Source organism: Nonomuraea sp. NPDC050547 (assembly GCF_044457345.1).
Lineage (GTDB): Bacteria > Actinomycetota > Actinomycetes > Streptosporangiales > Streptosporangiaceae > Nonomuraea.
In genome coordinates, this window is the sequence record NZ_JBITGW010000027.1 from 110,361 (window position 1) to 168,031 (window position 57,671).

The 57,671-nt window shown below is 73.3% G+C and carries 34 protein-coding genes (1 of these 34 only partly in view); 17 read left to right on the plus strand and 17 right to left on the minus strand.

What is annotated here, in order from left to right; translation table 11 throughout:
- Positions 1-210 carry the 5' portion of a multicopper oxidase family protein gene (locus ACIBHY_RS48775; RefSeq protein WP_397310368.1) on the minus strand. The gene continues 1,758 nt to the left of window position 1, outside the view, so the window shows 210 of its 1,968 coding nt (coding positions 1-210); the start codon lies at positions 208-210; the stop codon falls past the left edge of the window.
- Positions 211-449: 239 nt separating this feature from the next.
- Here ACIBHY_RS48775 and ACIBHY_RS48780 point away from each other — a divergent pair, with 239 nt between their 5' ends.
- From ACIBHY_RS48780 to ACIBHY_RS48820, 9 genes are read left to right on the plus strand one after another with little or no spacing between them, the layout of a single operon-like run.
- Positions 450-4,859 (plus strand): amino acid adenylation domain-containing protein, encoded by a 4,410-nt coding sequence (locus tag ACIBHY_RS48780; RefSeq protein ID WP_397310369.1) that lies wholly within the window; start codon positions 450-452, stop codon positions 4,857-4,859.
- Positions 4,856-8,824: an amino acid adenylation domain-containing protein gene (locus tag ACIBHY_RS48785; RefSeq protein ID WP_397310370.1), complete on the plus strand. Its 3,969-nt coding sequence runs from the start codon at positions 4,856-4,858 to the stop codon at positions 8,822-8,824. The genes ACIBHY_RS48780 and ACIBHY_RS48785 overlap by 4 nt, the downstream gene beginning before the upstream one ends.
- A 24-nt stretch (positions 8,825-8,848) precedes the next feature.
- Positions 8,849-24,595 carry an amino acid adenylation domain-containing protein gene (locus tag ACIBHY_RS48790; RefSeq protein ID WP_397310371.1) on the plus strand — a complete coding sequence of 5,249 codons (15,747 nt, stop codon included), beginning with the start codon at positions 8,849-8,851 and terminating at the stop codon, positions 24,593-24,595.
- Positions 24,592-25,836, plus strand: a complete 1,245-nt coding sequence (gene entS, locus ACIBHY_RS48795) for an enterobactin transporter EntS (protein WP_397310372.1) — start codon at positions 24,592-24,594, stop codon at positions 25,834-25,836. Before ACIBHY_RS48790 ends, entS begins: the two co-directional genes overlap by 4 nt.
- Before the next feature lie 24 nt (positions 25,837-25,860).
- Complete coding sequence (locus ACIBHY_RS48800) at positions 25,861-26,070, plus strand: MbtH family protein (RefSeq protein ID WP_379621162.1); 210 nt, start codon at positions 25,861-25,863, stop codon at positions 26,068-26,070.
- A 6-nt stretch (positions 26,071-26,076) separates the two neighbouring features.
- Positions 26,077-27,756 (plus strand): ABC transporter ATP-binding protein, encoded by a 1,680-nt coding sequence (locus ACIBHY_RS48805; protein WP_397310373.1) that lies wholly within the window; start codon positions 26,077-26,079, stop codon positions 27,754-27,756.
- Positions 27,749-29,449, plus strand: coding sequence for an ABC transporter ATP-binding protein (locus tag ACIBHY_RS48810; protein ID WP_397310374.1), 1,701 nt, complete (start codon positions 27,749-27,751; stop codon positions 29,447-29,449). The genes ACIBHY_RS48805 and ACIBHY_RS48810 overlap by 8 nt, the downstream gene beginning before the upstream one ends.
- A complete protein-coding gene (locus ACIBHY_RS48815; protein ID WP_397310375.1) occupies positions 29,446-30,315 on the plus strand; it encodes a siderophore-interacting protein in 870 nt (289 codons plus the stop codon). Before ACIBHY_RS48810 ends, ACIBHY_RS48815 begins: the two co-directional genes overlap by 4 nt.
- The gene (locus ACIBHY_RS48820; protein ID WP_397250538.1) at positions 30,312-31,052 is read left to right on the plus strand and encodes a class I SAM-dependent methyltransferase; all 741 of its coding nucleotides are present in this window, start codon (positions 30,312-30,314) and stop codon (positions 31,050-31,052) included. Before ACIBHY_RS48815 ends, ACIBHY_RS48820 begins: the two co-directional genes overlap by 4 nt.
- A gap of 2 nt (positions 31,053-31,054) precedes the next feature.
- On the opposite strand, the gene ACIBHY_RS48825 is transcribed toward ACIBHY_RS48820, so the two are convergent.
- From ACIBHY_RS48825 to ACIBHY_RS48850, 6 genes are all read right to left on the minus strand, one after another.
- The gene (locus ACIBHY_RS48825) at positions 31,055-32,341 is read right to left on the minus strand and encodes a lysine N(6)-hydroxylase/L-ornithine N(5)-oxygenase family protein (protein WP_397251314.1); all 1,287 of its coding nucleotides are present in this window, start codon (positions 32,339-32,341) and stop codon (positions 31,055-31,057) included.
- Between the two features lie 22 nt (positions 32,342-32,363).
- Complete coding sequence (locus ACIBHY_RS48830) at positions 32,364-33,410, minus strand: FecCD family ABC transporter permease (protein ID WP_397251311.1); 1,047 nt, start codon at positions 33,408-33,410, stop codon at positions 32,364-32,366.
- Between the two features lie 5 nt (positions 33,411-33,415).
- Complete coding sequence (locus tag ACIBHY_RS48835) at positions 33,416-34,432, minus strand: FecCD family ABC transporter permease (protein WP_397250536.1); 1,017 nt, start codon at positions 34,430-34,432, stop codon at positions 33,416-33,418.
- The gene (locus ACIBHY_RS48840) at positions 34,429-35,457 is read right to left on the minus strand and encodes an ABC transporter substrate-binding protein (RefSeq protein ID WP_397250534.1); all 1,029 of its coding nucleotides are present in this window, start codon (positions 35,455-35,457) and stop codon (positions 34,429-34,431) included. Before ACIBHY_RS48840 ends, ACIBHY_RS48835 begins: the two co-directional genes overlap by 4 nt.
- Positions 35,458-35,556: 99 nt before the next feature.
- A complete protein-coding gene (locus tag ACIBHY_RS48845; protein WP_397250532.1) occupies positions 35,557-36,114 on the minus strand; it encodes a hypothetical protein in 558 nt (185 codons plus the stop codon).
- Positions 36,115-36,164: 50 nt separating this feature from the next.
- Positions 36,165-36,560: a DoxX family protein gene (locus tag ACIBHY_RS48850; RefSeq protein WP_397250530.1), complete on the minus strand. Its 396-nt coding sequence runs from the start codon at positions 36,558-36,560 to the stop codon at positions 36,165-36,167.
- Between the two features lie 92 nt (positions 36,561-36,652).
- Between ACIBHY_RS48850 and uppS the strand changes: the two genes are divergently transcribed.
- Positions 36,653-37,390, plus strand: coding sequence for a polyprenyl diphosphate synthase (uppS, locus tag ACIBHY_RS48855; RefSeq protein ID WP_397250528.1), 738 nt, complete (start codon positions 36,653-36,655; stop codon positions 37,388-37,390).
- A gap of 39 nt (positions 37,391-37,429) precedes the next feature.
- Here the strand turns inward: uppS and ACIBHY_RS48860 are convergent, their stop codons facing one another.
- The 4 genes from ACIBHY_RS48860 to ACIBHY_RS48875 all read right to left on the minus strand — a co-directional run bounded on the left by ACIBHY_RS48860 (position 37,430) and on the right by ACIBHY_RS48875 (position 44,758).
- Positions 37,430-38,521: a hypothetical protein gene (locus ACIBHY_RS48860; protein ID WP_397310376.1), complete on the minus strand. Its 1,092-nt coding sequence runs from the start codon at positions 38,519-38,521 to the stop codon at positions 37,430-37,432.
- Complete coding sequence (locus ACIBHY_RS48865; protein WP_397250523.1) at positions 38,518-39,036, minus strand: SigE family RNA polymerase sigma factor; 519 nt, start codon at positions 39,034-39,036, stop codon at positions 38,518-38,520. The genes ACIBHY_RS48860 and ACIBHY_RS48865 overlap by 4 nt, the downstream gene beginning before the upstream one ends.
- A gap of 66 nt (positions 39,037-39,102) precedes the next feature.
- Positions 39,103-39,786 (minus strand): hypothetical protein, encoded by a 684-nt coding sequence (locus ACIBHY_RS48870; RefSeq protein ID WP_397310377.1) that lies wholly within the window; start codon positions 39,784-39,786, stop codon positions 39,103-39,105.
- A complete protein-coding gene (locus ACIBHY_RS48875; RefSeq protein WP_397310378.1) occupies positions 39,779-44,758 on the minus strand; it encodes a CHAT domain-containing protein in 4,980 nt (1,659 codons plus the stop codon). Before ACIBHY_RS48875 ends, ACIBHY_RS48870 begins: the two co-directional genes overlap by 8 nt.
- A 169-nt stretch (positions 44,759-44,927) precedes the next feature.
- Between ACIBHY_RS48875 and ACIBHY_RS48880 the strand changes: the two genes are divergently transcribed.
- Positions 44,928-46,124, plus strand: a complete 1,197-nt coding sequence (locus ACIBHY_RS48880; RefSeq protein WP_397310379.1) for a DUF418 domain-containing protein — start codon at positions 44,928-44,930, stop codon at positions 46,122-46,124.
- A 13-nt stretch (positions 46,125-46,137) separates the two neighbouring features.
- On the opposite strand, the gene ACIBHY_RS48885 is transcribed toward ACIBHY_RS48880, so the two are convergent.
- Entirely contained in the window at positions 46,138-47,373 is a 1,236-nt protein-coding gene (locus ACIBHY_RS48885; RefSeq protein ID WP_397310380.1) for an MFS transporter, read from the minus strand.
- 82 nt (positions 47,374-47,455) lie between these two features.
- Between ACIBHY_RS48885 and ACIBHY_RS48890 the strand changes: the two genes are divergently transcribed.
- Positions 47,456-48,001 carry a CGNR zinc finger domain-containing protein gene (locus ACIBHY_RS48890; protein WP_397310381.1) on the plus strand — a complete coding sequence of 182 codons (546 nt, stop codon included), beginning with the start codon at positions 47,456-47,458 and terminating at the stop codon, positions 47,999-48,001.
- Positions 48,002-48,056: 55 nt separating this feature from the next.
- Here ACIBHY_RS48890 and ACIBHY_RS48895 read toward each other — a convergent pair whose 3' ends face one another.
- Positions 48,057-49,556, minus strand: coding sequence for a PhoX family protein (locus ACIBHY_RS48895; protein ID WP_397250510.1), 1,500 nt, complete (start codon positions 49,554-49,556; stop codon positions 48,057-48,059).
- A gap of 159 nt (positions 49,557-49,715) precedes the next feature.
- Entirely contained in the window at positions 49,716-50,261 is a 546-nt protein-coding gene (locus tag ACIBHY_RS48900; RefSeq protein WP_397310382.1) for a TIGR03086 family metal-binding protein, read from the minus strand.
- On the opposite strand from ACIBHY_RS48900, the gene ACIBHY_RS48905 reads away from it, so the two are divergent.
- From ACIBHY_RS48905 to ACIBHY_RS48920, 4 genes are all read left to right on the plus strand, one after another.
- Positions 50,260-51,081, plus strand: coding sequence for a DUF6597 domain-containing transcriptional factor (locus ACIBHY_RS48905; protein ID WP_397250506.1), 822 nt, complete (start codon positions 50,260-50,262; stop codon positions 51,079-51,081). The genes ACIBHY_RS48900 and ACIBHY_RS48905 overlap by 2 nt on opposite strands.
- A 179-nt stretch (positions 51,082-51,260) precedes the next feature.
- Positions 51,261-51,953: a hypothetical protein gene (locus tag ACIBHY_RS48910; protein ID WP_397310383.1), complete on the plus strand. Its 693-nt coding sequence runs from the start codon at positions 51,261-51,263 to the stop codon at positions 51,951-51,953.
- Positions 51,954-52,010: 57 nt separating this feature from the next.
- Complete coding sequence (locus ACIBHY_RS48915; RefSeq protein WP_397310384.1) at positions 52,011-52,670, plus strand: alpha/beta hydrolase; 660 nt, start codon at positions 52,011-52,013, stop codon at positions 52,668-52,670.
- A gap of 133 nt (positions 52,671-52,803) precedes the next feature.
- Positions 52,804-53,391 carry a plasmid pRiA4b ORF-3 family protein gene (locus ACIBHY_RS48920; protein WP_397310385.1) on the plus strand — a complete coding sequence of 196 codons (588 nt, stop codon included), beginning with the start codon at positions 52,804-52,806 and terminating at the stop codon, positions 53,389-53,391.
- A gap of 356 nt (positions 53,392-53,747) precedes the next feature.
- On the opposite strand, the gene ACIBHY_RS48925 is transcribed toward ACIBHY_RS48920, so the two are convergent.
- A complete protein-coding gene (locus ACIBHY_RS48925) occupies positions 53,748-54,449 on the minus strand; it encodes a TetR/AcrR family transcriptional regulator (RefSeq protein ID WP_397310386.1) in 702 nt (233 codons plus the stop codon).
- A gap of 192 nt (positions 54,450-54,641) precedes the next feature.
- Between ACIBHY_RS48925 and ACIBHY_RS48930 the strand changes: the two genes are divergently transcribed.
- Positions 54,642-55,454, plus strand: coding sequence for an MBL fold metallo-hydrolase (locus ACIBHY_RS48930; RefSeq protein WP_397310387.1), 813 nt, complete (start codon positions 54,642-54,644; stop codon positions 55,452-55,454).
- 211 nt (positions 55,455-55,665) lie between these two features.
- Here the strand turns inward: ACIBHY_RS48930 and ACIBHY_RS48935 are convergent, their stop codons facing one another.
- Both ACIBHY_RS48935 and ACIBHY_RS48940 read right to left on the minus strand, forming a co-directional pair.
- Complete coding sequence (locus ACIBHY_RS48935; protein WP_397310388.1) at positions 55,666-56,466, minus strand: HpcH/HpaI aldolase/citrate lyase family protein; 801 nt, start codon at positions 56,464-56,466, stop codon at positions 55,666-55,668.
- Positions 56,463-57,650, minus strand: coding sequence for a CaiB/BaiF CoA transferase family protein (locus ACIBHY_RS48940; protein WP_397250492.1), 1,188 nt, complete (start codon positions 57,648-57,650; stop codon positions 56,463-56,465). The genes ACIBHY_RS48935 and ACIBHY_RS48940 overlap by 4 nt, the downstream gene beginning before the upstream one ends.
- Positions 57,651-57,671: the final 21 nt, after the last annotated feature.

A 57,671-nucleotide genomic window follows, 5' to 3' on the forward strand; every position in this document is an offset into this window, starting at 1 on the left:
GGGGGCGGCGGCCGTCTGCACGAACACCGTCGCGGCGCCCGGTTCGCGGGTCACGGCCTCGAAGGCGGGAGCGTGCGTGGTGTGGGCGCGCGGGGGCGCGGCCGCGGAGCTCGGACTGAGTACGGCGTGCAGGCCGTATCCGCCGGCCACGCCGAGGGTGGTGGCGCCGGCGAGCAGGCTGCGCCGGGAGATCGAGGGTTGGTCCGACATCGGGCGGCTCCCGGGAAAAGGGTAGAGATCCGAGCCATGAAGTTAGGTTAGGCAAACCTAATAAACAAGACTCTTCAAGGCTTGAAATGTGGACAGAACCACCTATGATCACGCGCCGGTCCGGGAGGCGGATGTTCTCCTCGGAGGCTCTTGTCAGAGAACTTAGGTTAGCCTAACCTAAGTTTGCTTCGTCCCGTCCGGGACGGTCAGGGGACCTTTCAGGAGGCGGACCACCCGCGATGGCAGCAGATTCCACACCGGCGTCCTACGCCCAGCGAGCCCTTTGGTTCCTCCACCGCTGGAACGGCCCTTCGGCGACCTACAACATGCCCTTCGCACTGCGCCTGAACGGCATGCCCGACGAGCTCGCGCTCCGCCGGGCGCTGGCCGACGTGGTGGCCAGGCACGACATCCTGCGCACGGTGATCGCCTCCGCCGACGACGAGCCGTGCCAGCGCGTGGAGGCGGGATGGCGGGGCGATCTCGCGGTCGTGGACCTCGCGGAGCCGGAGGTCGAGGAGCGGGTGCGCGCGGCCGTGGCACGTCCGTACGACCTGGAGAAGGAGCCGCCCTGGGGGGTGTGGCTGTTCCGGGTGGACGGCGGGGCTCCGGTGCTGCTGTTCGTGCTGCACCACGTGCTGGCCGACCAGTGGTCGTTCCAGGTGCTGGCCAGGGACCTGCACGTGGCCTACCGCGCGCGCCGGGCCGGGAGAGCGCCGTGGTGGGCGGCGCGGGCCTCGCAGTACGGCGAGTACGCGCGGTGGCAGCACGAGCGGCTGGGCGACAAGCAGGACGCCGGGTCGTTGACGGCCCGGGAGATCGCGCACTGGCGGCAGGCCCTGGACGGTCTGCCCGAACACCTCCCCCTGCCCGCCGACCGTTCCGGCAGCGGCGACGAGGGGATGGACGTGGGATTCGTCCTTCCGCCCGCCACCGCCGCGGCGCTGAGGACCCTGGCCAGGCAGAGCAAGGCCAGCCCGTTCATGGTGCTGCAGGCCGCAGTCGCCGCGCTGCTGCACCGGCTCGGCGCGGGCGACGATATCCCGCTGGGCGTCGCCGTCTCCGGCCGGGACGAGCCGCGCTGGGACGACCTCATCGGCCTGCTCGTCAACTCCACGGTCCTGCGCGCCGACCTGTCCGGCCGGCCCACGCTGCGCGAGCTCCTCGCCCGCGTGCGCGAACGCGGGCTGCGCGCCTACGGCCACCACGTCCTCCCCTTCGACCGCCTCGTGGACGGCCTCAACCCGGCCCGCTCGCCCGGCCACAACCCGCTGTTCCAGGTCATGACCGTGTACGAGAAGGCCGACGGGCGCCGGTTACCGCTGGACGACCTCCTCGGCCAGGTCATCCCCATCCCCGCGCGGACCGCCAAGTTCGACCTCACCTTCGCCTTCGTCGACCACGCCGGAGACGGGTCGCTGGAGGGTGTGCTGAACGTCGCCGCCGCCCGCTTCAGCCCCGCCGCCGCCCGGACCCTCGCCGACCGGCTCGTCCGCCTCGTCGAGGCCGCCGTCGCCGACCCCGACCTCCCCCTCCACCGCGTCGACCTCCTTTCTCCGGCCGAACACCGCGACCAGCTCGCCCTCGCCCAAGGCCCGCCGCACCGGGTCGCCGAACCGGAGACCTGGGTGACCCGCCGCTTCGCCGAGCGCGCCGCCGCCCATCCGGAGCGGATCGCCGTGGGGCACCTGACCTACGGCGAGCTCGACCGCCTGTCCGGCGTCCTGGCCGCCAGGCTGGCCGAACGCGGCGCCGGACCCGAGAGCGTCGTGGCGCTTCCGCTTCCGGCGGGGGAGTGGAGCCTGGTCGGCGTCCTGGCCACGCTGAAGGCCGGTGCCGCCTTCCTGCCGCTCCACCCCGGCCATCCGCCCGCCAGGAACGCCGCCGTCATCGCCGACGCCGGGGCCCGCCTCGCGGTGACGGCCGCCGGATCACCGCCCCTGCCCGCGGGCGTCGAAGCCGTGAGAGCGGACCACCTCGAAGACGACGCGTCGGGCGGGCCCGCGCAAGCGCCGCCCCACCCAGGACCCGACGCGCCCGGTGGGCCCGCACGAGCGCTGCCCCACCCCGGCCAGGCCGCCTACGTGATCTACACCTCCGGTTCCACCGGCCGCCCCAAGGGGGTCGTGGTCGGCCGGGCCGCGCTGGCCGCGTACCTGTCGTGGGCGGGTGAGCGCTACCCGGGGCTGGCCGGGACGGCGCTGCTGTCGGGCCCGCTCACCTCCGACCTCAACATCACCAGCGCCCTCGGGCCGCTGACGGCGGGCGGGCGGGTGGTCGCCGGTGAGTTCGGCGAACAGGTCGAGGGGCTGACCTTCGCCAAGTGCACCCCCAGCCACCTCGCCCTGCTGGACGGCGCCCGTGGCGACGCCCTGGGCGGCGCGCACACGCTCGTGGTCGGCGGCGAGGCACTGACCGGAGCCCACCTGCGGGAATGGCACGCGGGCCGCCGGGAGCCCGGCGTCCGGGCCGTCGTGAACGAGTACGGCCCCACCGAGGCCACCGTGGGCTGCGTCGTCCACGAGCTCACCGACGCCGGCGAGCTTCCGGCCGGGACGGTCCCCATCGGCGCCCCGGCCCCCGGCTGCGCCGCGTACGTGCTGGACGACGCGCTGCGGCCGGTGCCTCCGGGCGTGCCGGGAGAGCTGTACCTCGGCGGCGAGCAGCTCGCCCGCGGCTACCTCGGCCACCCCGGCCTGACCGCGACCCGCTTCGTCGCCAGCCCCTTCGCCCACGGCGAGCGCCTCTACCGATCCGGCGACCTGGCCCGCCGCCGCGGCGACGGCCTGCTGGAGTACCTCGGCAGGGCCGACGACCAGCTCAAGATCCTCGGCAACCGCATCGAGCCGGGCGAGGTGGAAGCCGCGCTCACCACCCACGAGGACGTCGCCCAGGCCGCGGTGGCCGCCCACCGCGCCGCCCCCGGCGCCCGCGAACGCCTCATCGCCTACGTGGTCTCCCGCTCGGCCGTCCTGGACCCCGAGGAGGTACGCGCCCACGCCGCCCGGATCCTGCCCCAGGCCATGGTGCCCGCGGCCGTCGTGGTGCTGGACGCCCTCCCGCTCACCCGCGCCGGCAAGCTCGACCGCGCCGCCCTTCCCGCACCGGCACCGCGAGCCCCGGCGGCGAGCCACGGGACCGCGGCGGAACAGCGGTTGTGCCGCCTGTTCCGCGAGGTCCTCGACCTCGAGCGGGTGGGCCCTGACGACGGCTTCTTCGCGCTCGGCGGCGACAGCATCGCGGCCATCCGCCTCGTCGGCCGCGCACGGGCGGCGGGCCTGCGCTTCACGGCCCGGGACGTCTTCGTCCACCAGAGCGCCCGCGCCCTCGTGAAGGCCACCGGGAGCGAGCCCCCGCCCCGCGAACCGGGCTCCGGCGAGGTGCCGATCACCCCGATCCTGGCCGAACTGCTCGCCAGGGGCGGCCCGTTGACCGGATACACACAGGCCCGAGTCGTGAACCTGCCCGCCGGCATCACCCCGGCCATCCTCACCGCGGCCGTCCAGTCCGTGCTCGACACCCATGACGCCCTGCGCTCCCGCCTGCTGCCCCCCGGCGGCACCGGCGGCTGGCGGCACGTGATCAGGGAACCCGGCGCGGTCCGGGCGGCGGACGTCCTGGTCTCCGAAACCGACGAAGAACGCGTCTCGGCGACCCCGGACCCGCTGGCAGGCGAACTGGCCGCCTTCGCGCGGCTGGACGCCCGCAGGTTGCTGATCGCCATCCACCACCTGGCCGTGGACGCGGTCTCCTGGCCGATCCTCCTGCAGGACCTCGCCACAGCCTGCGACCAGGGTGCACGCGGCGAGCCGATCAGCCTGCCCGAGCCGGGCACGACGCTACGCGCCTGGGCACGCCACCTTCACGACCTGGCCGCGGCAGGGGAGCCCGGCCTCGCCCACTGGCGCGACCTGGCCCGCGACGCGGGCGCCCCGCTCGGCGGGCGGCCGCTCGACCCCGCCCGCGACACCGTCGGCGGCACCCGATCCCTGCTCACCACCGCGCCCTTCGCCGCCCCGGGCGCCGACGCCCAGGCGAGGTTGCTGCTCGCCCTGGCCCGCGCCGTACCCCGGTGGCGCACCGGCGGCGAGCCGCCGCTCCTGATCGAGGTCGAGGGGCACGGAAGGGAGGAGTCACTGCTGTCTGGCGCCGACCTCTCGCGAACGGTCGGCTGGCTGACCAGCCAATACCCGGTCAGCCTCCGCCTCGGCCCGCACGACGACGTCACCACCATGCGCGAGCGCCTGTCACCCGCGCACGGCGTCGGGTACGGCCTGCTGCGCCACCTCAACCCCCGCACAGAACCGGTACTCGCGGCCCTGCCCCGGGCGCAGATCGGCTTCAACTACTGGGGCCGCGTCCACGACCGGGCGGAGGGCCGGCAGACCGTCGGGCAGGACGCCGTCGTACGCGGCCACGCCGACCCCGCGCTCCCGCTCCCGCACTGCCTGGAGATCAACGCCGTGCTCCGTGAAGGCCCCACGCTGCACGCGCAGTGGACCTGGGCGCAGGAGCTTCTCACCGAAGCCGAGGTGAGCCGCCTGGCCGATCTCTGGCACGAGGAACTGGGCGGAGCGGCCGACCCGCTCATCGACGATTTCGACCCTGCCGAACTGGACCGGCTCCAGCGCGAGTGGAGGCACGCATGACCGCCCTGCAGGACGTTCTTCCCCTCAGCCCGCTCCAGGAAGGCATCCTGTTCCACTCCAGCGGCGGCCACGACCCCTACATCGTCCAGCTCGACCTGGAGCTCGACGGGCCGCTCGACGCCGGTCGGCTGCGCGCCGCCGGCCAGGCCCTGCTCGCGCGCCATCCCAACCTGCGGGCCGCGTTCGTGACCCGCGCCTCCGGCCAGGCGGTCCAGGTCATCCCGGCCGAGAGCGTCCTGCCCCTTCAGGTGTACGGCGAAGCCGGCCAGGCCGCCTACGCCCGGATCAAGGCGGCCGACGCGCTCCGGCCGTTCGAGCTGACCGCCTCGCCCTGCCTGCGCATGACGCTGGTGACCGTGGAGGGGCGGCACCGGCTGCTGTTCACCTACCATCACCTGCTGCTGGACGGGTGGTCGAACTCGCTGGTCGTCGGCGACCTGCTCCGGCTCTACGACAACGGCGGCGATCCGGGGCGGCTCGAGCCGGCGCCGCCGTACCGGAGCTTCCTGGCGTGGCTGCGTGAGCGGCGGCGCGACGGGAGCGACGACGCGGCGCTGGCCGCCTGGCGGGAACGGCTCGCCGGGCTCGACGGGCCGACGCTGGTGGGCGTACCGGACGCTCCGCGAGGCGCGCGGCCGGAGCGGGCAGAACGGCCGGAGCGGTCACGGGCGGAGCGGTCACGGGCGGAGCTGAGCGAGGAGACGTCCGAGGCGTTGCGGGCACTGTGCAGGACGGCCGGGGTCACGCTGGGTGTGGCGGCGCAGGCCGCGTGGGCGCTGGTGCTGCGGACGCTCACCGGCCGGAGCGACGTCGTCTTCGGGCTGACGGTCTCCGGGCGCGACGCCGAGGTGGCCGGTATCGAGTCGATGGTCGGGTTGTTCGTCAACACCGTCCCGGCCCGGGTGGTGCTGGATCCCGCCGAGTCCGTGACGGGGCTGCTGCGCCGGGTGCGCGACGATCATGCCCGCACGCTCGGCGCGCAGCACGTGGGGCTGGCCGCCGTCCAGCGGGCGGTGGGGCGGCGGGCGCTGTTCGACACGCTGGTGGTCGTCGAGAGCCATCCGGTGGACGCGGCCGTTCTGGACGGGCGGTCGTTCGGGGGGCTGCGCCTGCGCGGGGTGAGCGGGACCGATGCCACGGGGTATCCGCTCACGCTGATCGTGGCGCCGGGTGCGCGGCTGCGGCTGTCGGTCGATCGGCTGCCGGGGGCGCTCGCGGGTGAGCCGCCGGAGCTCGCCGATCCGGCGGAGCGGGTGGCGGCCGTGCTCACCGCGATGGCGGCCGATCCGGCGGCCAGGGTCGTGGACGTGCTGCCGGGACAGGCGGCTCCTGTCAGGGGGAGCGCGGTCGCCGTACCGGAGATCGATGTGGTGCGGATGTTCAGGGAACAGGCGGCGCGGCACCCCGATCGGCCCGCGGTCCGCGACGGACGGCAGGTCATCACCTACGCCGAGCTCGACCGGCGCTCCGAGCGGCTGGCCGGGGCGCTGCGCTCGCGCGGCGCCGGGCCCGAGCGGCTGGTGGGCGTGGCCCGCGCCCGTTCGGCCGAGCTGGTGGTGGCGTTGCTGGCCGCGCTCAAGACGGGGGCCGGATACGTGCCGCTCGACACCGAGCAGCCCGCCGCCCGGTCACGCGCGATCGTGGACGACACCGAGCCGGTGTGCGTGGTGACCGAGGAGAGCCTGCCCGGCACGGACGGGGTGATCGACGAGGAGCATCACCCCGACCGGGTCGCCTATGTGCTGCACACCTCCGGCTCCACCGGCCGGCCGAAGGGCGCCGCCATCACCCACCGGGCGCTGGCGAACCGGATCCGGTGGATGCAGCACGCCTATCCGCTGCGGGCCGATGACCGGGTGCTGCAGAAGACCCCCGCGGGCTTCGACGTGTCCGGGTGGGAGTTCTGGTGGCCGCTCACGCACGGCGCCCAGCTGGTGATGGCGCGGCCCGGCGGGCATCGCGACCCCGCCTACCTGGCCGAGGTCATGCGCGGGGAGCGCGTCACGGTCGTGCACTTCGTGCCGTCGATGTTGCGGGAGTTCCTGGACGGGCTCGGCGCCGCGGACCTTCCCTGCCTCCGGCGGATCGTCTGCAGCGGCGAGGCGCTGCCCGGGGATCTCGTGGAGCGCGCGCGGGCCGTCCTGGGGACGGTGGCGATCGAGAACCTGTACGGCCCGACCGAAGCCACCATCGACGTCACCGCGTTCGAGGCGAACGCGGAGGCGGTCGTACCGATCGGGCGGCCGATCTGGAACACCGCCACCCACGTGCTGGACACCTGGCTGCGGCCGGTGCCCGACGGGGTCGCGGGGGAGCTGTACCTGGGCGGGGTGCAGCTCGCGCGGGGCTACCACGGGCGCGCGGGGCTGAGCGCCGGGCACTTCGTCGCCTGTCCGTCCGGCGCCGGTGAGCGGATGTATCGCACCGGTGATCTGGTACGCCGCCGGGCCGACGGGGTGCTGGAGTTCCTGGGCAGGATCGACGGCCAGGTCAAGATCCGGGGCGTACGGGTGGAGCCCGGGGAGGTGGAGGCCGCGCTACGGACCCATCCCGGGGTGCGGGACTGCGCGGTCCGGGCGCCGAGCCGGGCTGACGGGAGTTCTTACCTGGTCGCCTATGTCGTCGGGCGGCACGGGGAGGTGGAGCCCGGCGTGTTGCGCGCGCACCTGGGCGGGTTGCTGCCCGCGGCGATGGTGCCCGCGCTGTACGTGCCGATCGGCGCGCTGCCCCGGACGGCCAGCGGAAAGGTCGACGGCGGCGCGCTGCCCGATCCCGGCTCTCCGTCGCACGGGACCACCCGGCCGCCGTCGGGGGCCGCGGAGGAGCGGATGTGCGGGCTGTTCCGCGAGGTGCTGGGGCTGGCGGGCGATGCCGGGGCCGAGGACGACTTCTTCGAGCTCGGCGGGGACAGCATCACGGCGATGCGCCTGGCCGGTCGCGCGGGGGCGCCCCTGTCGGTGGGCGACGTCTTCGACCACCGGACCCCGGCCGCCCTGGCCCTCCTGCTCGCGAAAGCCGGACCGGCGCCGGTCGCGAAGGCGGCCGAGCTGCCGCTGGCGGCGCATCGGCTGCGGCGCTCGGGGCTGCCGGTCGCGTCGTACCTGATCACCGGGATGGTCGAGGGCCGGGCGGTCGTCCCCGTCGCGGATCTGAACGAGGCGGTGCGGCTGGCCATCTCCACTCCGGACCGCAGGCCGTGGCGGGCCACGATCGTCCCGCGGGCCGCGGACCTGCTCACGCACGACGGCACGGACCTGGCCGGTGCTCTGGAACTCGCGCGCGAGGGCGTGGACCTGGCCGGAGGACGGCCCCTGCGGGTGGTCGCCGTCGCCGGGCGGCTGGTGGCGGCCGCGCACGCCGCGGTGTTCGACGAGGTGTCCCTGCACCGTGTCCTGCACCAGCTCTCGACCGGGGAAGCGGCACAGGGCGGCGTGCCCGCCCGCCTCCAGGCCGGTGAGGATGACCTCGAAGGCTGGCTCGGGCTGCTGGCGAAGGGCACGGCCGAGGTGTTCGGGCCCTGGTCGCCCGGCGCCGGGCCGAGGTTCCGGGTGTCGGCGCCGGTCGGCGCGCTCACGTCCGCCGCCGTCCTCGCCGCCACGGCGGCGTGGCTGGGGCGGCCGGCGCTGCTGGCCGATGTGGAGATCACCCCGGCGGGCGCTCCCACCCGGATATATCCGGCTATGGCGGGTGAGGATTCCCCGGCCGACCCCTTGAACTACGAGATCTTGCACCTGCTGCACCCCCAGGGCGGCGCGGCGCTGCGCGCCCACCCCCGACGCCAGATCCTCATCCGCCGGAGCCTGTTCGAACCCCTCGACGACGAGGGCGGGGCCGACGCGCCCGAGCAGCACTACCCCCTGGTCATCTCCCACGCCGAGCACGCGGGCCGCCTCTGGCTGGCCGGCGACCCCGCCGTGATCGGCCGCGACGCCGCGGCCGGCCTGCTGGGCCACTTCCCCGTCTGAACGCGATCTCTGGAGACACGAACGGTGACGACCCTGCCCCTGTCCCGCGCGCAGAGCGGCCTCTGGTTCGCCCAGCGGCTCGACCCGGACAACCCCATCTTCAACGCCGCCGAGTACGTCGAGATCACCGGCGAGCTCGACCCCGCGCTCCTGGTCCGGGCGATCGACCGGGTGATGGACGAGACCGACGTCCTGCGGGTGCGGTTCGAGGCCGAGGGCGAGTCCGCCCGGCAGCGCGTCGCCGGAGCCACGCCGTACCGGGCGGAGGTCGTGGACGTCAGCGACGCCGCCGACCCGCACGGGACGGCGCTGGAGCGGATGCGGGCCGACCTGGCCCAGCCGCTCGACCTGACCGGCGACGACCTCGTGCGGCAGACGGTGTTCACGATCGGGGCCGATCGGCACTACTGGTACGGGCGGGCCCACCACATCCTGCTCGACGGGTACGCCCACGCCCAGCTGCAGCGCAGGGTCGCCGCCGTCTACACGGCGCTCGCCGCGGGGCGCGAGCCCGAGCCGAGCCCGTTCCTGCCGCTGGCCGAGGCGCTGGAACAGGAGGCCGGCTACCGCTCCTCCGCCCGCTACGACGAGGACCGGCGGCACTGGCTCGACCGGCAGCGGCTCCTGCCCGCCGCGACCAGCCTGGCCAGCCGGGCGGGCGAGCCCGCCAGGAGCTTCGTGCGCGAGCTGGGCCGCCTCGACGCCACGGCGACGGCACGGCTGAAGGACGGCGCCGCCGCCCACCGGGCGAACTGGGCCGAGGTCGTCATGGCGGCTCTGGCGGGATATCTGCACCGGATGACCGGCGACCGGACCGTCGTCCTGGGGGTGCCGTTCATGGGCAAGCCCGGGTCGGCGTACCCGCGGGTGCCGGGGACGTGGGTCAACGTGCTGCCGGTCGACATCGCCGCCGAGCCGGGGGCCGGCGGGGCGGAGCTGCTGCGCCGTACCAGGGAACGGCTGGCCGAGGCGCGTGAACGGCAGGAGTACCGCTTCGAGGACATGCGCGGCGACCTGCGAGCCGAGGCCGGCGACCGGGCGCCCTCGCGGGTGTGGCTCAACATCAAGCCGTTCGAGAGCCCGCTCGCCTTCGCCGGCGCCCCGGGCGCCTCGCGCTATCTCGCGGCCGGGCCGGTGGAGGAGCTGACGATCTCCGTCTACCCGGCCGGGGACGAGCTGGCCTTCGAGTTCGACGGCAACCCGTCGATGTTCACGCGGGAGGAACTGGCCGCGCACCGGGAGCGGTTCCTGGACTTCCTGAGCCGGTTCACGCCCGACGACCGGCCGATCGGCACGCTGGACACCGCGACCCCCGGCCAGCGGCACACCGTGCTCACGCGATGGGCGGGAGAGGCCGCCCCCGCCCCCGCGCTCTCGGTGGCCGAGGCCTTCGCGGCCGTGGTGCGCCGCGATCCGGACGCGGTGGCGGTCCGGCACGCGGGCACGCACCTGACCTATGGGGAACTCGACCGGCGCTCCGACGCGCTGGCGGCGCTGCTGCGCGAGCGCGGCGCGGGCCCCGAGAAGCTGGTCGCCCTCTGCCTGCCCAGGACGGCCGACCTGGTCGTGGCGGTGTTCGCGGTCCTCAAGAGCGGCGCCGCCTACCTGCCGCTCGACCCCCGCCACCCGCTCCGGCGGGCGGAGCTGATCGCCCGCGACGCGGCACCCGTGCTGCTGGTGCGCGCCCCCGGCACCGGCCTGGGCGGCGGCGACCTGGGCCTGCCCGAGCTCGTCCTCGACGGCCGGACGGCCCTGAACGGCGGCGCGCCGGCCCCGCACGGCGCCGGCCCCGCCTCCGCCGCGTACGTGATCTACACCTCCGGCTCCACCGGCACGCCCAAGGGCGTCGTCGTCTCCAACGGCGGCGTGGTCGGCCTGGCCGCCTGGGCGCGCGAGATCCTCGGCGAGGAGCACCTGCGCCACGTCCTGCTGTCCACCGCGCTCACCTTCGACGTCTCCGTACTGGAGATGTTCGCCCCTCTGCTGAACGGCGGCGCCGTCGAGATCGTCGAAGACCCGCTCGCCCTGCTGGAGGACGACCGGCTGACCTGGCGGGGCAGCCTGATCAGCGGCGTGCCGTCCGTGCTGGCCACGGTCCTGGCCGACCCCTCCTTCCAGGCGCGGGCGGACTGCCTGATCGCCGCCGGGGAGGCGCTGCCCGCCGACCTGGTGGCCGCCGTGGCCGACCGCATGCCGGGCTGCGAAGTCTTCAACATGTACGGCCCCACCGAGACCACCGTGATCGCCACGGCGGGAGCCGTCGGCCAGGGCGCACCCACGATCGGCCGCCCGGTGCCGGGCAGCCGCGCGTACGTGCTGGACGACGCCCTGCGGCCGGTCCCGCCCGGCGAGCCCGGCGAGCTGTACGTCGGTGGCGCGGCCGTGGCCCGCGGCTACCTGAACCGGCCGGGCCTGAGCGCGGGCAGGTTCGTCGGCGACCCGAACGGCACGCCGGGCAGCCGCATGTACCGCACCGGCGACCTGGTCAGATGGCTGCCCGACGGCCGCCTCGACTACCTGGGCAGGGCCGACGCGCAGGTCAAGGTGCGCGGGTTCCGGATCGAGCTGGGCGAGATCGAGCACGCGCTGCGCGCCCTGCCCGGCATCGCCCAGGCCGCGGCCGACGTGCGGGGCCCGTCCCGGCGCCTGGTCGCCTACGTCGTGCGGACGCCGGGCGAGGACGCCCCGCCCGAGGTGACGGCCGCCCTGCGCGAGAGCCTGCCGGAGTACATGGTGCCGGCCCACGTGGTGTGGCTGGACGCGCTGCCGTTGAACGCCAACGGCAAGCTCGACCGCGCCGCCCTGCCCGACCCCGCCGTGGAGGGCGCGGCCGCGCCGGCCGTCCGGGCCACTCCGGCCCAGGAACGGCTGTGCGGGATCTTCGCCGACGTGCTGGGCGTGCCCGCCGTCGGCCTGGGCGACGACTTCTTCCGCCTGGGCGGCGACTCGCTCGGCGCGGCCAAGGTCGCGGGCAGGGTCCGGGCCGAACTGGCCGTCAGGATCACCATGCGCGCGCTGTTCGACCACCCCACGGTCGCCGCGCTCAGCGCGTCCCTGCGGACGGCGGAACCGGAACGGGCGGAACCGCGCCGGCGCACGCGCCCGGCGCGCCCCCCGCTGTCGCCGGCCCAGCGCCGTCTGTGGGTCCTCTACCGGACCGACGGCCCCAGGCCCACCTACAACATCCCCATCGCCGTCGAACTGCGCGACCCGGTCGACCTTCCCGCGCTGCGGGAGGCGCTGACCGATCTGGCCGCCCGGCAGGAGAGCCTGCGTACCGTCTTTCCCGAGGACCTCGGCCTGCCCTGGCAGCGCGTCCTGGATCCGCGGGAGGCGGCGCCGCCGCTGGAGGTCGTCCGGGTGAGCGCGGCAGGGCTCGACGACGCGCTCGCCGCGGCCGCGCGGCATCCGTTCGACCTGGCCACCGAGCCGCCCATCCGGGCCCGGCTGTGCGAACGGGACACCGGCGGGCACGTGCTGCTGCTGGTCGTCCACCACATCGCCGCCGACGAATGGTCGACGGTCGTGCTCCTGGAGGACCTGGCCCACGCCTACGAGGCCAGGCGCGGGGGCGTGGAGCCCGCGTGGGAGCCGCTGGCCGTGCGGTACGCCGACCACGCGCTGCTGCAGCTCGACGGCCCGGCGGGCGACGGCCCCGAGGCCCTGGCCGGCGTCAAGCACTGGGCCGCCCGCCTGGCCGGCGCGCCCGCCGAGCTGGACCTGCCCGCCGACCGCCCCAGGCCGTCCCGGGCCGGGCACCGGGGCGGCGTGCACGCCTTCGAGCTGAGCGCCGGACTGCGCGCGCGGATGCTGCGCCTGGCCGCCGACGCCGCCGTGACCCCCTTCATGCTCGTGCACGCCGCCGTCGTCGCCCTGCTGCACCGGATGGGCGCCGGCGACGACGTCTGCGTCGGCACGCCCGTCGCCGGTCGCGGCGACCCCGCGCTGGACGGCGTGGCCGGATTCTTCGTCAACCTGCTGGCGCTGCGCGTGGACGTCTCCGGCGGGCCGACGTTCGCCGACCTCCTGGACCGGGTCCGCGAGAGCGACCTGGACGCCTACGCCCACCAGGACGTGCCGTTCGAGCGGGTCGTGGAGGCGGTCAACCCCTCCCGGTCCCTGGCCCGGCACCCGATCTTCCAGGTGCTGGTCAGCTACCACGCGCTGCCCGCCGGCACCGGCGACGGCGTCCTGTACCGGGGCGAGCCGCGCCTGATCGGCACCGGCACCGCCAAGTTCGACCTGACGTTCCGCGTCAGCGAGCGCGGCGAGGGCACGCCGCTGCGCGCGGAGGTCGAGTACGCCGCAGACCTGTTCGACCCGGCCACCGCCGCGCTGCTGGCCGAGCGGCTCGAACTGCTGCTGGAGGCCGTCACCCGCGACCCGCTGACGCCGGTCGCCGCCCTCGACCTGGTCACCGGCGCCGAGCGCGCCGACCTGTCGACCACCTGGCAGGGCCCGGTCACGCAGGTGACGCCCGCCGCGGTCGACCAGCTCGTCCGGCGGCGCGCCCGCCGGCATCCCGGCGCGGTCGCCGTGCGCTGCGACGGCGAGGTGCTCACCTACGGGCAACTGGAGGAGCGGGTCGCGCTGCTCGCCGGTGACCTGCGGGCCCGGCTGCACGGCGGCGAGCCGGTGGTCGCCGTCGCACTGCCCCGCTCGGCCGAGCTGGTCGTGGCGTTGCTGGCGGTGTGGCGGGCGGGCGCCGCCTATCTGCCGCTGGATCTGGACTATCCGGGTGAACGGCTGGCGTACATGCTGGGTGACGCCGCACCCGAGCTGGTGCTGACCACGTCGGGGACCGAGATCCCCGCGGGCGTGCCGAGGCTGGAGATCGACCGGCCCCGCGCCGCCGGGCCCGTCACCGAGAGCCCGTACGTGCCGGGCAGGGCCGCCTACGTCATCTACACCTCGGGCTCGACCGGCCGCCCCAAGGGCGTCGTGGTGCCCATGGCGGCCGTGGTCAACTTCCTGGAGTCGATGACCGGCCAGGACGTCGGCCAGGACGACACGGTGCTCGCGCTGACCACCGCCGGGTTCGACATCTCGGTGCTGGAGCTGTTCGCGCCGCTGATCGCGGGCGGGTCCGTGGTCGTGGCCCGCGAGGAGGAGGTACGCGACCCGGCCAGGCTGCTGGCCTCCGTACGCGCCTGCGGAGCGAGCGTCGTCCAGGCCACGCCCACCCAGTGGCGGCTGCTGGCGGAAGCCGACGGGGACGGCGCGCTCGACGGCATCCGGGCCCTGACCGGCGGCGAGGCGCTGGACCGCGCCCTGGCCGCCCGCCTGCGCGCCCGCGGCGCCGACGTCGTCAACCTCTACGGCCCCACCGAGACGACCGTCTGGTCCACCCGCGCCCCGTTCGGCGGCGACCTGCCCGCCGACCCGCCCATCGGCGCCCCGATCGCCAACACCGTCGCCCACGTGCTGGACGAGAGGCTCCGCCCGGTGCCCGCCGGGGTGCCGGGCGAGCTGTACCTCGGCGGAGCCGGGCTGGCCCGCGGCTACCACGGCCTGCCCGCGCTGACCGCGGCCCGCTTCGTGGCCGACCCCTTCACCGGCGCCAACCGTCTCTACCGCACCGGTGACCGGGTCCGCCGGACCGGCGCGGGCGCGCTGGAGTTCCTCGGCCGCGAGGACGAGCAGGTCAAGCTGCGCGGCTTCCGCATCGAACTGGGCGAGGTCGCCGCCACCCTGAACGCCCACCCCGCCGTACGGCAGGCCACCGCGGCCGTCCACCGGGACGCCTCCGGCCACGGCAGGCTCGTCGCCTACTACGTCCCCGGCGCCGAACCGCCCACCACCGCCGAGCTACGCGCCCACCTCGGCGCCGCCCTGCCCGCCCACATGATCCCCGCGCACCTGCTCGCCCTCCCGGCCCTGCCCACCACCCCCAACGGCAAGGTCGACAAGCACGCCCTGCCCGCCCCCGGCCAGGACGCCCCGGCCGGCCGCCCGCCCGCCACCGCTGTGGAACGCCACCTGTGCGCCCTGTTCGACGAGGTCCTGGGCCGCACCGCGACAGGCGTGGACGAGGGCTTCTTCGAGCTCGGCGGCGACAGCGTGCTCGTCGTCAGGCTCGCCGGCCTCGCCAGGCGCCAGGGCATCGTGATCACCCCCGCCGACGTGTTCGCCCACCCCACGGTGGCGGGGCTGGCCGCCAGGGCCCGCCACGACACCACCACCGCCCCCGGCTGGACGCCGCCCGCGCTCAGCCCCGCCGACGACGCCGCGTTGCGCGCCCGCCACCCCTCCCTGCGGGAGACCTGGCCGCTCACCGCCCCGCAGGAAGGCATCCTGTTCAGGAAGGAGACGACCGCGGGCCCCGACCCGTACCTCATCAGCTGGACCCTCGACCTGTCCGGCCCCCTGTCACCCGGGCGCATGCGCCGCGCGAGCGCCGCGCTCGTCCGCCGCCACCCCAGCCTGCGCAGCTCCATCACCCGCACCCCGTCCGGCGTCGCCGTCCAGGTCGTGCACACCGAAGCCGAACCCCGCTGGGGCGGTGAGGAACCGTCCGACCTGACCGCCCCCTCGCTCATCCGCTTCGACCTCCAGCCGACCGCGCTGGACCGCTGGCGCCTGACCATCACCACCCACCACGTCGTCCTCGACGGCTGGTCGCTGTCCGTGCTGGTCGAAGAGCTCCTCACCCTGTACGGCGCCGCCGCCGACGACAGCGCCCTCCCGCCGCCGCCCGACCCCCGCACCCACCGCGCCTGGCTGGCCGGCCAGGACCGGGAAGCCGCCCGCCGGGCCTGGCGGGACCACTTCGCCGGCCTGGAGGAGCCCACCCTCCTGGCCCCCTTCGACGAACCCGTCCCGCTGCCGGAACGTCTCGACATCGACCTGCCCGCCGGGCTCACCGCCGCGCTGACCCGGCTGGCCAGGCGCAACGGCCTGACGCTCAACACCGTCGTGCAGTGGGCGTGGGCCATGCTGCTGGCCCACTGGACGGGCCGCGACGACGTGGTCCTGCTCGGCATGACCTCCGGCCGCCCGCCCGAGGTGCCGGGAGCCGACCGGCTCGTCGGCATGCTCGTCAACACCGTCCCCGCTCGCCTGCGGCTACGTCCCGGCGACACCGCGCTGCGCAGCCTGCGCCGGATCCAGCGGGAGCAGGCCGGGCTCATCGCCCACCACCACCTCGGCCTGGCCGACATCCAGCGCGCCGCCGGGCACGCCGACCTGTGCGACACCTTCGCCGTCTTCGACAACTTCCCCTTCGACCAGCGCCGCCTCGACACGCTCGCCGCCGCCTCCGGCCTGTCGGTGACCGCCGTGGACGGCCACGACGCCACCCACTACCCGATCGGCATCACCGCCCTGCCCGGCGACAGCCTGCGCCTGGTGCTGCGGCACCGGCCGGGCGTACTGCCCGGCGACCTGGCCCGATCCGCCGGTCCCGCGCTGACCCGGCTGTTGGCCGCGCTGGTCGCCGAACCCGAGCGGCGCGTGGGCGCCTTCGACCTGCTGTCGCCGCGGGCCCGCGCGCACATCCTGCTGGAGGGCAACGCCACCGAGGCCGACGTGGCACCGGCCACCTGGCCCGAGCTGTTCGCCCGCCAGGCCGCCCGCGACCCGCACGCGCTCGCCGTCGAGATGGACGGCACCCGGATGACGTACGGGGAACTGGACGAGGCGGGCTCCCGGCTCGCCGCGGCGCTGGCCGGGCGCGGCATCGGCCGGGGCGACCTGGTGGCGTTGCTGGCGCCCCGCTGTCCCGAGGCCGTCGTCGCCATGCTGGGCGTGCAGCGGGCCGGGGCGGCGTACCTGCCGGTGGACCCCGCCTACCCGGCCGAGCGGATCGCGCTGATGCTGCGCGACGCCGATCCCGTCGCGGTGCTCACCACCCGGGAGACCCTGCCCGCGCTGCCCGGCGGGCTGCCGGGGCCGCGGCCGGTGCCGCTCGACGAGCTCGACCTCACGCGGGCGGCCGCCCCGCCGGAGCCGGGGACGCGGGTGGACGACGCCGCGTACATGATCTTCACCTCGGGTTCGACCGGGCGGCCCAAGGGGGTCGTGGTCACCCATGCCGGGCTCGCCGACCTCGGCGTCACCATGGCCGGCGCGATCGGCGCCGGGCCGGGCAGCCGGGTGCTGCAGTTCGCCACGCTGAGCTTCGACACCTCCGTGTGGGAGATCGCGATGGCGCTGCTGACCGGCGCGGCGCTCGTCTTCGTACCCGGCGCGCGGCGGCTCGGCGCGCCCCTCGGCGCCTTCATCGCCGAGGCCGGGATCACCCACTGCACCCTGCCGCCGTCCGCGCTGGCCGAGATCGCCGAGGAGGAGATCCCGGCGGGCAGGGTCGTGGTGGTGGCGGGGGAGGCCTGTCCCGCGCCGCTCGCGGCGCGCTGGGCGGCGCGCCACCGGGTGTTCAACTCCTACGGGCCCACCGAGACCACCGTGGACGCCACGCTGTGGCGCTGCCTGCCCGGCGACGAAGCCGGGCCGCTGCCGATCGGCGGGCCGGTGGTCAACACGCAGGTGTTCGTGCTGGACCGGGCGTTGCGGCCGGTGCCCGACGGGGTGGCCGGTGAGGTGTACGTCGCGGGCGCCGGGCTGGCCCGCGGCTACCACGGGCGTCCCGGGCTGAGCGCCGGCCGGTTCGTGGCGCATCCGTTCGCCGCCGGGCAGCGCATGTACCGCACGGGGGATCTGGCGCGGCGGCGTTCCGACGGGAGCCTGGTCTACCTCGGGCGTACCGACGACCAGGCCAAGATCCGTGGCTTCCGGGTCGAGCCGGGCGAGGTGGAGTCGCTGCTCACCGGCCATCCCGCGGTCACCCAGGCGGCCGTCGTCGTGCGGGACGATCCGCGTGGCGAGCCGCGGCTGGTGGCCTACCTCGTGGCCGAGCCCGCGGCTCTCGATCGGGTGCGCGAGCTGGCCGCGGCGCACCTGCCCGAGCATCTGCGGCCGTCGGCGTACGTGCTGCTCGACCGGCTGCCGCGCACCCCGCACGGCAAGCTCGACCGGGCCGCGCTCCCCGATCCCGGGCAGGCGGCGCCCGCGCGTGAGCCGTCCCTTCTGACCGGGGCGCAGCGGGTGGTCGCCGAGGCGTTCGCCGCCGTCCTCGGCGTGGAGGTCACGGCGCCCGGCGACGACTTCTTCGAGCTGGGCGGCCACTCGCTGCTGGCGATGCGCCTGGTCACGCGGCTGACCTCGGCCACTGGCGCGTCTCTGGAGGTACGCGACATCTTCGACCGGCCCTCGGTCGCCGATCTGGCCGAACTGCTGGCTCCGTCCGAACCCGCGCGGGCGGACGGCGTCGCGGCCGGCGACGGGCGGGACGAGGCGCCCCTGACGCCCGCCCAGCAGCGGCTGTGGTTCCTGGACCGTCTGGAGGGATCGTCCAGCGCCTACAACACCGGCGTCATGCTGGAGCTGAGCGGCGGGCCCGTCGATCCCGAGCCGTTCCGGCTGGCCCTGCTCGACGTCGCGGGGCGGCACGCGATCCTGCGGACCGTCTACCCGATGCGCGCGGACGGGCCGGTCCAGCGCGTCCTGCCGGCCGAAGCCCTCGCCACGCACCTGCGGGCCGACCTGGTGGACCTGCGCCCCGTCCCGGAAGCCGACCGTGAGGAAACCATCCGCGCCACCGTCAACCGGGCCTTCGACCTGGAGACGGAGCCGCCGCTGCGGCTGACGTTCTTCAGGACCGCCGACGACGCGCACCTCATGCACGTCGGCACCCATCACATCGCCTTCGACGGCACCTCGGCGCAGATCCTGCTGCGCGACCTCACCGCCGCCCACGCCGCCCGCGTCCGGGGCCACGCACCCGAGCCCGCCGCACCCGAGCGGGCCACGCCTGAGCTGAGTTACGCCGACTACGCGCGGCTGCTGAACGAGACGCTGGGCGACGCCGCCGACCCCGGTTCGCGCGTCTCCGCCGACCTGGCCTTCTGGTCGGAACGGCTGGCCGGCGCGCCCCGGCGCCTCGCGCTGCCCCTCGACCGGCCGCGTTCCGAGGCCGGCGACCATGAGGGCCGGGTGCTGCGGCAGCCGCTCGACGCGGGACTGTCGCAGTCGCTGCGCGAGCTGGCCAGGTCGCGGCGGGTGAGCGTGCTGACCGTGTTCCAGGCGGCGGTGGCCGTGCAGCTGTCCAAGGCGGGCGCGGGGGAGCTGATCCCGCTCGGCTCGCCCATGGACGTGCGTACGGAGGAACGGCTGGCCGAGGTCGTCGGCCTGTTCGTCAACACGCTCGTGTTCACCGCCGACTTGTCCGGCGACCCGCGCGTCGGCGACCTGCTGGAGCGGATGCGGGAGGGCAACCTGTCGGCGATGGAGCACGCGCGGGTGCCGTTCGAGCAGGTGGTCGAGCATCTCAACCCGCCGCGGGCGGCCACGCTTAACCCGCTCTTCCAGGTCCTCGTCTCCTACGGGACCGCGCCCGCCGTCGCCCTCGCCTTCGACGGCCTGCGCGTCACGCCCCGCCCGGTCGACACCAGGACCACCAAGTTCGACCTGGTCTTCCACGTGTTCGACGGCGGCGCGAAGCAGGCGCTGGACCTGTCGGTGGTCTACGCGACCGCCCTGTTCGACGAGGGTACGGCCCGGCAGTTGCTGTCCGGGGTCGCCGCCGTGCTGGCCCAGGCCGCGGCGCACGCCGGCACCCGCCTGTCGGACCTGGTCACCCCCGACGCCCTCACCCCGGCCCCCGCTCCGCTCACCCCCGCCCAGCGCTGGCTCCTCGACCGTGGATTCGGCACGGGGGACACCCTCACCACACGCCGCGTCACGCTTGCGCCCGGCACCGGCGACTCGGCCGTCATCGGGGCGCTGCGGGGTTGCGTGCTGCGGCACGACGCCCTGCGCACCCGCGTGTGGCGCGACGGCGCCGGCCTGTGGCGCACGAACGTCGTGGACCCCCTGCAGGCGCTCGCCCGCCCGGTGCTCGTCCCCCCGGACACCAAGCTCGACCTCACCACCGGCCACGTCTTCCACGCGACCCGCACCGGCCGGGACGAGCTCCTCCTCAGCGCCCACCCCGCCCTGGTCGACGAGCGCTCCTGGGACCTCATCCTCGAAGAACTCCCCGGTGGACGGCCCATAGCGGCCCCGACCTCCTTCGCCGACTACGCCAGAACCCTGGTCGCCGCGCCCGGCCCCGACGACACCGCGGAGGTCTGGCTCGACCTGGCCGACCGCGTCGCCGAGTCCGGCCCCCTGTGGCAACCCGAGGCCACCGGTCCGATCACCCGCAGCCGCGTCGAGCTGGCCGAGCGACTGGACGGCGAGCCCTGGCGCCCCGTCGCCCTGGCCGCCCTGGCCACCGCACTGGCAGCGGCGGGCGTCACCGGCCCGGTCCTGCTGGACGTGTACGAACCCGACCGTGAGCAGGCCCCCGCCACCGTGGGCCTGCTGACCCGGGTCTTCCCGGTCCTGCTCGACGCCGACCTCATGCGAAGCGACCCGGACCACCTCCTGCACGCCCTGCTGCCCCCCGACCGGGAAACGGCCGTCGCCTACGGAACGGCCCGCTACGACCGCCCCGACACCGCCGAGTTCCTGGAGCAGGCCCCCCAGGCCCGGATCCTGCTCAGCTTCGGCCAGAACCCGCCCTCCGGCTACGACCTGACCTTCACCGTCCACCGCCGTCCGAACGAGACGGTCCTGGCAGCCACCGGCCCGGCCGAGACGACGAGCGACCTGCTGCGCGCCTGGGCCGACCGGCTGGCGGCCTGGGCCCCTGACCACCTGCGCGCCACCGGCGACGACGGCCAGGAGACGGACGCCGCGCCCATGCTCGCCCTGACCCCGTTCCGCCGCCGGTGGCTGGAGAACAAGACCGGCCCGCTGCGCGACGTGCTCCCGCTCTCCCCGCTCCAGGAGGGCCTGCTGTTCCACCTGCTGCTGGCCGACACCACCGGAGAGGTCTACCTCACCGAGAACACGCTGCGCCTGCGCGGCCCCCTGGACCCCGCCCGCCTGGCCGGGGCCGTTCAGGCGGCGCTGGCGAAGTTCCCCAACCTGAACGCCGGCTTCCACGACATCGGCGACGCCACCGTCCAGGCGATCCCGGCCCACGTTCCGTTCTCCTGGACGGCGGCCGACCTGAGCGGCGCGCCCCGGCCGGAGGAGGCGTTCGTGGAGTTCCGCGCCCGCGGCGCCGCCGAGCCGTTCGACATCGAGAGCCCGCCGCTGATCAGGTTCGGGCTCGCCAAGCTGGCCCGGGACGAGCACCGCTTCGTCGTGTGGGCCCAGCACATCCTCATGGACGGCTGGTCGATCTCGCTGTTCCTGCTGTCCGTGCTGTCCTTCTACACCGACCCGGCCGCCGAGGAACGGCGCGAGGTCTGCGATTTCCGGACCTATCTGGAATGGCTGGCCGTACAGGACATGTCCGCGGCGGAGGAGGCCTGGCGCGGGTTCCTGGCGGGGGTCGGCGCGGCCGGGCTCATCGCGCCCCACGCGCAGGACACCACGGCCGACGCGCGCCACATGGACGAGCTGGAGGAGGACCTCGACGCCGATCTGGCCGACCGGCTCGGCGCGGTCAGCCGCGAGCTGGGCCTGACCGCGAGCGCGCTGTTCGAGATCGCGTGGGCGGTGCTCGTGCACCAGCACACCGGCGCGGACGAGGCCGTGTTCGGCCTGCTCACCTACGGCCGCCCGCCGGAACTGGCCGGCATCGAGAGTACGGTCGGCCTGCTGTTCAACACCGTCCCCATGCGCGTGCGCACCGCCCCCGCCGACAGCCTGCGGGCCATGGCCGCCCGGGTACGGAGCGAGCGCATGACCGTGGTCCGCCACCCCTACGTCGGCCTGGCCCGCATCCAGGAACTGGCCGGCCGGCGCAACCTGTTCGACACCCTGTTCGTCTTCCAGAACCAGCCGAAGGTCACCCCCGACCAGCGCTGGGGCCCGGACGGCGAGCTCTGGGTCGAGGGCAGGGACCTGCGCGACGCCACCCACTACCCGCTGACCATGGTGGTCAGCCCGCCCGACGGCACCGCCCGGCTGCGCATGCTGTTCCGCACCGACGTCTTCGGCAAGCACGAGGCTACGAGGGTCATGGACGCCTACGTCCGCATCCTGACGTCCTTCGCCGACGACCCCGACCGGCCGATCGGGCGCGTGGAAGCCGTCTCGGACCTGGAGCGGGCCCACCTGCTCGACGGGCTGAACCCCGCGCCCAGGCCGGTGCCGGAGCTGTCGATCGCCGACCTGCTGCACGAGCGCGCGCTGCTGATCCCGCACGAGCGCGCCCTGGTCAGCGGTACGGCGGAGCTGACCTTCGCCGAGCTGGAGGCGGCCGCGGCCCGGCTGGCCAGGCTGCTGGTGAGCCGGGGCGTCGGCGCCGAGAGCGCGGTCGCCCTGGTGCTGCCCAGGTCGGAGCTGATGGTGGTGGCGCTGTTCGCGGTGTTCGCCGCGGGGGCGGCCTACGTGCCCATCGACCCCGAATATCCGGCCGACCGGATCGCGTACATGATCGAGGAGTCCGCTCCCGTCGTGGTCCTCACCACCGAGGGCCTGCGCGACCTGCTCCCGGCCGGGCGGCCCGCCGTCGTGCTCGACGGGCCGGAGGCGACGGCCGAACTGGCGGCGACCTCGCCCGAGCCGATCCCGGCCGGCGAACGGCATGCCCCCGCCGGGCTCGAACACCCGGCGTACCTGATCTTCACCTCGGGCTCCACCGGGCGGCCCAAGGCGGTCACCGTGCCCTACCGGGGGCTGACCACCATGTACTACAACCACCTGGAGAACATCTTCGACCACGTGACCGCCCGGCAGGACGGGCGCAAGCTGCGGATCGCGCACACCACGTCGTTCTCCTTCGACGCCTCGTGGGAGCAGTTGTTCTGGCTGCTGGCCGGGCACGAGGTGCACGTCATCGACGAGGACACGCGGCGCGATCCGGCGCTGCTGCTGGACTACTTCGACCGCGAGCGCGTCGACGGCTTCGACGTGACCCCGTCGTACGGGACGTTCCTCGTCGAGGCCGGGCTGCTGGACCGGCCCCGGTGCGGCGGCGACGCCCCGCCGGACGCACCGGGGCTGGTCTTCTTCTCGCTCGGCGGCGAGGCCGTGCCCGCCGGGCTGTGGAACAGGATCCGCGAGGCCGGGGGAGTGGAGGGCTACAACCTGTACGGGCCCACCGAGTACACCATCAACGCCCTGGGCGCGGACCTGGCCGAGAGTACGACCTCGACCGTGGGCCGGCCGATCTGGAACACCCGCGCCTACATCCTCGGCCCCGGGCTGCGGCCCGTGCCGCCCGGCGCGGTCGGCGAGCTCTACCTGGCGGGCGACGGGCTGGCCAGGGGTTACCACCGCCGCCCCGGCCTGACCTCCGGGCGCTTCGTCGCCGACCCGTTCGGCGGGCCGGGCGGGCGCATGTACCGGACGGGCGACCTGGCCCGGTGGCGGCCCGACAACCTGATCGACTTCCTGGGCCGCTCGGACGGGCAGGTCAAGATCAGGGGCTACCGCATCGAGCCGGGCGAGGTCGAGGACGTGCTCACCGGCCTGGACGGGGTCGGGCAGGCGGCCGTCGTGCCCAGGACCGACGCCCAGGGCGCCGTCCACCTGGTCGCCTACCTGGTGCCGGCCTCCGGCGCGGAGGAGATCGACGTCGAACGGGTCACCGCCGAGGCCGCCGCCGTGCTGCCCGGCTACATGGTGCCCGCCGCGGTCGTCACGCTCGACCGGCTGCCGCTCACCGTGAACGGCAAGCTCGACCAGGACGCGCTGCCCGGCCCGGTCATCACCGCGCCCGGCGCGGGGGAGCCGCCGCAGGGACCGCGGGAGGAGGCGGTCGCGGACGCCTTCCGCGAGGTGCTCGGGCTGGCCGGCGTGGGCAGGAACGACGACTTCTTCGCGCTCGGCGGCCACTCGCTGCTGGTGGTGCGGCTGGTCGGCAGGCTGCGCGAGCGGATCGGCGCGGTCTCCGTCCGGGACGTCTACGACGCGCCGACGCCCGCCCGGCTGGTGGCCAGGGCGGACGGCCGGCGGGGCGGCGCCGGCGGGCTGCGGCCGCTGCTGGAGATCCGCTCCTCGGGGCAGGAGGCGCCGGTCTTCTGCTTCCACCCGGCCGGCGGGCTCGGCTGGTCCTACACCGGGCTGGTCTCCCATCTGCCGGGGGCGAACCCGATCTACGCGCTGCAGGAGCCGCTGCTGTCCGACCCGGCCGCGCCGCGGCTCACCTTCGACCAGGCCGTCGCCGGGTACCTGGACCGGATCAGGCGGGTCGACCCGCGCGGGCCGTACCATCTGGTCGGCTGGTCCTATGGCGGGCTGGTGGCGCACCGCGTGGCCACCACGCTGCGGCGGGAAGGCCACGCGGTCGCCTCGCTGACGGTCCTCGACGCCTACATCACCGAGACCGGCGGCGGCGGGGACGGCACCGGCGCGGCGCTGCGCGCGGAGGCGATGGCCTATATCGCCTCCTCCGCCGGACTCGACCCCGCCACGCTCGACCTCACCGACAAGCAGGACCTCTACGCCCGGGTACGCCGCACCGAGAGCGTGCTGACCTCCTTCGACGAGGGCGCGCTCGACCGGATCGTCGAGTCCTACCTGCGCCACAGCGAGCAGATGGGACACGCCGCCTTCGAGGTGTTCGACGGCGACATGCTCTTCATCGGCGCCTCGGCCGGCGAGCGGGAGGAGGAGGCCGCGGCCAACCGGGCGGCCTGGCGGCGGCAGGTGTCCGGGCGGCTGGTGGAGCACGCGGTGCCGGTGGACCACCACACGCTCGGGCGGGCGGCGGGCTGGGCGCTGACCGGCTCCCTCATCGCCGCCCACCTCGCGGGGGAGACGGCCGGATGAGCGTTCTGAAGAAGATCACTCTCGACCTGACGCCGCTGCGCGCCTCGCGGCCGTTCCGTCTGGTGTTCGCGGCGAGGCTGGCCTCGCTGTTCGGGATCGGGCTGCTGATGGTGGCGGTCCCTGTCCAGGTGTACGCGATCACCGGGTCCGCGCTGCACCTCGGCGCGGTCGCGACCACGGCGGGCGCGTGCGTGTTCGCCGGGTCGCTCGCCGGCGGCCTGCTCGCCGACCGCTACGACCGCCGCCGCGTCATCCTGGCCGCCCGCACCGCCGCCGGGATCGGGTTCGTGCTCCTGGCTGCCAACGCGCTGCTGCCCGACCCGCCGCTGTGGCCCATCTACGCGCTGGCCGCCTGGGACGGCCTGGCCGGCGGCATCAGCTCCACCACGCTCACGGCCCTGCTGCCCACCCTGGTCGGCCGCGAGCACCTGCCCGCCACCGGGGCGCTGCTCAGCCTCACCGCCGACCTGTCGGCGATGGTCTCGCCGGCGCTCGGCGGGGTGCTGATCGCGACCTGGGGCGTGGCCGCCAACTACGGCGCCGCCGCGGCGGCGACCGCCCTGACCGCGTTCAGCATCAGCCGCCTGCCCTCCTACCCCGCGCCGGGAACCGGACGGGAACCGCCCCTGCGCGCGATGGCGGCCGGTCTGACCTTCGCGGCGCGCCACCGAACGGTCAGGAGCGTGCTGGTGGCCGGGGTGGCCACGATGCTGCTCAGCGGCCCCGTCGTCCTGCTGCCCGCGCTGGTGAAGACCCATCTCGGCGGCGGCGAGACCGTGCTCGGCCTGCTCTACAGCGCCCCCGCGATCGGCGCCGTGGCCGGCTCGCTCACCAGCGGCTGGATCGGCGCCGCCCGCCGCCCCGGCCTCGCGCTGCTGGCGTCCCTGCTCGTGATGGGGCTCGCCGTGCTCGCCACGGGCCTGAGTCCCGTCCCGCTGCTGGCGTTCCTCGCCCTCACCGGGTACGGCGCCGGCCGCGTCCTGACCGACATCCTCCGTTTCACCCTGCTGCAACGGCACACGCCCGACGAGATCAGAGGCAGGGTGGCGAGCCTCTGGCAGGCGCAGGTCGTGGCCGCCGCCGCGGCCGGCTCCCTCGTCGCCGGCGTGCTGGCCGAGACGTTCAGCCCCGCGACCGCCCTGATCGTGTACGGGGCGGGGGCCGGGGCCACCGTGCTCGTCCTGGCCGCCCTGCTGCCCGCCCTGCGCGAACCCGACAGCCAGCCGACACCGACGTCCTAGTCACGCCCTATCCATGGAGGTTCCATGTCCAACCCGTTCGACGATGAGAACGGCACCTTCCTCGTACTCGTCAACGACGAGGGCCAGCACTCGCTCTGGCCCGAGTTCGCGGACGTACCGGCCGGATGGGAGGTGGTCCACGGGCCGGGGACCCACGCCGCCGCCCTCGAGTACGTCGAGCGCCACTGGACCGACATGCGGCCGCTGAGCCTGCAGCGGGCCATGGACCGTTAGGCGCCGGTGAGCACCACGACGACCCCGCGGATCGCGGGCGGCTCCCCACGGGCCGCCCGCGAACTGCTGCGATGGTGCCTGCGCGGCGAGGCGCGGGCGATCGCGGCCGCCGCCGCCCTCACCACGCTGTGGCAGCTCGCGCTCGTGTCGCTCCCGCTGTCGATCCAGCGCGCCCTCGACGAGGGGCTCGTCGCCTCGGACCGGGCGGCGCTGCTGCGGTGGAGCGGGGTGATCGTCGGCACCGGGCTGCTCGCCTGGCTCGCCCAGCACGCCGGCCAGCACCTCGACTACATGGCCGGCGCCAAGATCATCACCCGGTTGCGCCGGCGGCTCTCCGCCCACCTTCTCACCCTCGACACCCGTACGGCCGCCGCCTTCGGCCGGGGCGACCTTCAGGCGCGCAACTCCCACGACGTGGACCTGATCTGGATGTGGGTCGGCGGCACCACCGCCCTCCCGCACCTGGTCATCGGCCTCGTCACGGTCGTGGTGGCGGTCGCGTTCCTGCACCCGTGGCTGGCCCTGCTCTGCCTGGGCTGCGTGGCCGCGGTCCTCGGCACGAACATCGTGTTCGGCCGCGTCCTCGGCGTGCGCAGCGGCGCGCTGGCGGCGGCCCAGGGACGACGCGCCGACGTCGTGGACGAACTGGTCGGCGCGGCCCTGACCGTCAAGGGCGCGGGCGCCGAGCAGGCCCTCGTCCGCACCCACCACGGCCACAGCGCCGAGGTGAGCAGGAAGGCGCTGGCCGTGACCCGCGCCGGGGCGGGCTGGTCGGCGGTGTCGTCCTTCGTGCCGCTGCTGGCCATCGCCCTGGGCGTCGCCGCGGCCGCCCCCGCCGTGGCGGCGGGCACGATGACGGTGGGCGGGCTGGCCGCGTTCGCGTCCTGGATGCTCATGCTCACCGCCACCTCGACCACGCTGTCCGTGCGCGTCTCCGAGCGGGCCCAGGCGGTCGAGGCCGCCGCGAGGATCGCCGAGATCTTGCGCAGCGGACCCGAGGCCCGTAGCGGGAGCGCCGCTCCCTCGGAACGTCCCGGCGGCGTGATCGAGGTCGCGGACCTGAGCGTCGAGCACGAAGGACGCACGGTGCTCGGGCCGGTCGGCTTCCGCGTGGAGCCGGGCGCGTTCGCCGTCGTCACCGGTCCGGTGGCCTCGGGCAAGTCCACGCTGCTGCGGGTGCTGGTACGCCTCCAGGAACCCCGCCAAGGGCAGGTCCGCTACCGCGGCATGGACCTGCGCGACCTCGACCCGGCCACCCTGCGCGAGCTGGTCACCCTGGTGCCCCAGCGGCCGGTCCTCGTGTCGGGCACCGTCGCCGACAACCTCACCCTCGGCCTGGACGATCCGCCGGGGCCCGCCGAACTGCGCGCCGCCCTGCGCGCCGCGGCGGTCCTGGACGAGGTCGAGGCCCTGCCGGGCGGGCTCGGCGCGCTGATCGGGGAGGGCGGCGCCACCTTGTCGGGCGGCCAGCGGCGCCGGGTCGCGCTGGCACAGGCGCTGCTGCGCCGTCCCGACGTGCTGCTGCTCGACGACGTCACCTCCGCCGTGGACGAGCCCACCGAGGAACGGGTGCTGGCGGGCGTACGCGACTGGCTCGGCGCCGGCACCGTGATCGCCGTCAGCCACCGCCCCGCCGTCCTGCGGCACGCCGACCAGATCATCCCGATCGGCCGGGCCCATGGGTGAGGCCGGGAGACTGCGGGAGGCGCCGTCGAGACGGGGCCTCGTCCGGGCCGCGCTGCCCTACCTTCGTCCGCACCTCGCCCGGATCGGGTGGGGCGCCGGGCTGAGCCTGGCGGCGTCGGCGGCGGTCGCGCTGGTACCGGCCGCCGTCGGCGCGATCACCACGGCCGTGCTCGACCGCGACACGGATCAGGTCACGACCGTGACGCTCGTCCTCCTGGGACTCACCCTCGTCCATCTGGCGACACGGCAGGGCGGAGACCTGCTGCTCGGCGCCGCGGGCGAGCGGCTGGTCCGCACGCTGCGCGAGCGTGCGGCCGAACGGCTGGCCGCGGCCCCGCTGCGGTTCGTGGAGAGCCACGCGGCGGGCGAACTGGTCGGCCGGGCCACCGCGGAGATCGCCGAGCTTGCCGTGTTCGTCCGCCGGCAGGTGCCCGCTCTGCTCGCCTCCGCCGGCTACCTGCTCATCGGCGGGTACGTGCTGGTGAGCAGGTCGTGGCTGCTGGCCGTAGTGCTGTTCGCGGCGTTCATGCCACCGGCGCTGTTCGTCCTGCACCGCTTCCGGGTCCGCTCGGCCGGCGCGTGGGACGCCGAGGCGGACCGGCAGGCGAAGGTGGCCGCCACGTTCGCCGAGAGCCTGGAGGCCCGCGAGACCATCCAGCTCGCCGGGGCGGCCCGACAGTGGGACCGCCGCTACGCCCGCGACAACGACCGGCTCCTGGACGGCATCGCCCAGACCACCCGAGCGCTCAACACCATGACCGCCATCCAGGCGTTCGAGTGCCTGTCCGTCGCCGGGGTGATCCTGCTGGGCGGGGTCCTGCTCGGCGGCGGTCCGGGCGAGGTGGGCACCGTGGTGGTGTTCATACTGTCGTGCCGCGGCATGTTCGACTCCTTCATGGAGCTGACCCGCCTGGTCGGCGGCGTGCAGCGGACCAGGGTCGGGCTGGCCCGCGTTCTCGACCTGCTGGCCGCCACCGAGCCCCCGCCCGCGGCCGGCGGGGACAGGCCGGGATCCGAGCGCGGGCTGCGCGTGGACGCGGCCTGCTACGCCTACGTCCCGGGCGAGGACGTTCTGCGCGAGGTCACGCTCGCGTTCCCGCCCGGCGAGCACGCCGTCGTGGTGGGCGCGACCGGCGCGGGCAAGTCGACGCTCGCCAAGCTCTTGGCCGGCCTCTACACCCCCGACCGGGGGACGGTCCGCCACGACGGAGCCGACCTGGCCGCCCTCGGCCCGGCCGAGCGGCGGCGGCGCGTCGCGCTGATCCCGCAGGACGTGCAGACCGTGCGCGGCACGATCGCCGACAACCTCGCCCTGGGCACCGGCTCCGGCCGCGCGGACCTGGAGCGGGCGATCACGCTGCTCGGCCTGGACGGCTGGCTCGGCGGCCTGCCCGCCGGGCTCGACACCGAGACCGGCGCGCGGGGCGCCCTGCTGTCGGCGGGCGAACGCCAGCTCATCGGCCTCATCCGGGCCGTGCTGCTCGGCCCGGCCGTCCTCATCCTCGACGAGGCCACCGCGGACGTGGACCCCGCCACCGCCGCCCTCATCGAGGGCGCGCTCGAACGGCAGGCGGGCGAGCGCACCCTGATCGTCATCGCCCACCGCCGCGCCACCATCGACCGCTTCACCCGCCGCGTGGAACTGCGCGGCGGCGAAGTGGCCCCATACCCCACACCTGAGGAGACGACGTGAGCAACGGCCTTTTCCCCGCCGAGGTCATCGGGACCCGCCACGTGACCCCGCTGATGATCAGGGTCACGCTCGGCCTGGACGGCTATGTCAGCAGCGGCGCGGCCGACGAGTACTTCAAGATGTTCTTCCCGGCGGAAGGACAGCGCGAGCCCGTGCTGCCCGAGGTCGTCGAGGGCCGCTGGGTGTACCCGGAGGGCGTGCCGGAGCCGGTGCTGCGCACGTACACGGTGCGCCGGTTCACCCCGGGCACCGGCGAGATGGACGTCGACACCATGGACGTGGACTTCGTCGTGCACGAGGGCGGCGTGGCCGCCCCCTGGGCCATGAGGGCGCGCCCCGGCGACAGGGTCGGGGTGTCGGCGGCGCACGGACTCCACCGCCCGCCCCGCGAGGCGTCCTGGCAGCTCATCGTGGGTGACGCGACCGCGCTGCCCGCCATCGGCCGCATCGTGGAAGAGCTCCCCGCCGGGACGAGCGCGACCGTGTACGCCCAGGTCGCCGGCCCCGCGGAACGCCAGGAGTTCGACACCCGGGGCCAGGCCGACATCACCTGGCTGTACCCGGGCGACATCGGCCTGCCGGAGGTCGTCCGGCGGCACGACGTGCGCGACGCCTACGTCTGGGCCGCGGGCGAGGCCGCGGCCATGCGGGCCATCCGCAAGTACCTGCGCCACGACCTGCGGCTGCCCGCCGACGGCTTCGCCACGCTCGGCTACTGGCGCCCGGCCGCCGAGGAGTGGCAGCGCCGCTTCGAGCAGGTCGCCCCCGACGTCAGGGCCAGGGTCGCGGTGACGCGGGAGCGGGGCGGCGACACCGAGCAGTGCCAGGACGAGTTCGACGCCGCCCTGGAAGCGGCGGGCCTGTGAGCCAGACCGCGGAGGACCGCTACGCCGACTTCTACGCCAGGCAGCTGTCGAGCCCGACGCTGGCGCGCATCTACCGCGACGTCTACGGCGACGACCATCCCGGGGAGCTGCGCCCGTTCGGCTTCGTCACCAGGACGGACCTGGCGCGCTTCGCCGTCCTGCTGGGCCTGCGGCCGGGGATGTCACTCCTGGACGTGGGCTGCGGCAGGGGCGGGCCGGGGATCGCGCTGGCGCGTGCGGCGGGCGCCCGGCTGCTCGGCCTGGACCCCCTGGCCGTCGCGGTGGAAGGCGCGCGTGAGCTGAGCGTGTCGCTCGGCCTGCCCGAGGCGCGTTTCGCCGTCGGCGGTTTCACCGCCACGGGCCTGGAGCCGGCTTCGTGTGACGCGGTGCTGAGCGTGGACGCGCTGTGGATGGTGTGGAACAAACGGGCCGCGTTCGCCGAGGTGGCCCGGGTGCTGCGGCCAGGCGGCAGGTTCGTGTTCAGCACCTGGGAGCCGTCCTACCTCGATCACGGCGCGCTGCTGGCCGGGGCCGGGTTCACCGTGACGGCCAAGGAGGAGGCCGAGCGGTGGCTAGAGCGGCAGCTGCGGGTGTACGAGCTGGTGCGCGCGCGGGCCGCGGAGCTGGAGGCGGAGCTGGGTCCCGGGGCCTCCGTCCTGCTGGAGGAGGCCAGGGACACGCCCGCCACCCTGCCGGCCAGCCCGCGCGTGATCATGGCGGCCACGAAGGCGGGGTGAGGTCAGGGGGAGCGGCGGGCCAGCAGTGAGTCGCGGATCTCGCCGGCCCTGACCGCCACGGTGGACAGCAGCGTCGAGGTCAGGCCGTGGGTGTGCTCGGTCGCCCCCTGAAGGTAGATGCCCGCCTTGACCCGCGGGGCGAGCATGATCCTGTGGTCGCGGTGCATGCGCAGGGCGTCCTCCTCGTCGCGCAGGCAGAACTTGGCGGCCTCGCCGAGCAGCGCCGCCGGGTCGTGCGGGCGGTAGCCGGTGGCGTGCACGAGCACGTCGGCGGCCAGGACCTCGCGTCGGCCCGTCGGCAGGTCCTCGACGGTCACGTCCAGGCCGCCGGCGCGCTCGCGGACGTCGTGGACCCGCGAGACGTTCAGCATGCGCAGCCGCTGCCTGCCGTGCAGCCGTTCGCGGTACATGGTCGACGACAGCGACTGGATGAGGTCGATGTCGACGACGGAGTAGTTGGTGCCGCGGTGGTAGTCCAGGATCGAGCGCTTGACCTCGGGCGGGGCGCCGTAGAAGACGTCCACGGCCGCCGGGTCGAACACGCGGTTGGCGAACGGGCTGTCGTCGGCGGGGGTGTAGCCGAACTTGCCGAACACGCCGCAGACCTCGGCCTCGGTGAACGTGCGGTGCAGCAGGTCGACCACCTCGGCGGCGCTCTGGCCGGCGCCCAGGACGAGCGCCCGTCGTACCGGCTCGCCCGATTCGAGGCGTTCCGCTATGCGGGGGAGGACCTCGCTGGTGTGCCAGACGTGGTCGGACAGGACCGTGCCCGGTGGCAGGTGCGGTTTGAGTCCCATGGCGATGGACAGGTTGCGGGCGCGCCGCCGTACCCGGCGGCCGTCCTGGGCGGTGACCACGTCGAACGCGTGCACCTCGCCGCGGTCGTGCACCGGTTCGACGGCGACGACCTCGGCGGCGTAGTGGGTCAGGTGGCTCAGCCTGGCCGCCGCCCACTCGAAGTAGTCGTGGAACTCCGCGCGTAACGGGAACAGCGTCTTCTGGTTGACGAAGTCGACCAGGCGTCCCTTCTCCCGGAGGTAGTAGAGGAAGCTGAAGTCGCTGCTCGGGTCGCGCATGGTGACCAGGTCCTTCGGAAAGGACACCTGCATCGTCGCGTCGTCGATGAGGATTCCCCGGTGCCAGCCGAACCGCGGCTGCCGCTCCAGGAATCTGGAGGTGAGCGGCGGCGCCGCCGTGTGCTCTTCAAGGGCTATGGCCAGGGCCAGGTTCGAAGGCCCGAACCCGATGCCCAGGACGTCGAGAACGGTCTCCGATTCGCAGCCGTGCATGGTCACCCGCATTCTCCTTGAGTCAGCCTCGCCCTGCCCGCCACTGGGCGGTGAGCAGAGCCACCAGATACAGCCCGCCGATCACCCCGGTCAGAATGCCCACGGGCAGTTGCACGCCGGGTATCACCCGCTGGGCGGCGAAGTCGGCGGCCACGAGCAGCAGCGCCCCCATGAACGCCGACGACATCACGCCCTCCCCGCTCGTCCGGGTGAGCCTGCGGGCCAGTTGCGGCGCGGCCAGCGCCACGAACGCGATCGGCCCGGCGGTGGCCGTGGCGGCGGCGGTCATGGCGACCGACACCAGCATCAGCCCCAGCCGGGACCGCTCGACCGCGAGCCCGAGCCCGCGCGCCTGCTCGTCGCCCAGCCCGAGCAGCCGCAGCCGGCCACCCATGGACGCCGCCGCGGGCAGCAGCACCGCCAGCAGTGCGGCGAGGACGGCGGTGTTGCTCCAGGTGGAGCCGTTCAGCGAGCCGATCAGCCAGCGCTGGGCGTTGGCCGCGGTCTCGACCTCGGCCCTGGCCAGCAGGTAGCTGTTGACCGACACCAGGATGGAGGTGATGCCGATGCCCATGAGGATGAGCCGGTACCCCTGCACCCCCCGCTTGAACGACATCACGTAGACGGCCAGCGACACCACGCCGCCTCCGGCGAGCGCGCCGCCCGCCACCTGCGCGGAGTCGCCCGCGAGCAGCACGATCACCAGGATGCCGCCGGTGGCCGCCCCGGTGGTGAAGCCGATGATGTCGGGGCTGGCGAGCGCGTTCTGGGTCAGGCCCTGGAAGATCGCCCCGGCGGCCCCGAGCCCGGCCCCGATGAGCAGCGCGCACAGCACGCGCGGCAGGCGCAGGTCGGCGACGATGAAGCGGTCGCCGCCAGGCCCGTCTCCGGCGAGCGCGGCCAGGACGTCCGGGAGAGGGATCGGGTAGTCGCCCACCGCGAGGGCGAGCATGCCGAGCCCGGCCGCGGCGCAGGCCAGCAGCGCGCACACGGTGACCGTGCGGACGGAGACGCGGGCCGACACCCGGTCGCCGAACAGGCGTACCGTCTTGCCGGGGACGGCCGTCATGCTCTTCACAGCTTCGCCAGCCTCCTCCCGCGGACCAGCCACATCAGCACGGGCGCCCCGAGGCACGAGGTGATGATGCCGACCTCCAGTTCGCTCGGCCGGGCGAGCAGGCGCCCGGCCAGGTCCGCGCCGAGCAGCAGGATGGGCGCCACGACCATGCTGTAGGGGATCACCCACCGCTGGTCGGGGCCGGTCAGCAGGCGCACCATGTGCGGCACCGCCAGCCCCACGAACACGATCGGCCCAGCAGCGGCCGTCGCCCCGCCGCACAGCAGCGTGATGGCGACGGCCGTGAGCACGCGCACGTGCCCGAGCCGCAGCCCCAGAGCGCGGGCGCTGTCGTCGCCGAGCGCGAGCACGTTGAGCGAGGGCGCCAGGACGAGCGCCATCGCCAGGCCGATCAGGATGAACGGCAGCACCTGCTCGGCCACCCGCATGTCCCGGCCGGCCAGGGCGCCGACGGCCCAGAACCGGTACCGGTCGAAGGCGATCGGGTCGATCAGCAGGACGGCCTGGATGATCGAGGTCAGCACCACGCCGATGGCCGTTCCGGCCAGCGCCAGCCGTACGGGGGTGGCCCGGCCGCCGCCCGCCGAGCCGATGCCGTACACCAGCAGGGAGACGGCCAGCGCGCCCGCGAACGAGAACCACACGTACGAGGTGAGCTGGTCGAGCCCGAAGAACGCGACCGCGAACACCACGGCGGTGGCCGCGCCCGCGTTGACCCCGAGCAGGCCGGGATCGGCCAGGGGATTGCGCGTCATGGACTGCATGAGCGCGCCCGACACGCCGAGCGCGGCGCCGGCCAGCAGCCCGACGAGCGTCCTCGGCACCCGCATCGAGGTGACGATGAGCGCCGAGTAGGAGTCGTCGGGCGACAGCAGGGCCGAGATCACCGTGGCGGGCGACATCTGCAACGAGCCCATGCCCACGCTGAGCAGGCACACGAGGAACAGCACCCCGCAGGCCGCCACCAAGGCGGCGCCGCGCAGCGCAGCACGGCCCCGGTGGCCGTCGCTCACGCGTTTCCGGCCTTTTCCAGGGCCGGTTTCATGGCGTCGAGGAGGTAGGGGATGTTGCGCACGGTGGGGGTGCGCATCGCGCCGATCTTCTCTGCGTCGAGGACCAGGTACGTGCCGTCGCGCACGGTGGGGATCTTCTTGAACAGCTCCGACTTCTCGAACGCGGTCATCTCCTCGTCGCTGAAGCCGCCGATGAACATGAGGTCGCCGTCGAGCGCGCCGAGTTGCTCGTAGCTGAGGAAGCCGGTCTCGCCGCCCTTGGCCTCCAGCGCCGTCAGCCCCGGGGCGGGGCCGAGTCCCATGGTCTGGAAGAAGCGGACGAGGTGGTCGTTGGCCTTGGCGCCGGCCTGGACGGTGCCGGGCTGGCGCAGCACGACGTACTGCACGGTCTTGCCCTTGATGCCCGGGTAGGTGGTGGCGACCCCGGACAGCGACGCCTCGGCCTTGGTCACGGCGGCCTGGGCTTCGGCGCTCTTGCCCAGGACCTTGCCGACGGTGAGCAGGATCTCCTGCCAGGTGCCGTCCTGGTTGTCGGCGCCGATGATGCCGATGGTGGGCGCGATCTTGCTGAGCGCGGCGTACAGGCCCTTGTTGGAGGTCACCTGGTACGAGCCGAAGATCACGTCGGGGCGCAGCTTGGCGATCTCCTCGACGGAGATGTCGGCCACGGTGTTGATGGGCGTGGTCGTGGACTCCTTGAGCAGGTCGGCGTTCCACGGGGCGAAGACCGGCTGGGTGGCGCTCCACCGGTTGGCCGCGACCGGGACCACGCCGAGGGCCAGGGTGGCGTCGACCCAGCCGGTGCTGAGGGCGACGACGCGGGCAGGGGCCTTGTCGATGCGGCTCTCCCCGGCCGCGTGCTTGATCGTGACGGGGAAGGCGCCGGCTGGCCGCTGCGCGGGCGCCGCGGAGGGCGTGGCGCTCTGTACGTTGCTGCCGCACGCCGCCAGCAGGACCAGGACCAGGCCTAACGCGGCGGCCTTCAGGGTTGCCGAGGATCGGGGTGAGGCTTCATGCCGTGCCAAAGGACGGCTCCTTTCGACGTCGTCCGACGTGGTGCACGACAAGTATGATCCCTTAAGTTAGGTTAGGCTAGCCTAACTAAAATATTGCCCGGGAACGCCTCAGCCGGTGAGGATCGCCGCCCAGGTGACGGCCAGCAGCAGCACGCCGAGGCCGAAGTCGAGCACCATGCAGAACTCGGTCAGGGAGCGGGTGACGACCTTGTCGCGGCGGTGGTGGATCACGTCCCAGACGCCGTGACCGATGGCCGCCAGCGCCGCCAGGTGGACGGCGAGGATCGGGCCGGCCGTCATCGCGGTCAGCGCGATCGCGGAGTAGCCGGCGAAGGCGGCCGCCTGGATGCCGAGTTCACGCCGGTCGACGCGGTCGCCGCGCAGCAGGCCGTACACGAGGAAGATCGCGGCGGCGGCGAGGAGCAGCACGATCGCGTCCAGCGCGGTGGCCATCCCGATGCTCACCAGGGCCGAGGCGAGGACGGCGACGATCCAGCCGGCGCGGCGCGAGCCGAGCGCCGCGGCGCCGAGGTAGCAGAGGGCGGCCAGAATGATGATCATGGCGGCGACGTGCGCGTCGGGGCCGGAGAGGGCGAGGACGACGAGGCCGGCCATCGTCGGCCACCGGGCCAGGAGGGCGTCGCGGTAATGGGTGAGAGTTCGCATGGGTGACAGCGTGCGGGCATCTCCGAACAACGCACCCATGCGGATTGTCATCAGATCCTGTGCGCTTTGCGGGATCTGAGGGCCGACCACAGCTTCGCCGTACTGCTCCACCGGCCCCAGGCGATCACCAGGGACAGCGCGAGCAGGACGAGCGGCAGAAACGCGCCGCCGCCCATCACGAGCAGCTGGATCAGCGTCGCGCCGGCCATGAGCGCGGCGAACGCCAGCGCGGCGAGCCCGGTCAGCGGCGGCACCAGCAGGCCGATGACGCCCGCGACCTCCAGCGCGCCCACCAGATAGCGCAGCCAGTCACCCGCGCCGATCGCGTCGAACGTGCTCGCGGCCGGCTCGGCGTCCGCGAACTTACCCAGTGCCGCCAGCAGGAACGCCGCCGCCGTGACGACCTGAAGGATCCACAGCCCGATGGTCCGTATGAAGGGTGTCATGATCCCGACGCTAGGTTCCCGGCCCGGGATTCAGAATGCAGGTAACGCCCAAGCGAGGGTGTACCTGCGTGCACTCTCTATAGAGTCGGACCATGCTCCACGCGCTCTACGCCCGCAGGCTCCGTGCCCAGGTCACCCGCGTCCCCCGCCACGTCGGCCTGGTGATGGACGGCAACCGGCGCTGGGCCCGCGAGGAGGGCTTCGCCAACCCCAGCGTCGGCCACCGCTACGGCGTCGAGCACATCCAGACCGTCGCCGGCTGGTGCGCCGAACTCGGCATCAAGGAGGTCACGATCTACGTGGCCTCCTCCGACAACGTGCGCAAACGCGCCTCCGAGCAGGTCACGTTCTACATGGAACTGATCGAGAAGGTCATCGCGGGCAGCCTGGTCGCCTCCTCGCCCCTGTGGCGGCTGCACGTGGCGGGCCGCCTCGACGAACTGCCCGACTCGACCGCGCACGCGCTCAAGCTCGCCATGGAAGCCACCGCGGGGCGCGAGCACGGCCACGAACTCACGCTCGCGATCGGCTACGACGGGCGGCAGGAGGTCGTGGACGCGGTCCGCGCGCTCCTGGAGACCGACGGCGCGGACCTGTCCGAACTGGCCCGGACGCTGACGGCCGACGACATCGCCGCCCACCTCTACACCAGAGGGCGCAGCGACCCGGACTTCATCATCCGCACGAGCGGCGAGCAGCGCCTGTCCGGCTTCCTGATGTGGCAGGCCGCCCACGCCACGCTGCACTTCTGCGACGTGAACTGGCCCGGCTTCCGCCACATCGACTTCCTCCGGGCCCTGCGCACCTTCGCCCGCGACGCCCGGACCTGACCGCTCATCCCGGGCCTCCTCCGGCGGATAGCCGGCCTTCTACCCGATTTCCGCGTGGCCGGGCAGGGTCACGCTCGACCGCTTGCCGGGGTAGCGCTCCAGCAGACGGGCCCGGCCGCTGCGCACGTCGACGGCGTAGGTCCGCGTGCCTGTTACATCCGAATAGGTGATGTCGATCTCCCCGGAGCCGCGCCAAGGCCCGGTCGCGGTCACGGCGCCGCGGCCGTCGGGCAGGCCGCGGACGGGCAGCGCACGCAGGGTTCTGCCGGTCTTGGCGTCCAGCAGGGTCAGCTTCATGCGGAGATGGTCCGGGTGCCGGACCGCGGCGACCGTGCGGCCGTCGGGGGCGGGCTCACTGAACATGATGAACACGCCGTCGAACCGCACCGGCTTGCCGCCGCCGGTCACCGGCATGAGCCACAGGTCGGTCTTGAGGTAACGCACCAGCGACACCACGCCGTCCTTGACGCCGACCGGCTCGTACTTCCCCGGCACCGCCACCGTCGCGCCGGTACGCACGTCGATGACCATCCCCGGCTCTTTGCCGCCTTCCCGAGGGTCGAAGGCCAGGTAGCGGCCGTCGTCGGAGACGAAGAGCAGGGAGCCGATGCCGACGCGGTCCTCGCCCAGCCGCAACCGCGACACCGTCCGGGTGCCGCGATCCAGGTCGTGGACCACGTGCGCCCCCTCCCGGGGGTCGTAGTAAGCGAGCATGCCGCCGTCACGGCTGATCGCCACCGGCGCGGCGAGCGCCTGGGGGAGGTACGAGGGGGCGTTCGGCAGCCGGTAGGTCCTGCCCGAGCGGGTGACGACCCGCCACTCCGACGTGGAGCAGTCGTGGTCCGGCTTGCCGCCGCAGGGTGTGCGGATGGCGTAACGGAGCGGCCCCACCGCGGTGGCGGGCAGGTCGGGCACCTTCTTCGCGCCCTCGGCCGCGACCGGGCTCACGGTGCTCTGCCACGGCAGCGTCACCACGGCTCCGGCGACGGCCAGCGCGGTGGCGGTGGCCAGGGCGGCGACCATCCGGCCGGTACGCCGCCTGCGCAGGTGGCCCGCGATGGCCGCCTCCGCCAGGTCCACGCGTGGGGCCTGCTCGGCCAGGTCGCCGAGCGCGTCACGCAGCCTCGTCATCGGGCCACCTCCTCGATCACATGTTCCGACAGCAGACCGGCCAGCTCCGGCGCCTGCTCGCGCAGGCGCGAGAGCGCGTGGTGGGTCTGGCTCTTGACGGTTCCCAGCGAGCAGCCCAGCACCTGGGCGGTCTGCGCTTCCGTGAGGTCCTCCCAGAACCGCAGCACGATGACGGCCCGCTGCTTGGGAGTCAGCCTGGCCAGCGCCTGGCGCAGCACGATGCGGTCCAGCGCCGCCTCGTCATAGCGGCGCCCGCGCTCGGGCAGGCTGGCGCTGGGCGACTCGGGGCGGGGCCGCCGCCGCCAGGAGATGTACTGGTTGATGAGCGCTTTGCGCGTATAGGCCTCGGGGTTGCCGTCGCGGGCCAGGCGGGCCCAATGGCCGACCACCTTGACCAGGACGCTCTGCAGCAGATCCTCGGCAAGGTGGGCGTCCCCCGTGAGCAGGTACGCGGTCCGCATGAGCGCCTGCTGGCGGGCCAGCACGAACTCGCGGAAGCCGGCGTGAGGTTCCAAGATTCGTTCTCCTCTCACCCCAGTCAAACGCCACGTACGGGGCGAAAGGTTGGAACCCTGACCGGATCAATCCGGCAGGAACCGGATGCGCAACGGCTCGGGCACATCGGCCAGCGGCGTCGTATACGAGAACAGGTCAAGGCCGAGCCGCTTGTGCCGGACCGACGCCCCGGCCTGGATCGTGCCCTCGGCCGGCAGCCCAGCGGGCGTCCTGACGACCAGCCGCAGCCGCTGCACCCCGTGCACCGGCGCCCGTGCGCTGCCGTGGAAGAGCCACGACGGCGTCCGCGTCCCGTCGTAGAGCCCCTCCACCGCCGTGCGCCGCCTCTTGCGCGCGCCGTTGACCCCGAACTCGCTCTCGATCACCAGCGGCACCACCAGCTTGATCGAGTACGACAGGTCCGCGAACTCCTCCAGCACCATGGGATCCATCGAATGGGCGGTGCTCTCCTCGCCCGACAACGTGATCCGCAGCCACCCCGACGCCAGCTCCGCCTCCTCCAGGGAGACGAACGTGCACGACAGCGCGGTCAGGTAGTAGTCCCAGCGGGCGGACTCCGCGGCGATGAACCCGGCCAGCTCGTCATCCGGCCCCGCGTCGGCGGCGGTCAGCCGCCGGGTCGTCGGCGTGCCGACGGCCACCTGCCCCTCCAGCAGGAAAGGGGCCGCGGGCGCCGGCCGCCCGCGCACCGTCCTCAGGCGCAGCGCCACGGGGACGTCGGCGTCCTCCGACAGCTCGATCTCAGTCATCGCCATCTCCTCCCATGAGGACGAACGCGCCCCAGTCGCGATACTGCGGGAACTGCCGGCGGGTAAGGTGCCGGACGTCGTGGAAGGCGTCCCAGATCCCCTTGCCTTCGGCGAGGCCGGCGTACAGGCGCGGGAAGAAGTACGCCGCCGTCTCGTCGGAGACCGGCCACAGCGTGGCCACGATGAACCGCACCCCGGCCACGAACAGGGCGGCGGGGATGCCGCGCAGGTTGTCGGCCCGGTCGATCCGGCCGAGCCCGGTCTCGCACGCGCTCAGGGTGACCAGTTCGAGCCCGGTCAGGTCGAGGCCGAGCAGGTCGTACGCGAAAAGAGGCCCGTCGGCCAGGTGCACGGCCTGCAGGACGGGCGCGTCGATGTTGTGCGAGCCGTGCGCGGCGAGGTGGACGTGGCGGCTGCCGCGCAGCGCGGCCAGCACGGCGGCGCGGGTGGCGGCGGCGTTCAGGACGGGCGTGGTCGCGAACGCGGCGGCGCACGCGCTCGCCTCGGCGACCGCCTCGTGCAGCGGCGGATGCTCGGTGCCGAGGTAGTCGAGCCCGATGCTGGTCAGCGTGCCTTCGCCGATCGCCGCCGCGGGGCGCAGGAGCAGGTCGAGGTTGGGCAGGTAGCCGGTCTTCCAGTCGTCCAGCCACCGGCCGCGCTCGGGCCCGGCCAGGTGGAAGGGGAAGAAGTGGTACGGGCCGTGCGGCGCGACCAGCAGCCGGTCGTGACCGCTCGCGCGCAGGCCGGCGAGGTGGTCCAGGCTCTCCCGGCCGAACAGCAGGGGGTTGACGAGGAAGGCCGGCGCCTCGGCGGTCACGGGCGCGGGGCCTGGGTCCTCCTGCAGCAGTTGCCTGGTCCCGGCCACGTCGGTGCCCAGCGTGGACACGGTGAAGGCGGTGTCGCCGACGACGGCGATGTCGCCCGCGGGATGGTCGTCCCAGGCCTGCCCGACGAAGATGGCGTCTGCGGTGACGATCAGGTGGGCCAGCCCGCCCCGCCCGCCGGCGGACAGGATCGGCAGGTAGATGATCAGCGCGGTGCGCTCGCCGAGCCGTTCCATGAGCCCGCCGAGCTTGAGCGTGGCGTAGGGCAGGACGGTGCGGTGCGCGAGCACCTTTTCCGTGATCTCGGCGTCGAACGCGCGCTGGCGGTTGCGCAGCCGGCCTTCCTCGGAATCGGCCGGACGGCGGTGGCGGGAGTCGGCCCACGCGACGACCATCAGCTCGTCCAGCGTCTCCTGCGCGGCCGCGGGAACGGTGAACGCGACAGGTTCGGGGTCGGCCAGCGCGGGCGGCCCGGCGAGCAGGACCTCGCCCAGGCGGCTGCCCTTGGCCTGGCTGAGCAGGACGCCGAGCGTGTGCTCGCTCGTGCCGGTGGTGAGCAGCCCGGCCAGGAGGCGCGCGTAGAACCGCTGGAGCAGTTCGGTGGTGCCGGGGGAGGTGAGCGGGACGAACTTGGCGACCACGCCGAGGATCGCGAGAACCTGGATGGCGTCGTCGTCGGAGAGGCCGGCGCCGGCGGGCATGAGGAAGGACTCGATGACCAGCAGCGCGTACTGCGTGGCGCCCGCGTAGGTGAAGCCGTGGACGGCGGCGGCGGCGAGGCCCACCTGCTCGGAACCTTCCGCGTGTTCCGCCGCGGTGGCCGACAGGCGGGCCTCCAGGAAGTGCAGGGCCTGGCGGAAGCCGCCGAGGCGCGGGTCGTCCCGGTCGACGCGCCCGAGCGCGGCCAGGCCCCGCTGCGGATCCCCGTCCTGCGCGGTGGCCAGGTCGGCCTCGGTGAGCAGCCGTCCGAGGTCGTCGTCGTGGATTCTGGCCAGGAGCTTGATCTGCCAGGAGCAGACCTGGGCGACGCCCACGCTCTCGTCGAGGTCGGCGCCCGGTTCGGCGGCCGCGGCGGCGACCTTGGTCAGCAGGTCGAGGGCGCGGGCCGGGGCCGTGCCGGCGAGCAGCCGGGCCAGGGTGACCGCCGCCGCCAGGGCGGCCTCGGCGCCCGCACGCTCCATGTACTCGTCCAGGTCGGCTTCCAGCAGGGCGAGGGCACGTTCCGCCCCGGCGACCCGTTCAGGGCCCGGCCGCATCGCCAGCATCCCCAGGCGGCGTCCGTACGCGTCGTCGGGAAGCAACTGGAGCGCCGTCTCGACCGCCGCGTCCAGCTCGGCCTCGTCGATCGGCTCGCCCCGCTCGCGCAGCCGGTACAGCGCGGCGGCCACCCGCCGTGCCGCCTCCCCCCGGGCCTCGCCGGTACGCAGGCCGGCCGCCCGCGCCAGATGCCCGGCGGCGGTGCGCAGGGCGGTGACGGGATCGGGCAGACCGGGGCCTTCGTGGCCAGGCAGCAGCGGTGCGGGGTCGAGAAGGCGCTCGCGGCCGCGCCGTTCCCAACCCGGGGTCGTGTACCGGCCGTAGAGCTCGAGGTTCAGCGTGCCGAGCCGGAAGGCGGCGGTCCCGGCCAGGATCGCCTCGCCGATCTCCTCGGCGAAGCGGGCCACCCACGATCCCGCCTCGTGGGCCGCGTGGTAGAGCGCGGGATCGGCGCGCCGGGAGAGCACCTCGCGCGCGCTGTCCACCAGGATGAGGCTCGCCTCGGCCCGTGCCTTGGCGAGGACCGCGTCGTCCGTCGTGTCCCGCAGACCGGCGACCAGGAGCCTGGCCAGGCGTAACGCCTGCTCGGTCGCGCCGGCGCCCAGCACCAGCGTCGCCTCGGCGGTCTGCCTGAGCAGCGCGCCGAGCGTCGCCTCGTCGTCGGCGAAGGGCGGCATGGCCGCTTCGGCCTGCTCGATGTCGAGCGACCCGTCGGCGACGTCGGCGAGCGCGGCCTGAAGGAGCGCGGCGGCCGGCGGCTCTTCCGGGTGGCGCAGGGCCAGCAGATCGCCGAGCAGCAGGAAGTCGGCGGTACGGCGGGCCGTCTCGATGGCCTCGTCGAGGTCGTCCGGGCGGCCGGCGTCTTCGGCGCGGCAGGCCAGCGCCCGCGCCAGCTCCTCCCGGCTCGTGGTGGCCAGTTCGTGCCCGTCGGACAGCGCCACCGCCCCGCGCAGGAAGCCGATCGCCGCGTCGAGCAGCGCGGGCCTGGGTTCCAGGGCGTGGCGCCATTGCAGCAGTTCGCCCAGGCGGAACAGGACGAGGAGGGGTTCGGCGCCGGCCGCGCCGCCGTACGCGGCGAGACTGCGGTCGAGGTCGGCCGGGTCCTGACGGCGGAGGTGGCGCAGGCGGAGCGCGGAGCCGTACATGAGGGTGGTCAGGCTGGTTCCGTCCTGGGTGACGGCCAGCATGTCGATGGCCTCGTCCAGGTCGGCGGCGGGGTCGTGAAGTGCCCGTTCGGCCAGTCCCAGCCCGATGTTCCCGGTGATCTCGCGCCATTCGGGGGAGTCCTGCGGCAATTCGGGGAGGAAGCGCCGGGCGACGGCCAGCATGGCGTCCGCGTCCTGGCGGGCGGCGTGGGCGCGGAAGAGGGAGACGACGGCGACCGGGGGCGGGGGAGTGTGCCGCGTGGCCTGCTCGTAGAGCTCGATCGCCTCGTCGAGCCCGGCCGGTGTGTGGCTGAGCGCGTCGCCCAGGTAGGCGAGGAACAGGCCGCGGCGGTGCTCGGGCAGCGGGCCGTCGAGCGCCTCGCGCAGCAGCCGGAGCGCGCTCGCCTCGTCGCCGGGGTCGCCTTCGAGGTGGTGGCGGATGTCGTGGGCCAGGCCCAGGTATCCGGTGAGGACGGGCGAGGACGGCCGTGTCCGCAGGCGTTCGACGACGCGGCTGAAGAACCGGGGGAGTGTCGGGCTCAGGACCTCGTGGATCAGCGCCGCCGTTTCGAGGTCCAGGCCGTCGGCGCGCAGCCCTTCGCTGTCGGCGGCGAAGCGGCGCAGCGCCTCGGGGCCGGTCGTGGCGTCTTCGAGGCCGGTGGTCTCGCCCAGGTACAGGGCGCGGTACCAGGTCAGCAGGCCCGAGTCGGGCTGGGGCCCGGTCAGGTGGGCGGTCTTGCCGGTCTGCTCGAACGCCCGCAGTTCGGGGGTCGCCGGTTCTTCCTCCGGCTCCGGCTCTGGTTCCGGCGTGCCGTCGCCGAACCGGTCGGCCATCAGCCGGGAGAGCACCTGCCCGGTCTGCCGGGGCGGGTCTCCGGTGGCGTAGAGGCCGGCGAGTTCGTTCAGGACCCGGTCGGCGAGATCCTCATCACGCGAGGTCTCGAACAGGATGGCTCCGGCGTCGCAGTAGTTGAGCACGTGGACGGCCCGGTCGATGTGGTCGTCGGGGATCAGCCCCAGCACGTCCTCGTAGATCTCCACGGCCTGGACGAGCAGGGTGGGGTCGCCGGTGACGTAGTGGAGGTCCTTGACGATCGCCGCCCGCAGGGCCGAGCGGGCGGCGTGGTCGGGGTCGTCCTGCCGGGTCGCGGCCAGCGACTCCTCGACCAGTTCCAGCGCTCGCCGGAGTCCGGCCGCGTTGGCCAGGTGCTGGGCGATCAGGTGCCAGGCGTTGCCCAGGTTGAACACGTGCCGAGGGCGGCTGGGATCGTCGGGGCCGGTCGCGGCCAGCACGCGTTCCCACAGGTAGACGGCGTCGGGCACGCCGTCGACCGTGCCGGTGCCGATGACCCGGTCGACCAGTTCGGTGGCGGCGCCGTCCCACATGAACCGGACGAGGCCGCTCTCCCCGGCCAGTAGGTGCCGCGGCACGGCCACGACCAGGTCCTTGACCGCGCCGGGCACGCGGTGCGGAGCGACGGTCTTCAGCAGGGAGAACAGTCCCATGGCGGCCAGGAGCTCGCCCTCGTCGCGGCTGCCCCCGGTGGTGTAGCGGGCCCAGTGCAGGCGCCCGACCGCCTCGACCGCCTTGGCGAAGCCCGCCGGGTCGACCGCGTGGTCCCCGTCGATGAGCCGCACCAGCTCCGCGGCCTCCGTCAGTGCCTCCCCGGCCCAGACGCGTTTCTTCCTGCCCCAGACGAAAACCCGACGGCGTACCTTTTCCACCAGAGTGTCCAGGTCTTCCACGCGGCCTCCCCGCCGAGAGTCACACGGCACTCGCCGGAGGCGGGTCCTCCCCAAGCAAACCAGATGGGGATGCGCCTGCTGTGATCTTTCTCCCATCCACTTGACTGTAGCGTCACTACAAAAACATTCTTGTAGTCAGACTACAAGAATGACGATGGGGAGAAGGCCGTTGACGCCCACCAGCCCGCCGGTCCGGCAGTACGCGCGCGTGCCGGCTCCCGACCTCGCCAGAGGAGCCATGCTCCTGCTCATCGCCATCGCCAACACCCCCTGGTACCTGTGGGGCAGGCAACTGCGCCCCAGCACCATCCATCCGCCGGGCGGCTCGGCGCTGGATCGGAGTGTCCAGGTGGCGAGCATCGTCGCGGTGGATTTCCGCGTCTACCCGATGTTCGCCTTCCTCTTCGGCTACGGCATGGTGCAACTCCTGAACCGTCAGCGGGAGGCCGGGCAGGATCGGCCGAGTGTGCTGGCCCATTTGCGGCGCCGCGGCTTGTGGCTCCTGGTGTTCGGGTTCGCCCACGCCGCGTTGCTGTGGCAGGGCGACATCCTGGGCGCGTACGGCCTGGCGGGCATCCTTCTCGCCAGGCTCTTCCTCCACCGCGCCGACCGGACGCTTCTGACCTGGTCGGTGATCGGCGGCGCGGTGCTGGTGCTGGCGACCGTCGCCGCCATCGCGGCCGCCGCCGTACCCGTGGCGGCTGAGACCCTCGCGTACCTGCCCCTCGGCGCCGCCCCAGCCGGTCAGAGCGACCTGTTCGCCGCCGTGGCGGACCGTCTCGCCTTCTGGCCGATCGTCACCCTCGGGCAGGGGCTCTTCGCCCTCGCCCTGCCCATCGCCATCGTGCTCGGCTTCTGGGCCGCCCGGCTGCGGATTCTGGAAGAGCCGGGCCGACGCCTTCCGCTGCTCCGGCGGGTCGCGGTCATCGGCGTGGCGACGGGCCTGCTGGGCGGACTGCCCCATGCCGCGGCGGTCATGGGATGGCTGACGGTCCCGCCAGAGTCCATGTTCGTCTTCGAGGTCACCCAGATGACCACGGGGCTCCCCGCCGGGCTCGGGTACGCGGCGCTCTTCGGCCTGCTCGGGTGGCGGATCGCCGGGCGGAACCCCGGGCTGGTCGCCACGGTCGTCACAGCCGTGGGGAGGCGATCGCTGTCCGCCTACCTCACCCAGTCGCTCCTCTGCGCTCCCGTGCTCGCCGCATGGGGGCTCGGCCTCGGCGCCCACCTGCACAGTGCCGCCATGGCCGGCTATGCCGTAGGCGTGTGGCTGATCACGGCAGCGGGAGCGTGGGCGCTGGAGCGGCGCGGGCTTCCAGGACCAGCCGAGATCGTACTGCGCCGGCTCGTCGCCCCCAGAACATGATCTCCGGGTAGGCCTACTCCGTCGTCGGTTTCTTCATCGCCGGTTCGGCCCCGGTCGCGTGATCGGCGTCCCCAGCCGTCGTGGCGGACCTCCGCAACCGGGAGACGAACCCGCCGGCCAGCGCGGCCACGACCGCACCGGCGGCCGCCGTGACGAAGGCGCCGGCACCGGTCTCGCCGGTGCCGGTGAGCTGGCCGGCCGCCGCTGTGCCCAGTCCGTAGCCGGCCCACATGAAGGTGTTGAGCCAGGCGAACACCTCGGTGCGGTAGCGGGCGGGCGCGTGGTCGGCGAGCAACGCCGGTACGACGGCGTCACGTGGCCCGGTCGCCAGCCCGACGAGCGTGATCAGCACGGCGAGGACCGCGAAACCGGGCAGCCAGGCCGCCGCGACCAGGATGAGGGCCTCGCCGAGGGAGAACAGGACGAGCAGGCGGCCGGGGGCGATCGGCCAAGCCCGCGCGCCGTACCCGAGGGTGCCGAGCAAGGCTCCGGCCGACAGTAGCCCCATCAGGATCCCGGCCAAGGCGGCCGAGCCCGAAGTGCCCGCCGCGGCGACCGCGGCGATGCGCAGGCAGCCGAAGGTGAACGTGCCACACGCGGCGATGGTCAGCAGCAGGAGTGTGGGCCGGTGGGTGAGTGGCCCGGCCAGCAGGAACCGGCCCGGCGTGACCCGTTCGGCCTGGCGTACCGAGGATGAGGTCAGGAGCAGCGCGGTGCCGAGCAGGACCGCGCCCCCGGCGGCGGCGACCACGCTGTGGGCCGAGATCGCCATCGTCAGCACCGGCACGAGCAACGGGCCGGCGATGAACATCAGCTCGTTGACGGCGTTGTCGAGTGCGTACGCGGCGTGCAGGGAAGACTCGGGGACCAGGCGGGGCCAAGCGCCCCGGATGACCGAACCGACGGGGGGAGTGGTGGCGCCGAGCAGCACCGCGGCGCCGATCATCAGGACCGGCGGGGCGAACAGGAGCAGGGCGTAGGCCGCCGTGTGGGCGGCCAGGTAGCCGGTCAGAGCGGGACGCGGGCCGTAACGGTCGGCCATCCGGCCGCCGAGCGGCGCGCACAGAGCCAGGGCCAGCGCGTGGCCGGTGAGGACGAGCCCGGCGACGGCGTACGAGCCGAGCCTGTCGACGGCGGACAGCAGCAGGGCCAGGCTGAGCACGGGTGTGCCCAGCTTGGCGACGAGCCCGGCGACGAGGAGCCGGGGGACACCCGGACAGGCGAGCAGGCGGCGGTAGGGCGTGAGCACGGGACCTCCGTTACCATCTAACAAAGCTACGCCCATGACATCGGAACGAGGGGTTACTGGTCAAGTGCAAATAGCCTGTAACGTGACCCGGCAGGCTCCGCTGATCGCGGAGCTGGTCAACCTGGGCACCGCCCACTGGCGCGGTGGCGCCTCGGTGGTGCCGCTGACGGGTGAAGCGCTGACGACGGCGTTCTCCGGCGCGCTCGGTGACCGCGTGGCCGCCGCCGTCCGCGCCGTCCCGGACGCCGGGCGGCGCCTGGCGGGGCTCGCCGCCGATCTGCGCGACGCCCTGCTGGCCACGACCCCGGCTGACCAGGCCGCCCGCATCAACGCCCTGATCAGCCGGTACGGCGCGCGGCCGTACCTGGTGGATGACGTCGGCCAGCCCTTCCACCTGCACTTCCACGGTTCCGGAGACACCCCCGTGGAGGCTCTGGGCGGCGAGTTCGCCACGGCTCTGGCCCTCATCGTGGACGGCTACGGCCCCGACCGGTTCGGGCAGTGCGCGGCACACCAGTGCGAGGCGGCCTACATCGACCTGACCCGGAACGGATCACGCCGTTACTGCGGCGCCGCGTGTACGGCTCGCGCCAAGACCGCCGCCTATCGCAGCCGTCGCCGCACCTGAGGGGAGGGATCGCGCGCCCTCCGTCAGCGGGACCCGCCGAGTCGCCGGCCGTGACCTACAGCGGCCCGCGTGACCACGGCCCGCGGATGGCGTACGTGCGCCCGGGAGGGTCGAGCGCTGCGGTGTGGCCGAGACAGTTGACGAACAGCACCGAGCCGTCGGGGCTGAAACAGGCTCCGGCGAACTCGCTGTCGTTGATGATGTTCACCGCGAACTCGAACGGCTGCCCGCCCCGTGGATCCAGGCCGATCAGCCGGTTGACGTTGTCCAGGCCCGGGGCCAGCGGGTGCGGGTCGGCGTCGGCGGAGGAGGCGTCGTCCTCGCACAGGACGATGCCGCCGCGCGGGGTGAAGGTGAGGTTGTCGGGGGAGTCGAGTTCCTTGCGTCCGGGCGATTCGTAGACGAGCACCAGCGTGTCGGCGCGGCGATGGCGCCCGGGGATGAGCTGCCAGACCTGGCCGTAGCCCTCGCGGTAGCCGTCGGCGTTGGGGGCGTCGCCGTTCTTCGCGTCGCCGCCGCTGGTGGAGCTGAAGAAGATGGCGCCGTCGCCGTACCAGCAGCCTTCGAGCCGGTTGAACTTCGCGCCTCCCTTGGCCAGCCCTTGCTGGGTGCAGGTCGGGGCGCCGTTCTCGAGATCCGGGTCAGGGTCGTCGATTCTGACCCACTCCACCGGCAGGCGGCCGCCCATCGTCTGGCCCTCGCGGCAGTCGTAGTTGCCGGCGCCCTTGACCTTGAGCATCTCCAGCACGCCGCCCGCGGCCAGATCGCGCGGGTCGTCGGGCCGGAAGCGGTAGAAGCCGTCGGGCTTGCCGGAGTCGTCCTCGGTCTCGTAGACGTAGCCGGTCCGCGGGTCGACCGCGACGGCTTCGTGGGAGAAGCGGCCCATCGCGGTGAGCGGCATCGACGGAGCGGGTCTGCCCGGCCTGGGCCCGTTCAGCGGCACCTCGAAGATGTAGCCGTGCTTGCGCTGCCAGCCCTGGGCCAGGCCGGAGGTGGTCTCTTCACAGGTCAGCCAGCCGCGGTTGTGGAGCATCCGGCCGCCGGCGCAGTTGACGATCGAGCCGCTGAAGCTGACGAAGTGCTCCAGCACCTCGCCGCTGCGCAGATCCACCTCCAGCGTGGTGGTGCCGCCGACGCCGAGCTCGTCGTAACTCCGGGACCCGGGCACGTGCACCCGGCCCGTCGGTGATCCTGGAGTCGTGCGGACCTCGTGGTTGCGGATCAGCCGGACGGTGTGGCGTCGCCTGCCGGGGAAGGCGGCCATGCCGTCGTGGGCGATCGGGGTCGCGACCCCGTCGGTCATGGGGGTCCCGGTCTGGCCGAGCACGATGTAGGAGAAGCCCGCGGGCAGGGCGAGGAGCTCTTCGCCGGTGTTCTTGGAAGGGGTACGGCGCAGCGGGCCGTACCCCGCCTTGCCCGGGTCACCGGTCGGGCGTCCGGCGTCGGCCCAGGACGCGTGGGCTGCCAAGGTCTCGATGGCGACACCGCTGGCCAGGACGCCACCGGCGGTGGCGAGGCTGCGGCCCAGGAAGGATCGTCGATCAAGCGCGGTCATGTGTGCCTCTCCTTGTGTGAACACACGATGAACAAAGGCTTTTGAAGCCTAAGCGCGCTGATCATCCCTGAGAGGGCCTATTTGTCAGTTGGTGAGCTCTTCTCCATGCGCGTGCGAACCATCGTCAGGCTCTGACATGGTGGCGAGCGACGGCCGTGTTCACGTCGCCGTCCAGGCCGGATCCCGGCCGATGACGCCGAGCAGGCGGTCGAAGGCCGGCGCGTCGTCCGGCACCGTCACCGGCGGACCGAAGGCGCCGCGCTGCCTGCCCATCTCCACCATCTGAAGGGTGAAGTCCACCGACAGCGTCACGGTCTCCGGGTCCGGCTCGTACGGCTGCCCGGTGGCCTTGGCCAGGTCCCAGCCGTGGACGACCATGTCCACGAGGAACATGTGCCCCAGCACGGACATCGGCAGGCCCAGGGCGGCACTGTCCCCCTGCCACGCCTCGGGCCGCGACCAGACGGCCAGCGTGCGCCCGGCCCGCTCGGGGAAGTCGCCGGTGTAGGGGCTCTGTTCGACGGACGGCCCCTTGGCGCCCAGCGACTCGAACAGCTCGGCGACCCACTCCAGGTGGGCGATCAGGGCTTCGACGTCGAACTTCGCGCAGGGCGTGGGTGCGGCGAACTGCTCCTGCCGTACGCCGCGCACCACGCCGGCGGTGCGTTCGGCGGCACGTGTCATCAGCGGCATCATGTGGTCCATGGCAGCGATGATGCCCCGGCCGTCACAGGCGCGGCTTGTAGAAACGCGACAGCGTGGCTGGGTAGACCCTTATGCGGGGCTCGCGGCCTTCGACTTCACCCGGCAGGCGCCGCCGCCCGGCCTCGCGGCGTTCGTGGACCACTTCTGGGTCGTCACCTGGACGGATCTGGCCGAGCCGTACGTGCAGCGCATCGTCTCCCATCCCACCGTGAACCTGAACATCGCCCCGGACCACCGCCGGATCGCGGGAGTGATCAAGGGCGGTTTCTCCTACACGATGCGCGGAAGCGGGCGCGTGCTCGGCGTGCGATTCCGTCCCGGCGGCTTCCGCACGTTCCTCGGCGGCCCCGTCTCCGAGCTGACCGGCCGTTTCGTGGAGATCGGCGACATGTACGGCGAGGCGGGCGCGGCCATGGCCGAGCGGGTCCTGGCCGAACCCGAGGCGCGGGCGGCGATCGCGCGGGTCGAGACGTTCCTGCTGGGCCTGGACCCGCGCGAGGATCCGCTGGCGGAGGAGGCGGCGGCGCTGGTGGCCCTGGCGGAGGCCGAGGTGCCGATGGTCAGGGTGGAGCAGCTGGTCGCGCGGTCGGGCCGGTCGATGCGCTCGTTGCAGCGGCTGTTCCGGGACTATGTGGGGATCGGCCCGAAGTGGGTGATCCGCCGGTTCCGGCTGCACGAGGCGGCGGAGCGGATCTACCAGGGCCTCGACCTGGCCACGCTGGCGGCCGAGCTCGGCTACACCGACCAGGCCCACCTGACCCGCGACTTCACGGCGGCAGTCGGCATGACTCCGGCGGCCTACGCTCGCCGCAGATCTTGATCTACATTGTAAAGGCGATCGGCTGAGTAAGCGATTTTTTGGCTATGCCGACAAACAAACAACGAGGGCGAGGCGCGGCCTTGGGCTTCTGGGTGACCGCCAGGTGTCATGTAGTGAACCAATCAGGTGACCTGCGCATCTCAACTTACCGATTGATGCCACCGTCAGGAGGGGTCTCAGTGGATACCCGTCAGGTATGGCCCGGTCTGATGCGCAAGGCCGTGGCGCTGCCGTCCGCAGCGATCGCCTTAACGAGCGTGATCGGTTTGGCCACGCCCGCACCTACCGAGTACCGGACTCTGGCTACCGCGAGCATGGAGACGGCCATCCCCCGGGGTTTCCTGCTGTATGAGAGCGAGGCGGTGAGGAAGAGGCTGGAGAAGAAGGTCGTCCGCACACGCATGCAATGGAGGGCCAGTGACCGCCTGGAAGAGCTGTTGCTGATCGATCCTTGTGCCACAGGAAAGCAGACCGACAAGAGTCGCCGGTCCGCACGTACCATCACGGGGCGTTCGGTTGAGTGGGACGGCGACTACTCCGAACAGGTGATCGTCTACCGCGATGAGATCGCTGCACGCGCGGCTGTGCGGAACCTACGCTCGGATCTGCGCCGGTGTGCCAAGCGGAACCGCAACCACTTCACCTACCGGGTCAAGGCCACACCCATCGGGGATGAGGCGTTCATGGTGCATATGTTCAAGGTCGCCTCCATAGATGCGGCCACCGTCGTGCGACAAGGCAGGACCGTGGCGATCTACACGCTTCCGAGCAGCGGTGACATCCCGGGCGATCCTCCGAAGTGGCGGCCGGTCGAATATGGAGGACTCGAGGCGAGGAAGATGGCGAAGAAGCTCGCTGACACTCCTCTGTGAGTTGGCCACCGACTGGCGGGGAGGCGCGGGGTCGAGATCTGAAGATCGGGATTCGACATGCATGACCAGGCAGCGGCGGGCGAGGTCGTCACCGAGACGTTCGATTATGACGGTGGCAGGCAGGTCACGGTGTACGTCCCGCCGGATCCGCCCGAGGCGGTCGTGTTCGCCGGCGACGGTCAGTTGATCTCGCGGTGGGGCGGAGTCCTTGAGGCGGCCGGCGCGCCGTCCACGATGATCGTCGGTGTGCACCGCGCGGGCGATGAGACGCTTCGGCTCCATGAGTACTCACCGGGCTTCGATCAGGAACGGTTCGCGGCGCATGAGCGGTTCTTCGTCGTGGACGTCCGCCGGTGGGTGCGGTCGCGGTTCGGTGTCGTGCTCGCCGCCGAGCGCACCGCGGTGTTCGGTGTTTCGGCGGGTGGGGAGCTGGCGCTCGCGATGGGGCTTCGGCATCCGGACGTCTTTGGTGTGGTCTTCTGCGCCTCGCCGGGCGCGGGGTTCCGGCCGCCTGGCGTGATGCCGGGTTCGATTCCGCGTTCGTACCTCGTCGCCGGCACGCAGGAGCCGTTCTTCCTGGAGAACGCGACCCGTTGGGCGGTCGCGCTGCGCGATGCGGGTGCGGAGGTCGTCATGACGGAGCGGGCCGGGTCGCACGGCGGTGCTTTCTGGCGGGAGGAGTTGCCGTTGATGGTGGCATGGGCGTTCGGGCCGTGAGGCAGCCCGGCTGAACCTCATGGTTCCAACGCGCCGGGATTCACCCGCTGCCCGATGCCTTCGTGCTCCTCGGCCACGTTGATCATTCTCGTGTTGGGGAGCGTGCTCAGCGCGGGTGCGGCAAGATACCGTCATGGTTGCCCGACGCACCGCCCCTACCATTCACCGGATCAAGGTCACGCTGGTCGGGTCACGGCCGCCGATCTGGCGGCGTCTGGAGGTTGCGTCCACGATCACGCTGCGCGCGCTGCACACTGTTCTCCAAGCGGCATTCGGCTGGGAGGACTGTCACCTGTGGGTCTTCGACAGCTCGCTGGGCCGCTACGGCGTCGCCGACCGCGAACTGCAGATCGCCGGCGCCGCTGCCCGACGACTCGACCAGGTGGCTCCCGCAGGGCAAGACCGTCTCAGTTACACCTACGACTTCGGCGATGACTGGGAACACACCATCCTCGTCGAGGCCGTCACTTCGGCGGAGTTCGGCATCGCCTATCCACGCTGCCTCGACGGCCGGGGAGCCTGCCCGCCTGAAGACTGCGGCGGCGTCTGGGGCTACGACCATCTCCTGGAGATTCTTGCCGACCCCCACCACGAAGAGCACGAGGATCGCCTGGAATGGCTCGGCCTCGACTCAGCTGACCAGTTCAACCCCACGGCCTTCGACGTGGCTCGGGCGAACACCGCGCTGTCCGCTCTGGCGACCGTTCTCATCAAGAACTGACGCTGCGCTGCCAGTCAGTATGCACCTTCGCATGATCAACGCGGGGCGGCTCCGGCCTGTCGTTTCACCTCAGTGCCGCGGCTCGGGAGGTGCCTATGCCGAGCCTTGTCGCGTGGGTGGCCGATCAGGGTCGGCAGCTCGGGCGAGGTCCGGACGTTCGCAGATGGCGTACGAGGTGATGCCTCTCGGGCCGGTGTTGGCGGGATGCGAGCGGGCGTGGACCGTCGTCCGTCTCGATCTTGTTGGTGCAGGCGCCCTCCTGGTCGCGGGAGTTGGCTGACGCGGGGTCAGGTGGCGACCGGGGGCGGACTGGTGCACGCGTTCTGGTCTTCCGTGGATTGCCGCGTCTCGCCGGGTCAGTGTGTGCGTTGGGTGATGAGGACGTCGAGACCGTCGAGGAGGCGTTGGAGGCCGAATTGGCGGCTTCTGTCAGGGGTCGGGTTTTCGGCGGATGCGATGGCGGCGGTGAGTGCGGGGAAGCGGTCGGCGGCGTGGGCGGGCAGGGTGTTGAGGGTGGGGCTGGGCTGGTGTTGGGTGGTCCAGGGCTGGGTGCCGGCCGAGGTTGTGGATCGGGTGTTGCGGACGTGGCCGCTGAGGAGGAGGACCGCGTCCATCTGTTCGCTGCCGCTGAGCCCGGTTTCGGCGAGGGCGGCGACCGCGACTTCGGTCCAGGCGATTTCTTTCGGGCCCATGGCTCGTTCGCCGAGGGTGGCGCCGGGTAGCCAGGGGTGGCGGTCCCAGGTGGTCCAGAGTTGGTGGGCCCAGTGTTGGAGTTTGCCGCGCCAGCCGCCTGGGGTTGCGGTGAGGTCGGGTGGGTCGCCGACGGCTTCTTCGATCATGACGGCGGTCAGTTCGGCTTTTCCGCTGACGTAGCGGTAGAGAGCCATTTTGGTGAAGCCGAGCTGGGTGGCGACCCGTTGCATGGACAGTGCGGTGAGGCCGTCGGTGTCGGCGATGTCCATGGCGGCTCTGGCGATCTCTTCGACGGTGAACGCGGGCTTGGGGCCTCGGTTCGGTGGTTGTCGCATTCCCCAGAGCAGCTCGGCGGTGCTGTCCAAGTTGATCCTCCAGGAATGCTTGTTGCCGATCTTAATCTGTGTCTAGCATACACAGCATCCAGCGGACACTGTTTGCTGGACCGTCGACAGGGAGAACGGATCCACGATGCCTGAGAACTCCGGACAGCAGCGCCAACTCCTCTCGATCGAGCGGGGGGAGGCGAGCTCATGCTGAGGCAGGTCGCGGAGGGTGTGCTGGTCCATCAGAGCGAGTTGCTCCAGAACAACACGGTTGTCGTACGCGGCCGGGACGGCGTGTTGCTCGTCGACCCCGGGCTCACGGGGGGCGAAATGGCCTGTCTGGCGAACGATCTGTCCGAGATGGGCCGGCCTGTGGTGGCGGGCTTCGCGACGCATCCTGATTGGGATCACGTGCTCTGGCACGCCGAGCTCGGTCAGGCGCCTCGTTATGGCACGGCCCGTTGCGCGGCTTTCATGCGGGATCGGTTGTCGGAGGCGGACTGGAAGGCGCGGGCCGCCGAGGGGTTGCCGCCGGAGATCGCCGAGGAGGTGCCGCTGGACCTGTACGGCCTCATCACCGCCCTGCCCGCCGAGACGGCGCGGATTCCCTGGGACGGCCCGCACGTCCGGATCATCGAGCATCCGGCTCATGCCCCGGGCCATGCGGCGCTGTTCATCGAGGAGGCCGGGGTTCTGGTCGCGGGCGACATGCTCTCTGACGTCTTCATTCCGATGCTCGACGACTTCGGCAGCGCCAATGACCCGGTCGAGGAGTACCTGGCCGGGCTGCGGCTGCTGGAGGAGGTGGCGGACGGGGCCGAGGTGATCGTCCCGGGTCACGGTTCCGTCGGCGGAGCCGGTCAGGCACGTGCGCGGATCAATCTGGACCGGGCGTACGTGCATGCCCTGCGTGACGGCCGCGATCCCGGCGATCCGCGGATCGGCCCGTCGGCCAAGCCCGGCTGGGAATGGGTGAGCGACATCCACGCAGGGCAGGCCCAGAGCCTCGCCCGGAGAAACGAGCGCGACGGGACGCCCGGCTAGCGATCGGCGTCACGCTCGCGGCGGGGTCGCCGGCCCGCTTCCTCTCCCGCGCGGCCGTTGGTCATCGGTGGCTTGGTCGCTGCGCCGGGCCGCCTTTGTGCCGGCTGGTGGTTCACGGCCGAGGTGGGCTGGTCATCACCTCTGGTGTGGCCGCCGAGGGTGCGGGTCGGCGGTGGTTGTCATGCCGCGTGGTTCTGGGGAGGTGTGAGGGTCAGGAGTCGGCGAGGCGGTCGGCGAGGGCGAGGGTGCGGCGGGCCTTGGCGAGTACGGGGGCGTCGACGAAGCGGCCGTCGGGCAGGGTGAAGGCGGCCTGGCCGGTTGCTGTGGCGGCTTGCACGATTTCGGCGGCGCGGGCGGTTTCTTCGGGGGTGGGGCGGAAGGCCCGGCGGATCGCGGGGATTTGCCGGGGGTGGATGGCGGTGCGGCCGAACATGCCGAGGGCGCGGCCTGCCGTACAGGAGGCGATGAGGCCTTGTTCGTCGTGGACGTCGGGGTGGACCGACATCGGGACGGGGGGCAGGCCCGCGGCGGCGGCGGCGAGGACGACCTGCAGGCGCAGGTGGTCCAGGGCGGCCGGGGAGGTGAGGGAGAGTTCGGCGGTCAGGTCTTGTTCGCCGAGTGCGACGGCGGTGATGCGGGGGTGGGCGGCGATGGCGGCGGCGTTGAGGATGCCGGCGGCCGATTCGAGCAGGGCGCAGGCGGGGACGTCGAGGGTGTCGAGGGTTGCGGTGGATTCGACTTTGGGCAGGCGGACGGCGGTGAGGCCGGGTGCGCCGGTGAGGGCGGCGAGGTCGTCGCGGCCGCGCTGGGTGGTGAGGTCGTTGATGCGGACCTGGGTGGGGATGCCGGGGTTGGTGTGGAGGTAGGCGAGGGCGTTGGCGCGGGCCTGGTCTTTGTGGTCGGGGGCGACGGCGTCTTCGAGGTCGATGATGATTTCGTCGGCGCCGGAGGCGGCGGCTTTGGCGAAGCGTTCGGGGCGGTCTCCGGGGACGTAGAGCCAGGTGACGGTCATGCGATGACTCCGGCGTCGCGCAGGGTGGCGATCTGTTCTGGGGTGTAGTGGAGTTCGGTGAGGATGGTGTCGGTGTCGTGGCCGAGGGGGCGGCCGGGCCAGCGGATTTCGCCGGGGGTCTCGGACATGCGGAACATGACGTTCTGCATGGTGACGGTGCCGAGTTCGGGGTCGGGCAGGTCGACGAAGGTGTTGAGGGCGGCGTATTGCGGGTCTTCGGCGATGTCGGAGATTTCGTAGATGGGGGCGATGGCGGCCTGGGCGGCTTCGAATGCGGCGATGACCTCGTCGGCGTCGCGGGCGGCGATCCAGGTGGCGACGGCGTCGTCGAGTTCTTCGACGTGCTGGACGCGGCCGGCTCCGCTGGCGAACCAGGGTTCGGCGACGAGGTCGGGGCGGCCGACGAGGGTGACCACGCGTTCGGCGACGGGCTGGGCGCTGGTGGAGATGGCGAGCCAGCGGCCGTCGCGGGTGCGGTAGGTGTTGCGGGGGGCGTTGCTGCTGGAGCGGTTGCCGGTGCGGCGGGGTGTCACGCCGAGGGCTTTGTAGGCGCTCATCTGGGGGCCGAGGAGGCCGAGGATGGGTTCGATGATCGCCATGTCGACGATCTGGCCGCGGCCGGTGTGTTCGCGGCTGTGGAGGGCGACCATGACGGCGTACGACATGGCCAGGCCCGCGATGCCGTCGGCCAGGGCGAGCGGCGGGAGCGTGGGCGGGCCGTCGGGCTGGCCGGTCATGGCGGCGAAGCCGCTCATGGCTTCGGCGAGTGTGCCGAAGCCGGGCTGGCTTGACATGGGGCCGAACTGCCCGAATCCGGTCATGCGGGCGATGATGAGCCGGGGGTTGGCGGTCAGGAGGTCCTGGGGGTCGAGTCCCCAGCGTTCGAGGGTGCCGGGGCGGAAGTTCTCGATGAGGACGTCGGCGTTGTGGGCCAGTTGCCGGATGATCTCCTGCCCTTCGGGGCGGGACAGGTCGATGGCGGCGTTGCGTTTGTTGCGTGACAGGGTCTTCCACCACAGGCCGACGCCGTCGACGGCGGCGCCGTGGCCGCGTGAGGGGTCGCCGCGCCGGGGGTGTTCGATTTTGATGACGTCGGCGCCGAAGTCGCCGAGCATCATGGCGGCGGAGGGGCCGGCGAACAGGGTCGCCATATCGATCACCCGAAGGTCGGGCAGGCTGGTCATGATGCTGTAACTTATAAGAAA

Coding starts and splice junctions, on each gene's coding strand:
- ACIBHY_RS48780 (WP_397310369.1), top strand. CDS start 450: ATGGCAGCAGATTCCACACCGGCGTCCTACGCCCAGCGAGCCCTTTGG.
- ACIBHY_RS48785 (WP_397310370.1), top strand. CDS start 4,856: ATGACCGCCCTGCAGGACGTTCTTCCCCTCAGCCCGCTCCAGGAAGGC.
- entS (WP_397310372.1), top strand. CDS start 24,592: ATGAGCGTTCTGAAGAAGATCACTCTCGACCTGACGCCGCTGCGCGCC.
- ACIBHY_RS48800 (WP_379621162.1), top strand. CDS start 25,861: ATGTCCAACCCGTTCGACGATGAGAACGGCACCTTCCTCGTACTCGTC.
- ACIBHY_RS48810 (WP_397310374.1), top strand. CDS start 27,749: ATGGGTGAGGCCGGGAGACTGCGGGAGGCGCCGTCGAGACGGGGCCTC.
- ACIBHY_RS48825 (WP_397251314.1), bottom strand. CDS start 32,341: ATGCACGGCTGCGAATCGGAGACCGTTCTCGACGTCCTGGGCATCGGG.
- ACIBHY_RS48830 (WP_397251311.1), bottom strand. CDS start 33,410: ATGACGGCCGTCCCCGGCAAGACGGTACGCCTGTTCGGCGACCGGGTG.
- ACIBHY_RS48845 (WP_397250532.1), bottom strand. CDS start 36,114: ATGCGAACTCTCACCCATTACCGCGACGCCCTCCTGGCCCGGTGGCCG.
- ACIBHY_RS48850 (WP_397250530.1), bottom strand. CDS start 36,560: ATGACACCCTTCATACGGACCATCGGGCTGTGGATCCTTCAGGTCGTC.
- uppS (WP_397250528.1), top strand. CDS start 36,653: ATGCTCCACGCGCTCTACGCCCGCAGGCTCCGTGCCCAGGTCACCCGC.
- ACIBHY_RS48860 (WP_397310376.1), bottom strand. CDS start 38,521: ATGACGAGGCTGCGTGACGCGCTCGGCGACCTGGCCGAGCAGGCCCCA.
- ACIBHY_RS48870 (WP_397310377.1), bottom strand. CDS start 39,786: ATGACTGAGATCGAGCTGTCGGAGGACGCCGACGTCCCCGTGGCGCTG.
- ACIBHY_RS48895 (WP_397250510.1), bottom strand. CDS start 49,556: ATGACCGCGCTTGATCGACGATCCTTCCTGGGCCGCAGCCTCGCCACC.
- ACIBHY_RS48905 (WP_397250506.1), top strand. CDS start 50,260: ATGGCAGCGATGATGCCCCGGCCGTCACAGGCGCGGCTTGTAGAAACG.
- ACIBHY_RS48900 (WP_397310382.1), bottom strand. CDS start 50,261: ATGGACCACATGATGCCGCTGATGACACGTGCCGCCGAACGCACCGCC.
- ACIBHY_RS48915 (WP_397310384.1), top strand. CDS start 52,011: ATGCATGACCAGGCAGCGGCGGGCGAGGTCGTCACCGAGACGTTCGAT.
- ACIBHY_RS48920 (WP_397310385.1), top strand. CDS start 52,804: ATGGTTGCCCGACGCACCGCCCCTACCATTCACCGGATCAAGGTCACG.
- ACIBHY_RS48935 (WP_397310388.1), bottom strand. CDS start 56,466: ATGACCGTCACCTGGCTCTACGTCCCCGGAGACCGCCCCGAACGCTTC.
- ACIBHY_RS48940 (WP_397250492.1), bottom strand. CDS start 57,650: ATGACCAGCCTGCCCGACCTTCGGGTGATCGATATGGCGACCCTGTTC.